This is a genomic window from Niallia sp. Marseille-Q9988, from assembly GCF_976954375.1.
Map to the genome: position 1 here is coordinate 1 of NZ_CDRJSZ010000021.1, position 51575 is coordinate 51575.

A 51575-nucleotide genomic window follows, 5' to 3' on the forward strand; every position below is an offset into this window, starting at 1 on the left:
CCTTAGAAGATTTTAAAATAATTATTTGTTTTTCTTTAGATAGTTGTTTTAGCTTGTTTTCGATATCAGGTTTATTCATTTTAGGATAATTCCAAATCCATTTAAAAAAATCTAACTCAAACCTTTCTTGACAGCCTTCTGCCCTATCTTGTCTGGTTTTATTTCGATATTGCCAAATTCTTTTTAAAGCACGATATATACAAATCGTTCGTTTGAAATCGAGAAAAATGATTGTATCACATGCTTGAAGTCTCAAATCCATCGTTCCGCTATAATTACCGTCAATTATCCATTCTTTCTTTTGCATTAATTCATATTGTATTTCCCGTTGTTCTTCTTTTGAGACACTTTCCCAATTCGGTCTCCAAAATAAGGAATCAAGGTGATAGACTTTTATATTTAATTTATCACTTAATTGCCTTGCTAGAGTGGATTTCCCAGAACCACCAGAACCAATTAGTACAATTTTTTTCATTGTTATCCCCTTTGATGCTACTTTCAGATTTTGCTTTTTACAAATAACTGTTCAAAAACCCAAAGCTCTTTTACTATCTTTTCTATATCCATCACGCTATCATATTTCTTTTAATCCGCTTTTACCTATGTCCATCTATTCGAGCCTGAATGTAGCCGTAATATGCACATGTGCCATTTTGACTTATGTCTTTTACATCAAAGCCACACTTCTCATAAAAACCGTAATTATTGGCGGACGTATGTGCAAACCAATCACCGTGGGGAAGCTTTTTTACACATAGTTCCTTTAACTTTTTACCAATACCTTTTCCGCGATATTCTGATAAAACAATTAAATCCATAATGTTTGCAGCCATGATTTTGTCTGAGAGGACCCTAACCATACCAATCATTCTATTATGATCCCAAACAGTAAATGCCCAAGTGGAGTTTTCGAATATGAGTGTAAATTTCTCTTGCTGCCAAGCTGGAATATTTCTTGCCCATCCAGCATCTTCAAATAATGCTTCCACATAGTCAGCATGAACACCCTCGGTACCTTCTCTTATTATGAAACTGTTGAAATATTGGTACATGGTAAATGTCTCCTTTATTTTTAGGAAATTCTTTAATACTGTCACCCTCGAATTAATTATTTCATATTTCTGAATTTAAAAGTTGCAAAATATTTATTAATATAGTTTTGTCCACAACATTTTTTAACTAAATCATTCTTTTCTCCAAATAACAATTGGAGCAGAAATTGAGTTTTAATAGTCTATTTATTTTTCCGAAATTCCATTTGCCAACAACAAAAAATAGATCCAAACAGATATCGGAATCATAACGGTTATATTAGATAGAATACTAAATAACTTTATACTTTTATGATTTGAATGTACTCCTATAAGGAGAGAAACTAGTAGGCCTATATCAATTAGTAAATACAAGCTTATTGGTATCCATAGATTCAAATTAGGACCTCTTACGAAAAGAAAGACTGCTATTGCAGCTAAGAATAAGACTAAGGTTAGGCCAATGGATAAAAACTCTTTCTTAATTTTTTGTTTTTGTGACAAGGTATTACCTACTTTCGTATTGGAATAAGACTTACCTTACATCTAGCTCAGTCCTAATTAACTAATAAATGGTAATGTTATTTATACGAATTAAATCCATGATAAGTCTCAAAAAGGGAGGATCTCCCCCCTTTCATTTTCAAACTATCCTAATCAACCAGACCATTGCCTATATAAGCAAATGTATTTATATCTGCATAAACAATCATATTGTTTGGAATGGATTTACCTTTTGTTGGAAAATCAAGCAAATATACTTCTTCTCCTTCATATGATTTATCATCAACTAGAGACATCATATTCTTAGTAAGAGTAACTTTCGAAATTTTCCCATCTGCCCAAGTACCATTGATCCTTTCTTTTTGTTCTGCCGACAATTGGTTCCAAACTATTTCTCGGACATCCTCTTTTTTTACAACCTTATCATCCTGTAACAAACTATCAACCATGCCGTCTAACTGATTCAACCATTCTGTTCTCTTCTCTTTTTCCTTTTCATTCTCAATTTGTTCAGCCACTTCAGCGATTTCCTTTAACTGTTCTTTTATTGTTGAATCTCCTTCTAATGCAGCATAATGTTTAGCATATGCCTTTGTTGCATAACCTATATGTTTTTCGTATGATCCCAGGTCACTATAGGGTTCATAGCTCTCAGCATGAATACTATCTTTTATGCTAATTAACCAACTTTTCATATCCGAATATTCCAGTTTTTCAATAATGCCATTTCTTTCATCTACAATTCCATTGTCCTCTGCTATTATTATCAATTGATCCACCGCTCGCTGTAAGTCTAATGTATCTTCTACTTCTATTTCATTTTGAGCTGCAGCTTCCTTTTGTAGATTTTTAGCTAGTACGCCTATTTCCTCCAATTTATCTACAATTCTTTTATTTTCCTGAATTGCAGCGTATTGTTTGGAATGGCTCTCGGCATATTCCCCCACTTCTTTTGCATATTCTTTTCCATTTTGGTACCACATTTCTGAATTTTGCAATTTCAAATTTAGTTCATATAAGAAACTCGCTAGATTAGGATTTTCTTTATTTCCATGTTTGCTAGTACTAGTTGTTTCCTTTTTATCATCTTCTTTATCGTTCACTTGCGCCACTTGATTACGTTGATAATCAAAGTTTCCTGTTTGCTTAAATACATATCCACCTATAAAAACAATAAAACAAGCAACTGCAACAAAGGAAAGTACTGGTGCAAGGGAAAAACGATTTTTCGTTTTTTTATCCTGAATCACAGCACTAAAGAGTTTTTCTTTGTCTGCAGCACTCATTTTCCCATGCTTTAAAACAGTCTTATTCATACTTTCTCTTAAAGATTTCAGATCATCACTCATTCCCACCGCTCCTTTCCAATTTCTTTTGAAGCATTTTCTTTCCTCGTCTCAATCTAGTTTTAATAGTATCAACATTCAAATGGGTTAATGCTTCTATTTCTTTCATTTTTAATTGTTCATAATAGAATAAAATAATAATTTCGCGATATTTAGTTGGAAGCGCTAATACCTTTTGAGATAATTCCAGGTCGTCTAGTTTGTTTATCACATGCTCCTCTATAGAAAATTCATTGTTCCCTATCCTTTCTTGCATAAAGGCAGTAGGATAAAACGAGCGATACCATTTACTTTTCAAATAATCCTTGCATTTATTTCTCGTAATCTTATAAAGCCATGTCTTATAGGAGCTATCTCCTCTAAAATCCTCCATTTTCTCATAGCATTTAATGAATACTTCTTGGGTGATATCATCTGCAGCTGACCAGTTTTTCACATATGTATAAGCTAACCTTTTAATACTCTCCGCATATAACTCAATAAGTTCTTTTAATAGTTCCTCATTACTTGGCGGACTTACTTCCATTTTCCCTATTGACATGGCAACTTTAATCCTCTCCTTCATGTTGATTTACCTATAGACGACTCATCTCAATAAAATGTTTCAATTTTTTACAATGCTAAAATCTACCCATTGCAAATTAGCCATTAGTGGATACCCGCCAATATTAATTTTCCGATTGTCTTATGGAAAACTATTTATAAACATTCCTCTACATGCTAAAATATGGTAACACCTATAAAGCTAAGCTAAGGGGGATTCTATGAAAAGTAAATCTATTGCGTTCTTATTTGTACCTCTCTTGGAAGATGAAATAAAATTTTTTATAGGAGACAATGCATGCCATTAAAAAATATAGATATTTATATAATTACTCGCTCGTTGCTAACTTCCCTTATTTCCGCTATTTTCGTTAGTATGATTCAACTTTTTGGTTCACCCTATTTTAGTTTTTTGGGAATGCTAATCTTTACTACCATTTTCTTTTGCTTTTATCTTGTTATAGCGTCACCTCTCCAAATTATCTTAAATCAAAAGCCTAAGAAATTTAGTATTCTCTACCTTGCTATTTATACTGTTTTTTCTGGAGTGGTAACAGGCATTGTAGCAATTTTTTTTGGTATAAAAACCCCTTTACATTCTTCAGCATTTTATAACCTATTTATTATGTGCGCATTCCTTTTTTGGTTAGTTGATTCAGTCTTACTCCAAAAAAGATGAATATAGAAAAATACCTTTGTGGAATTAGGAGGAACACGATGAAGAATTCATTACAATTAATAGCAGAAGTATCTTATTCATTAAACTTTTTGATTTATGTGCAAAACATCTTTCTCAACCAAAATGAAGATAAGGATAATTGGAAATTTCCCTATCTTCCAACAACTTGCCAGTTTCGAAATGATTTTTTATTACGTTATCGTGCCTTATGGACTACAGTAACGAAACGAATTTCCGAGAATAGAGATATTGACCAGGATATTTTCTATAATGAAAAACACTTATTTTATCAAGAGTTGTTCCATGTTAATGACGATAATTTAACTGCATTTAATGAAATATATGATTCTTATTTCACTTGGTGGACAAGTCTTGCTGGAGGTTTTTCCATTGAAAGGGCTATGGGCGAACGTATAGAGCACATCTATCACGATGTAGCAAATATACTTTTGGAAGAAAGAATCATCCCCAAAAAGCCGTTGAATATTATCTTTATTTATGATGATCCTTTAGTCGAAGATTCACCTCTATTTTCCTATTTTGCTGTTTTATCTATAAAAGAGTGTATGATCCATTATGAAGAGGTAGTTGCTCGAATTAGGCTGTGTGTGGAATAATTAGCTTGTAAAATAGATTCATAGTTATTTTTCATCATTCCGTTATAGAATCGTTAACTTAGTAACGACCTGCCCATCTCTTCCCAGTCCTTCACTCTCGTTATTCGTTCGTGATTACACATTTGGTTATATGGCTTGTCAAGCAGCAGTACATCTATTTCATTTTTCGCAATAGATAATGCATGGGAAGGATTGTCTTCTATAAATAGAGTGACATTATGAATTAAAGTACATTGATCATAAATGGATATGGATTAGCTGAATGCAGTTCCTTTTGGTTTTTTGTAAAAAAATCTAAAAATGCTTCAAAGGAATACCCATATAAATCCGAAACTCCATACTCAACCATTTCTTCGTAATGTAAGTCTTTGTTATGTATTTTATTTAAAAGCTGTACAATCGATTTTCTCATATCTACAACTGTGTCATCGAAATCTAATCCTATGTGATTCATATAACTCCTCGAGTTTTAAATTGTATTTTTTAAATCTCCATGTAAATATTGTTTACTTTTATCTCTAAACCCCAAAAATCCGCGGTACGTGAACTCCCCAGTCAAACAAGATTCCCATTATGGTAAAAACAAAAAACAAAACAATACAAAGGTTTACAAACGCTTTACCAATTCGGTTATCATCTTTACCTTCCCGCTTCTGTTGCACTCTTTCTCTATAGAGTTCTTGAACCATTTTTTGCTTTTGTAATTTCTCTTCTTTGTCTTGATTCATCCCTTTATTCCTCTCCTTTTTCAAATCCTTCCTTCAAAAAAATCCTTTCGTTTTGGATTAGTGTCTATATGGATTTTCAAATAAGGTTGCAATGGGTCATGACCCTAACTATTCATTAACTTTTCCACAATGTTTGGCAATTCTCCTAAATCGTCCACCATATAATCAGCATTTACATTATTCCATTGAGAAACCTTCTTCCAAATGCCTTTCATCCCCACTTTTTTAGCAGCAAGTACGTCATTCTCTGGATGGTCTCCCACAAATATAGCTTCATTTGGTGAAACATTCAGTATTTCTAATGCCTTATTAAATATCCTAGGATCCGGTTTTTTTACCCCTTCCCATTCGGAGACCAAAATAACATCAAAATATTTTTCTATCTCTAAAGCTTTGATATTATCCATTTGAAACTGCCCATATCCATTTGTAATCATTCCTAATGATAAATTATTACTCTTTAATTCTTCCAACATCTTAATAAGGTTAGGAAATGGAACACAACTATCTTTAAATTGACTAATATAATCTTGTAAAAGCTCTTCCCACGTTATTTGCTTTATATCAAATTCATCTACTAATTGTTGGTACACTTTATCTTTCCAAACATACCCGCGCTTATCCAACTCTATAAATCTTGTCATATACGTGTCTTTTGGAATATGGTCAAGCTTTTTATTCAGCCTTTCGTGTTGGCTGTCAACAAACACTTTTACTGATGCATCTCTGTTTAATAACGTTCCATCTAAATCAAATATTATCGCTTTAACCATTGTTTGTTTTCAATACCCCTAACTAGATAGATTTTTTAAATTTCAGCTTACTCCGCACTCAAATTATACCAAATTTTTCTATATTATTTCGATTAATTTGTTAAAATAGATATTAGAATTGGAGGGCGATAATATGCTTAAAAGGAAAATGGTTGCAGCTTTCCTTACTTTTGTCTTATCTGTTTTGGTAGTTACTTTATTTCTTCCTCTAGACTTATTTTTTTCCGACGCAGTAAATAGAAAAGGGGATTTTACAGAGGATCTTTTTGGACTAACCTAAAATAGTGAGACAATATAAAACACCTCCAAAATGGCAATACTTGAGATAAGTATTGTGACATTATTCGGAGGTGTTTTTGCGTGGGCAAAAAAACTGTATATACAAAAGAGATTAAATGGGCGGTAGTAAGAGATAAGCTTGAAGGAAAATTAACAACACGGGAAATTATGAACAAATACAAAATCAAAAATAAAACTCAAATTGAAACTTGGATGAGATGGTACAAAAATGGAGAAATGTATCGGTTTGATCAGCCAATTGGTAAACAATATACATTTGGGCATGGGCCCGATTCTTTAAGTAAGGACGAGCGAATAAGTAATCAACTAACTCACCTAAAAATGGAGAATGAAATTCTAAAAAAGTATATGGCGATGAGAAAGGAGTCGATAAAGGGCTAGTAGTACAATTGGTTGAACAATTTCGTGAAAAATATACCGTTACTTCCATTTTAAAAGTTTTAGGGATTCCACGTGCTAGCTATTATCGTTGGACTAAAGGGTTTGGTGAATATCGGAATGAACATGAAGATTTAATTATTGAAATCTGTAAGGCTACTAAATATAGAAATGGTCATAGGAAAATTAGAGCTATTCTAAAGCGAGAACATCATATTCATCTTAATAGGAACACAGTTCAAAACATTATGCAGAAGCATCATTTGCAGTGTAAGGTGAAACCAAAACGCAAGTGGAAATCGCAGGGAGAAAGTGAAGTCATTGTACCTAATATTCTTAATCGTGATTTTAGTGCAAGTAAACCAAATGAGAAGTGGGTAACGGACATTACGTATATCCAGTATGGCAGCGAAACATTATATCTGTCTACGATTATGGATTTGTATAATAATGAAATCGTAGCTTATAAGATTTATAATCATCAACAAACGACATTAGTAATTGATACACTGCAGGATGCTTTGGATAAACGCAATCAGCCAGAAGGAGTTATTATACACTCCGATCAGGGGAGTGTGTATACATCGTATACTTTTCAAAATTATTTGAAGGAACATCATTTAGTAGGTAGTATGTCCAGACGAGGGAACTGTTGGGACAATGCGGTGATTGAATCATTTCATTCAAATTTAAAGACAGAGGAATTCCAATATTGTAAGTTTAATACCCTAGCTAATTTAGAAGTTATTTCTAGAATAGATGGGTACATTCATCATTACAACGAGGGTAGGATTCAAGCAAAATTAGGCTACTTAACTCCAATAGAATTTGGATTAAAGGCAGCTTAAAGGATTTCGGGGTTATCCACTTTGCATGTAGAAAAGACATGCACTTTATTTGGAGATGCGGGCATGATAGCCTATTATGGCTAAGCCAGATTCTCTTTGAGATATCTGGCTTCCTGGCTAAAGAATCTATGCCCGCAGAGGCTCCAAGTAAAGTGACAAAGTGCCTGAACTATTTCCAGTAAAGAACCAATATCAAATTAATGAAAAAGTGTTAAATTTAATATGGATAGGTGTTTTATATATGTCTCATTTGGCTAGGTCAGTTCATTTAGTTTATTCTTTTTATTTTAGCTTAGGATTATTTCTATATGGCTTTCCAGTTTCCATCCTTATAGAAAAAATAACGAGGAAACTCCCTGAAGGAAGACGGCCATTTGCCTTTCTTTTATATGTTTTCTTTGGATTTCTTCCTTTCTTTTTCCTGTGGATTTTCACTATTTACTCCTTAAGCATTTCTATTCTATTCTTTATTATGGATGAATTAATAATGCTGTTAAGAAAAGATAAAAATGAAAAATAGCTGAAGTTCGCTGAAATTCATTTGCCGTTTTATCCTTTTAAAGGAGGAGAAATTATTTGAAGAAAATAATTATATCTTTAGGAATAAGCGTTTGCCTCTACAAATTGTTCATATCATTTAATATGTAATCAATCGACTCGCGTTGAGGAGAAACAATCTGTGGTAGGCAATCTAATGGTGACCAAAATAATTTAAAGCGGTGATTATCTGTCTCTATTTCCCATTCATCAACCTGACTATTTGATTGAAAATGATAAAATTGTCTTGTTACTATTGATGCTAAATTTGATTTTTCCGTCCATCCAGTTATCTGATATGTTATGTAATTGGGTTCTGGAAATTGATCTCCTTCTTTGTAAGAAATTTGCACAAAATCTCCTTGGCTTCTTTCCTTAAGAACAGTTATACCTCTTCTTATTTCTGCCCACTGTGTACTTGATATATTTGGTCTTGAATATATTTTGGCCTTATCAAAAATTATGTACTTATCCACTAAGATTTGTTCCTGCTTTCCAATACTTCTACATGAAACAAAATCTTTTAAACCGGTTTCTTCAACGGCTTCTCTCCATGCAGCCTGTTGAAAGTCTTCATTTATTTCTACTGTACCTGCTGGTATTTGAATACCTGCATTTGGGTGCTGAATTAAAAGAAGTTCAAGTTTATTGTGTTTTTTTATTCTAGTAATAAAACATGTAACTTTCCCTACTGCTTTTTCCATCGTCCCCTCCAAATAATCGATTAGCTAATTCTAAGTTTTTCCTTGATAGCTTATTCACACAACTTACAAATGTAACTAATGGACCTCTATAATAAAGGCATAGCTCACTTGACCTCTTTTCCAATCAGCTGATATCTCATAGACATAGGAACCTTTTTGGGTTGGAGCTTCTAAGATGTTGCCTTTCATATTTGCTTTTACCGTTTTTTCTATATCTTTCCATATATATGCCTCATATTTTCCGTCTATAGGAGAAGGGTTAAAGTCTATATTTATTTTGGATCCTTGGTTAATACTAATTGGTTCAATATTTTCTTCATCAACTAATAAATATGGAGAAAGTAAATCTTCGCATTTGGAATTTAAGAAGCCATTCCAACAATATGATCCCTGCACTGTTGTTACTTTTTTTCCTTCAGAAGTAACCGTAATTGATGGAATTCGATTAACTTTCATGATTATTACTACTAAGAAGAGAACAATTACTAATAATAGTATAAGTTTTTTCACAAAATAAATCTCTCCCTTATTATTTAATAATGAAAATTCAAAAAATATTCCCCCGACTTTCATCAAGTAATAGTGCAAGAAATTTCACGATCAGAAGACTTAATAAAATAGATTTTGAACTTGATGCCTTTATATCACACTTAACTATGGGAATGAACAATACGGTGGTAACATGTCTACTGGACTCTCTAAAAAAGAACGAAAAGTAATGGATAGATTAGCAGACAAAGAATTGACTCCATATCTCCATTTTGAAGTGAATTTTCTTAGAGTATTTGAACGAACATCTAAATGTATATCGATATTTCTCTAAATAATTTACCTCATTAATGCGAGTGAAAAGAAAAGAAGAGATTATATTATTTTATATTTTGGATTGTTCATTATTTCATTAATCACATGAGGTATATCCAAAGTAGAATTATTACTTGTATTTAAAAAATGCTTTTCTTCTAATTCTGATTCCAAAAACTCATCGAATAAGATTAAACATCTTTCTCCCATTCTATTCTCTGGTTCTCTGAGCTTATCTCTTTTAATTAATGTTTCAATATCAGTCCATAAGACCGCATAAATAACTTCAACATTTAATCCTTTTAGATTTTCTTTCAACCATCTTACTTCTTGTGGAAAGCTTACATAATCCACAACGACATCGTTTCCATATCTAAGGAAATTTTTTGTTAGACTTAAAATATTATCCCAAATTAAAGTGACTTCCTCTCTGCTTTCCCAAGGTTTTTTTCCATTAATATGCATATGACTTATGTAGTCACCAGAAATATATGAACTTTTAGCTAATTTTTTGGCAAGTTCTTTTGAAGTTGTTGATTTACCCACACCTGCAGGACCAGATAATATATACACCTTGTTCGCTTTAATTTTATTCATTAAGTAGATTCCTTCTCCCAAAGTAAAGTAGATATCATTAATAAATCTCTCTTCCACTAATCTCCTTTAGCAAGAGAAATCAACCTTACTGTTTGTGTTATTAATACACATGGTGATGATTTTCGTCAAAGATACTTATAATCCCTCTTTTTCACTAAAATTTAAGCGATGTTTTTCTACTAACCTACTCTATTTCTTTAAGTTCAACCATTCAAATATCTATTAACTATTATTAGAATTCACCTTCTATTTTCTGGTGAATGGTCATATTAATTTACTAGGAAGGTGAATAAAAAATGCAAAAATCTAAAACTCGCTCTATTTTCAACTATTTAAATACAACCGTTCTAGCGATTATTATGCTTTTTGTTATAGTAGCTCTAATCACAACATCGTATTTCTCATTTAAATTTAACTCAACTAATTTGACAAACCTATTTAAATCTGTAAATTCCACTGAATTATATGTAGACATGATGCATAGTGAGAATCATTTGTTTCCAAAATCTGAGGGAAAAGACTTCTCTCTATCCAATTTTTTTCTTCATCTCACAACAAATATACGTTTTGATGACATAAGAACATTATTAGGAAGAGAGTTACCAGCTTTAACATACTTTCATACAGAAATTGCGGTAGCTGAAGAAGGGACTACTCTTGCTAATTTACCATTTGAATCTATACCTTCTCAGGATATGTTAGAAAATCCATTGAAAGTAGATGAAGAAAAAGCAAAGCAAGAAGAAAATTCACAAACACAGCCACCTCCATCAGAAGAGCATAAAAATCCAGTTACCGAACCAAACAATAAAACAGTATTTATATATAATTCACATAACTTAGAGGCTTATCGTCCATTATTAGAAAACACAACGAATAACGAAAATGTAGTTAGTTCAGATGAACGGGCAAATGTAGTTGGTGTAAGTAGTAAACTTACAAACTTGCTTCAACAAGAAGGATTAGGTATAGAGTTTAGTAAAGCAAATATCAACCAAATACTACTTGATAAGAAATGGAATTATTATAGTGCATATAAAGCTTCAAAAGAAGTAGTTGAAGCTGCAGTTTCTAAAAATAATAGTCTAAAATATTTAATTGATATTCATAGAGACGCAGCTGGTAAACAAATAACAACAGCTTCTATTAATGGTAAAAACTATGCAAAGTTATACTTAGTGGTAGGAAAAGGTAACACAAATTATGAAAAAAATCTAGCGTTCTCAATAAGATTACATGATGAATTGAAGAAAAACTATCCTGGGATATCCAGAGGCGTTTTCCTAAAAGGGTACGATGAAGGAGATGGTGTATATAACCAAAATTTCTCTGATCGTGCCATCCTTCTAGAAGTAGGAGGTGTAGATAATACAAATGATGAAATAACTCGTAGTATAGAAGCATTTGCTGAGATATTCAGCAAACTTTATTGGGAAGAGAATAATGCAACACAACAATAAAAACCTGGGAATAAATTTCCTTGGTATCTTGTTTATTATGAAAAGTGATTATTTAATAATTTTTTTATACAACACTAATTTTAGATTCTTTGTTGTGATTTATTATATTGGTTTATATTGTAATAAAAATGGGGAGTTTTTAAACGATTTAATATCTGATGAGTGGTAAAAGAAATGGGAAGATCGAATGTTGAAAAAGAAATTAAAAAGTTACTTAGAATCACCTACTGCGTTAAACCAGACAAAAAATTCATATTGGAACTTGTAGAAAAATTAAAAACAATGGAAGATAGCATAATAATGGCTAGAGGCCGGGACATAAGTATTTCAACCAACAATAAACGCGAACTATAATGTAATTATATTATATAAAAGTTCGTGTTTGTTTTTTAGAAAAAGGTTTAAAAACGAAGTGAAATGGAGCGGAGGACGCTCGACTCCTGCGGGAAACAGAGACGCTTTAGACCCCGCAGTGCATGCAGGAGACCACTGAAAAACTGCAATATAATCATAATTGTTGGTGGCCGACTTTTAAATTCGCGTATTTCATTTGTTTTCCGAGGCGACAGCTCGCTTTCCATGGGGCGAGCGCCGAGCCGCTTCGTCACTGCGTTCCTGCAGGATCTCGGACTTTCTCGCTGCTCCCATAGGAGTCGAGCTGCCGCCTCTCCAAACCAACTTTATATTCGCTTTCAAATAAATACTTATTTAATTTGGAGAAACTATACTTTTTCAGTACCCTCGCAGCGAGGAGGCTTAGCTTCCTCCCCGGCGCATCGTGCGTCTGTAGCGCAATGGAACGTCTTAGTTTTTACACTTACCTATATTAAAAAACAGAGATTAAGTAGCTTTATTTAAGAGCTAAATTAAATATTGTTCGTCTTTAATGATTAGTTATTTTGTTTTGTCCCACCCTCTTTTTATTGAGATTTTTAATGAAAGTTCTTTGCACACTTACATCCTCTAGTAGAGCTTAGGCACCCCCACGAAATTAATATAATTCTTTTACTCTCTTTTTTTAATTACTTATCTAGTTCCTCCATTTGGCAGTCAATTCAGCTATCATCTTGTCTTTATATTCCAGATTCATTTGTTCCCAATCTAATGTAGCCTTACATTCATAATTTGCACTTCGAGACTTACATTGTTTTATCCTCACTTGGCACCCCCACAAAATTAAGGATGAGTATATAAAATGGATACGCAATCAATCCTCCCATCACAAACAGACCAGTAACAGGATTGGGTTCGTCTCCACCATTTGTCATTGGAAATAGTGATGCGAATACATAAATAAAAAGGATAAAATAAGGGACCCAAAGAAGTACTGTCCAAAATTTTGCCTTTCGTCCATCCAACCACTTTTTTGTTAAGAAATGGAGTAGTATTGTTGCACCAACCATTACAATAATAACCGTTACGCATGTTACAATATTTACCGTGCTAAATTCCCAATTTGTTAATCTGGCAATTCTATATACATTTAATATCAGTTCAAGAGGAATAAACACCATAAGAGCATATATTATACTAACAATATTTAGTTTAAAGAAATAATTCATTTAATTAACCCCCTATCAAAATCATCTATCTTCCATTCTACCGCTACATCATTTCCTATATCTACCTTTTTCACTTCTATACTTAAATGCATAATTCCTCTATTATTGGCAAAAAGGCTGAAAGGGTTTTGTTCTTACCAAAATCTAGAAACTTTTAGAGTAAGCTATCACCTTTTCTAGCCCGTGTAACAATTCCTGCGATCTCTATATAGGTAAACAATAACGAACCACTTATCCTAATAGATTTACGGATGTCTAGTTCCTTTTTACCAGCACTTGGATTATAATGCTGATTATAGCAATTAGTTTGTAATATATTATTTTACTATTTTCAATTAAGGTATATTGTGTGTAACAAGGAAAAGAATCACATATGTTCGTGATCATTAATTGAGGTGTTTCTGTGGAAAACAAATTTATTAGAGGAACTTTCTTTTTAACAGCTGCAAGTCTTATCTCCAAAGTTTTGGGATTCATTTATATTATTCCCTTTATGGCTCTAGTTGGTGAACAAGGATATGCATTATATAGATATGCATATGGCCCATATACAATCCTGTTAAGCTTATCAACAGTTGGCCTTCCCCTTGCCGTTTCTAAATTCGTTTCAAAATATAATGAGTTAGGCAACTATAAAATCGGATTAACTCTATTAAAATACGGTATGTACTTAATGGTTCTTACTGGTTTTATCTCCTTTATGGCATTATATTTTTCAGCTCCTATTTTATCAGAAATATTGGTAAGAAATGATGATTCAGGAGGAAATTCCGTTGAAGATACAGAGTATGTCATTAGGCTCGTTAGCTTTGCTTTGTTAATAATCCCTGCCATGAGTATTTTCAGGGGATATTTTCAAGGGAGCAAATCGATGGGACCTTCAGCATTAAGTACCGTAATGGAACAGGTAGTCAGAATTGTTGTAATCTTAGTAGGTGCCTATTCTGTAATTCACATTTTTAACAGTTCTATTCGAAATGCTGTAGGAATTGCAACCATTGCTGCATTTATAGGAGGTATAGCAGGCTTTATCGTGTTAGTAATTGTGTTCATAAAGAGGAGAGAATTAATTAAAAAAGAAAGAGATAGTAGCCAAAGTAACAAGGAAATACCTATTAATTCTATGTTTAAGGAATTGATTGGATATGCAATTCCTTTCGTCATTACCGGTCTTGCTATTCCTATATATCAGAACATTGACATTTATACGATTAACACTTTGTTTCATTCTATAGGCTACACGAATAATGAAGCAGAGCTAATTAATGCCGTAATCGGGTTAGCTCAAGTGCTTGTTTTGGTGCCTGTTTCGTTAGCAACAGCGTTTAGTATGTCTTTAATTCCTGGAATTACCTCTGCTTTTATTGGCGGAAAAATAGAAGAAGTTCAACATAAAATTTCGCAAACCCTTCAAGCGATCATGTTCTTTACTCTTCCAGCTGCAATGGGTTTATGCATTCTTGGAAAACCAGTTTATACAATGGTTTTTGGATTAAATAAAAATCCTGAACTAGGAGGAGTTATTTTACAATGGTATTCCCTTGCTGCCATATTCTTTGCCTTATTTACCGTAACAGCAGCCATTTTACAAGGTATTAATGAACAAAAGAAGTTACTTATAGGAATCTTAATTGGGATTAGTGTAAAAATAGCACTAAACTTAATACTAGTCCCATATATAGAGGAGCTCGGTCCTATTCTAGCTACCTATTTTGGGTTTTTCATTTCTATTCTTTCTAACATTTACGTTATTAAAAAGGCACTACAGTATAAGTTCTTGCCATTATTTCAGCAATTACAGGAAGTTTTCTTGTTAGTATTCATCATGTCTCTTTCTGTTTGGGGTGTAAAATGGTTAACAGAGTTATGGTTATCAGAAACTTTAGGGATATATTCCCACGCTTTAATTACTTCAATCATCTCTATAATAATAGGAGTTTTCGTTTATTTAGGAATCGGGTTGAGACTTCCTTTTGTAAAAAATATGCTAGGAAGATATAAAAATTCCGCTAGTTATTAAATTTCCTTTTTAAGGTAGGATTATCTAATAAATAATCCTACCTTATTTGAGGTATTTTCCTATTCAGTCTAAGTTCATTCATCCATGTAATAAATTGTTAAGCTATGTTCAAAATTCTAAAAATTTAACATTGTTTTAACAAAAAAAGCGATTATTAATATATCATTGATGTTTGGCTAAGTAAAATATACAGTATAATAATGCAACCTTTTAGTTACCATTATTAACAAGCAACCAAATAGTTGCTTATAATCAATATATGTGGGACCAAGACGCTATATTTAAAGCACTTGCTGATTCAAATCGGCGACTAATACTAGATGAACTATCTGAACGGAATGAGATGACATTATATGAACTTACTGCTCGTCTCATTATGAAGCATAATCTTACCATTTCACGACAAGGAATAGCGAAACACCTTTCCTTATTAGAAGATGCAGGACTTGTACAATCAAAACGAAAGGGAAAATATCGAGTGCTCCTCTTCAACAATGAGCCACTTAAAGATTTGTTGAAAGGATGGATAAATTAATTTTAGCAACTATCTTAGTGATAAGGATAGGAATAAGTTTTTTGGGGACCGTAAAAGTTATTTGCTTACACCTTGATTATTATCAAAGCATCATTCATACCAATATCAAAGGAGCCAAAAAGGATGAAAATCATTGTTACTAGTTTATTCGTAGAAGATCAAGACAAAGCATTAAAGTTTTATTCTGAAACACTAGGTTTTGTAAAGAAGCACGACGTACCTAGTGGAAAATTCCGATGGATTACCGTTGTTTCTTCCGAAGATCAAGGCGGTACTGAGCTTGTTCTCGAACCGAATGATAATCCAATCGCTAACGATTACCAAAAGAAATTATTTGAACAAGGAATCCCAGCGACTATGTTTGGGGTCGATGATGTTCATAAAGAATACAAACGATTATTGGATAAGGGCGTTCATTTTACAATGGAGCCGACAAAAATGGGTGATATCACAATCGCTGTATTTGATGATACTTGTGGTAATCTTATTCAAATCATACAACAGTAACGTTTATATCAGTAAAGGACCTTCTAATAGAGGTCCTTTACTTTATCATTTTCTATTGATACAAGAATATCATTCCTATGCGGCTACTATCTAATTTTTACTATTATTTTCCCTTTTGCCCTTCCTGTCTCCGCATATTCCATCGCTTCTTGAGCATTTTCAAAGGGATAAACTCTATCAATGATAGGTTTGATTTTACCATCCTCTATATAATTTGCGATGGTACGTAATTGCTCACCACTTGGTTTCATAAACAAAAAGGAATATTGAACATGATGCTTTTTTTCAAGGACAGTAAGTTTATGAGTCAGCGCTGAAAACAACAATGTTTTAAAAAATCCTGAACCATATTCTCTCCCAAAGCGAGCATTCGGTAATCCTGAAACGGAAACAATTTTCCCTCCGCTTTTTAACACGCCGAATGATTTTTCCAGTATCTCGCCGCCAAGTGTATCAAATACGGCATCATAGTTTTTCAGTTTCTCTTCAAATTTTTCTGTTCTGTAATTTATAATCTCATCTGCTCCAAGAGATTTCACTAAATTCGTACCAGCCTCACTTGCAGTCGTTGAAACAAAAGCCCCCATTATTTTTGCCAGTTGAATAGCAAAAGTACCTACACCCCCAGCACCTGCTTGAATTAAAATCTTTTGTCCTTTTTGTAATTGCATAATGTCTGCTAGTGCTTGGTAAGTGGTTAGTCCAACAAGCGGGATTGATGCTGCTTCTTCAAAGCTCAAATTTTTAGGTTTTAACGCGATATCCTCTCCATGAATGGCGATATATTCAGCAAAAGTACCGATTTTACTTTTTCGTGGACGCGCATATATTTCATCACCAACTTTAAAGCGAGTCACTTTTGCTCCGACCTTTGCAACTACTCCAGAAAAATCATTCCCTAAGATAAGCGGCATTTTATATTTCAGTAATAATTTCACTTTCCCATCACGAATCTTAAAATCAACAGGATTGATACTAGCAGCATGAATCTCTGCTAGTACCTCATACTCTCCAATATCAGGTGTCGGCATTTCTGCCAAACGCATTGGAACTTTTCCGTACCTATCAATAACCATTGCTCTCATTTCCTATACCTCCAAATTATCTCTATATTAAATTCAATAAAAGTTCTCCATGAATGTATCAATATCCGACATAAGGGTTCTTAATAAACCTAATTCTGAACGTACATTGATATAATAAAAGTTTTTTGTCCCTTCTTTACGCATTAAAATAACACCAGCTTCTCGTAAAACCTTTAGATGATGGGATACAGCAGGCCGAGAAAGATGTGTTTGCTCCGTGATTTCTCCGACGCGTAATCCTGTTTGACAATCAGTCCCCATTAGCACTAGCAAAATCGATTGCCTTGTTTCATCTCCAATTGCCAATAATACCTTTTGACAATTTATAAAATCCTCTTTGATTATATTAAGTTGGTCCTGTTTATTCATTTAGTATAAAACCTCCATTAATCAGTTTAATGGTTTAAGTTGATGAACCATATAACCTAATCCAAGAATATACTATTGTTTTCCTTGCTGCAATATTGAGAAAGCAAATCGAGACGAATGAAAATTTAGTCGGAAACGTTATTTCCATAACTAATACTTAAGAAAACCATTCAGCAGCTTATTTTTTTTAGGATATAAATAAAGGACCTCCTAAAAGAGATCCTTTACTTCATACTATCTTTCACTTTCTGAGGTATCATCACCACTTCTGTCTTTAAATCAACTGGCTTGACCGTTTCGTCTATACATTCGTTCCAAAACTCAATATGCTTTTTATCAATCCAGTTCTCCGATTTTTCTACTCCTTGTCCCCCTTCGCCCTGTACCGAATACCAGTATAGAAATTCTTCGCCGTTAAGCGTTTCTCTAAGTATAGTCTCTACAAACATTTTTTCCCTTTCTAAGGTAACAAGAACCTCTTTTTTATTGTCATTTAAGAAACTTAACCATTCATCTACTCTTTCCGATTTCCCTTTTTCACTTTAAATCTTGTTAATTCAACGTTCATGCTTTCTCCTCCTGTTTGTTACTTTTTATGTATGTAAACAAATTTCAGCTTAGAACGAACGATAAAACCACTGAACTCATAAAGCTAACACTTTTCTAGTATCATCTCTTTGCTTCCTATCTTAATAATGGCCTAAATACTTTCAAATAACTTTTTAATAAGGATATTTGAACAGGAGTCACTGTTATTGATTGTTTTACTATTCGATTCTTATTCTTTAAAAAGTTTTTTATTTGTTTTCTTCTATTAGGTACCATATGGAAAGGTAAATTTTGTGAACTAAACCATTCGACTTTTGCGGTTTCCGGTCCTTCTTCTATTGGTATCCCTCCTTTTAATTCTCCCATGAATAAGAATTGCATATCATCGAATTGTGGTTGAAAATATTCCCCGATTTTCCGTTTAATTTGAATATTGTATCCAGTTTCCTCTTCTGTTTCACGAACGGCACAATCTTCAAGGGTCTCTCCCTTTTCCCATCTACCTCCTGGCAAGTCCCAAATAGGAAAATCCTTTCGTTTTGTTAATAAGACTTGTCCTTTGTCATTCAGTACTATCGTAAAGCAACCTGATGTTTTTGCCATATCATATCTCCTCTTAAACAATCACTTTAAAATGCCAGTTTGATAATTTTTATGATAAAATTATTTTAACAGATTTATCTAAATACAAGAAACAGGAGTATTCTTTATGAAAATAATCATATTAGGTTCCACTGGATTTTTCGGTTCATCCTTATTTAAACTAGCTGCCTTAAATCCTACATATTACATTTACGGCACTTCTCGCTCCAATAATGCGGATACAGATATTATACAACTTGATATAAACAACAAACATCAAGTAATACAACTAGTCAATCATATAAATCCCGATGTAATTATCTGGTCTTTAATGGACGGGGAAAAGGAAAACCGGCTTATTGAAGTTGGATTCAACAATCTTTTATCTGCCATTTCAAAAAAAACCAAAATAATTTATCTGTCCACAGATGCCGTTTTTGTAGATGGGAAAGGTAACTATGCAGAAACAGCTCAACCAGGATTTCTTCCTAGAGAAGCTCCTTTATCTACCTATGTAAATGCCAAACACTTTGGGGAAAAACTTATCTTAGCCAATCATGCAAACCATGTCATTATTCGTACTGGTCCCCTCTATGGCAAAGATGCCAATCACGAGATTGAAGCCAGAACAAAACGTATCATTCATGAGATAAATACGAATGGGTATGCGAATGCTGCTATCAACTCGTTCAAATCTTTTGTGCATATTGATGATTTAGCAAAAGCGATAATCGAAATGATAGAAATGGATTTAACAGGAATTATACACGTTGGTCCAAAGCAGAAGGAAAGCTATTATTCCTTTTATAGCAAAAGACTTTCGCAAATTGGAGTAGATACTACCAATCTTCTCCACTATAACATTAGCAAGTTAGAAAAACCTTATCATTCTTTTGATACATCTCTAAACACCCAAAAAGCTACTAGCCTACTGGCAACCTACTTTCGAAATGTGGATGAACTAGATACTAGAAATCACTAGGAATAGTTATGATTTAAATTATGAAAGAGTCATTTGGAAGGGATTTAGAGAATATATTTAGAAGGTTAGCGGCTCACTTTATAAGGTTATTTACTTTTAAGCTGATTCTTTGAGGGAATAATTTTAGCCAAATTATATTTATCGAATGTAATTAGGTAATTTTCCCCCTCGCTAAAGAAATTCAAATATTGATTATCGATTATATTCATAACAAATCTATCAATACTTTCAATCTTTATATCCTTTTTTTCATTCTATATGCCAACAGAAATGGAAATATCGGTAGTACTACCACTATTCTTAACCAATTTTCAGCTCCAAGAAAATAGAGAGATGGAACCAATATGGCTAATCCACTAATGAATAAAGCTTTCCATGATGCCAACCACAGACCATATAATAGTAATAAGGATGAGACACCTATTAATAACCAAAATAGTAGACCGAACCAGAAAAATTCCATAATTTAGTACTCCTTTAACCTTACTTTGTTTCAAGCAAAATTTGATTATCGACTAATAATTGTTTTTAGTAAATAGGAAAGAAATCGACTTCTCTTATTAGGTGTTTTATCATTCTAAATATAACAATATACTTTTTTACAATAAACACCAAATAATAGTATCAAAAATAATACTATAAAATTGTGGATAAGAAAGATTATACAAGGAGGTTTTACCTTGCCGGCAAATAAATTATCCTATATTTGTGTAGCTATTAATATTATTGCAATTTTAAGTTTCTACATTGTGTTAACTATCCATTTCATAGCTGATTTGTTTGAACCCTTCTTTTTACTATTGATAGTTATTTATCCAATGGTCTCCTTTATTGGGATACTTCTTGGTATAGGTGCTATAGTTCTAAAAGAGCCCTTTCTAAAATGTATTACTGCGATCATTTTAAACTTCTTGTGTCTTTTGATATTCTTTAAAGTTTCTCTAATTTAAATTAAATATCGAAAGCTCATTGGTAAGAGTGAACACATTAAGAAATATTCGTACAGAATCTGCTTTCTTAAGATTTCTCGGCCCAAGCATTCTGGAAATCATGGAGAGATATGGTGATAATCAGCTTTATATGGATGCAAAAATCGAAACCATTATCTTTAATGAACAAAAAGATACATACGAGGTGGCCTTACATGTCGGCTTTGAGGGAGCACATAATCCTCCTTATCATTTCATTCGAATGGTTCTTCGAATTCCTGGTGAAGAAAAGAAAACTGGTCATTATGATGTGATTTCCTATTAGAATCATCTGCCTGAGAGTAAAATCATCAAACAGGACGAAATTTTTTTTCCTTATAAAGACGAACTCATTCATTTCCCTCATCATCTGTTTGCGTTTTAAATGTTTTCTCGATAAATTCTTGCTCCTCTTCTTCACTCAATATTCCAGTTGCTTTCCCAATATTACCGTCTTGTAGACTCCAAAGGGCGTTATGATCCTCATCTGCTGTACGAAAATCTCCTTCTTTCCACTTTGACAAAATTTTTAATAAAGCATCTTTATTATGGTAAGTGCTATTTTTTACGATGTCATTAAGCATGTCTATTCGCTCTTCTGTCATTTCAACCGCTCCCCATTTTTGATCGGCTCTCACCTTTTGATGCGTCATCTCATGCATGGTAGAAATAACTCGATCCTCATGCCAATAGTCATAATCAATTTTGCTTATGTCAACTTCGCCTTCCACTTCTTTACTTTTACTTTTTTCGATACTTTGATCGATAGCCTCCCCCTCTACCGATACAAAAGAACCCTCGATCGAATCTGTAAAATAATGCTGATAATATATGTATGTACCAACACCGATTAATAAGAGAAATGAAATACTCCATATACAATATTTAAGCCAGCTTTTCTTTTTAAGTCTTTTTGATTCTTCCATTTTCCATCAACTATCCCCCTTTGAAAGAATTTTCAATTTTTTCCATTATATCAAAGAATCTCTTTATGTAAAACACGTATTTTCTTTTTCTTCAGGCTCTATGAGAAAAGCCAGTTCGCTTGGAACTGGCTAATAATTTATGCTTGTTGTTTTATTTTCGCTTTAGATGGTACAAAGAAAGTTAATATCAATGCCACTACAGCTAAAATGGTCATGAAATAATACGCATCACTTGAACCTAATATAGAAGCAAGCTTGCGGATTACTTCAGCTGTTGCATTTGGTGTTTCTTGCATTAGTGTCTCTGCATGGCTAGTTGATTGTGCGGTAAATACAGTTATAACTACTGCCGTTCCAATTGCACCTGCTATTTGACGTAATGTATTATTCACGGCCGTACCATGTGTTACCAGTTCCTTTGGTAAAGCATTCAAACTAGCCGTATTCAATGGCATTGTAATAAAGCTTAAACCAATTCGAAGAAAAATGGTTCGTATCATGAGAAAAACAAAGGTTGTTGTCTCTGTTAAATCGGTAACCACCCACATGGAAGGAATGATGAAGATCAAACCAATAATGAATAATGGTTTGGCTCCAAAACGATCATACATTTTTCCAGTAACAGGCGACATAAAAGCATTAATTACTGCACCTGGCAATAGTAGCAATCCTGCATTAAACGCCGTAAATCCTCGTCCATCTTGAAGATAGATTGGTAATAAAATCATATCTGCATACATCATCATCGTGACGATAATATTAATGATTGATGTTAGTGTAAATACTTTATTTTTAAATACATTTAAGTTGAGTAATGGATCAGAAGACTTCATTTGTCTTAGACAGAATAGGAAAGTAGTGATAATCCCTACTAGGATAGTAATAATAACGAGTTTGTCATCCCATCCTCTGCTCCCCGCATTACTAAATCCATATAAAATTAGCCCAAAACCAATGGTGGATAAAATAACACTTACAACATCTAGCTTAGCCTTTGCCGTTTCTGAAACATTGATCAAATATTTCATGGATAATAATAGAACGATTACGACAAGTGGTATTAGACCGATAAATAACCAGCGCCATGAATAGTATTCAATGACAAAACCGGCTAATGTTGGTGCAATGGCTGGAGCGAATATAATAGCGAGGCCAATTAGTCCCATCATACTGCCTCTTTTTTCTGGTGGAAAAATAAACATAACGACACTCATTAATAATGGCATAATAATTCCTGCACCAATAGCTTGTATCATACGTCCCGTAAGTAAGATAGAAAATGTAGGCGCTGCTGCGCATAAAATGGAGCCTATTAATAGAAATAACATGGCGCTGATAAATAATTGACATGTTGAAAAACGCTTCATTAAAAATGCGGTAATTGGGACCAATATCCCGTTAATTAACATAAATCCTGTTGATAGCCACTGTACAGTTGGAGCTGATACTGAAAATATATCCATTAAACTACTTAATGCAACGTTTAACAGTGTTTGATTTAGTGTTGATAAAAAACAACCTAATATAAGCACTGTTAATAAAACCTTTTTATTGATAGATTCTGGCATAAAGAATATCCTTTCTTCCCTTGTTTTTTTTACAATATGTCAATAAAATAAAGAATAACATTTATTTTATATAGTGCCCATTCACAATTTCTTAGATTCTGTTTACTATACAACACATTTATAAAAAGTATCAATAAAACAGAAAATAATAGATAAAGAGGACTAAAAATGACGATACAAAAAAAGGAAGATCCACGTGCTGCTCGCTCTAAACGAATGATTAAACAAGCCGTTATAGATATAGTAATTGAGAATCCCGATATTTCAAAACTCACTGTTCAACAAATCACTAAAAGAGCCGAGTTAAATCGAGCAACATTTTATTTGCATTTCCTCGATATTAACGATTTATTAAGGCAACTGGTTTACGATATTTTCGACAACCTGTTGTTGGAAACATCACCTATTTTACAATTAGATAAGAAAAATAACCGTGATCGTCTAATTTTATTTTTAGATTATTTTTATCAACATCGAAAATTATTTGCCGTCCTTTTTGAACATAGTGGTTTTAAGAAAAAATTACAGATGGTCTTAAAGGATTCGATTGTCATTCAACGTGTGAGAGAAGAGTCTCCCACAACAGAAACCACTTTATCATTAGATATCCTTGCCTCTTCCACTTTAGGAATCATCATGTGGTGGTTGAAAGATGGCGTTCATTTTAGTTCCGAGTATATAGCTGATCAAATGATTGAATTGTATCGATAGACATTTCAATCAAATAGGGAAGGCAGTAAAACATAACCTCCCCTACTTCTTTTTTTATCTATGTTTTTAAAAAACATAATTGAGTATTAATTTCGTAGTTTAATCGTTTATAATAAGATAAAAAGGAGGGATTTATTATGAAGTGGCAAGAAGTTAGAGAATTATTTCCTAATCAATTTGTATTACTATCAATCCTCGACTATCATGAGGAAAATGGAAAAAAAATAATCGATGAAGTAGCACCCATTCGCTCTATTTCAAGTGAAAACGCTAATAAAGAGTTCTTTAAAGTAAAACAAGGCAACATTGTTTACCATACATCGAACGAGAGATGTATTGTCCATATTCGTAAAGACCCGTTATTAAGAGCGAGACGAATTTAATGCAAATTTCATCTGATGGACAACTCCTAACAACATCTCTCATTATTACTTTTCGCGGAAGAATACTACAAGTGAATGATATTATTATTGATACAGGCTCATCTCACACAGTTATTAGCCCAGATATTTTAGAAGAGATAGGGGTAGTATATGAATATGGAGACAATATTTATGAAGCCTATGGGATAGGTGGCTCAGTGCCTTTTTATACTAAAATAATGGATGAAATTCAAATTGATACGTTTATAGTGAAGGACATTGAAGTGGATGTAGGAATTCTCCCTAAAGATCATAAAGGACTTCTAGGGTTAGATATTTTATTGACCTACAATTTTATAATAGATATGAACAAGTTAGAATTATCCCCCTCAAAGAAATAGAATGAAGTTTAATAGAAAAATCTACTCTTTCCACGTATATACAATTCTCATTCATCTCAAACTCATGTTAGAAATAGAACACATATGAGAAATAGTTGCTTTCATGCTTAATTGTTTATTCGATTTTCAGCTCATTACTATAATAGTTGTAATAATTTCAGAATCTTCATTGCCTATTTTTGAAAAACGGAGTTCATTTTATCTCTGAATATATTGCTTATAAGATGATTGAATTGTGTCGATAGATATAAAAGAGAAGGCTGTAGAAACTGAACTGGCACCCATGTCAAGGACACAATAAAAAAAGAGATTAAGCAACGAGAAGATGGTTCCTATATTGAATAGGGGTCATCTTTTTTAAATTCCATTGATATCGATAATTGTTATAGTAAACCATGTAATGATTTATTTTTGCCTTTAGTTCTTTTAAGGATTTACAAGATTGATAGTCCACATCATCTTTTAAATGACCAAAGAATGACTCTTGAGGCGCATTGTCCCAACAGTTTCCTTTTCTAGACATTGATTGGCCTAGACCATATTTTTTTAATAACCTTTGATATTTTGGGCTCGTATAATGACTTCCTTGATCTGAATGAATAAAGGCGTCTTTATGTAAAATAACTTTCTTGTTGTTCATCAATTTCTGGATTGTCTTCGTTGCTATATCTAAGGTAATACGGTCAGAAACATGATAAGCTAGGAGTTCGTTTGTGGAAGCATCTTTTACGGTCGACAAATAAGCCATACTATTTCCGTTATATGGCAAATAAGTGATATCCGTTAATAAAACTTTTCCTGGTATACCCTGCTTAAACTCTCTGTTTAGCTTGTTTGGTACGACTTGATGCTCCTTTGTAGCTTTAGCGATTTTTTTATAAGGATTTGCTTTCCTATGAGGACAGACTATTCCATATTTCTTCATGATTCTTTGGATCTTTTTACGACTAAATATAATGTTATATTCATTCTCCAAGATCATTTTTATGGACCGGGAGCCTTTCTTATATCCCCGTCGATTAAAGGCTTTTAGTATGACTTCTTTCGCTTCCAAGTCCAATTGTTCTCTCGCTTCTCGGAGAGTATATGCTTGAAGGAAGCTGTAGTATCCAGAACGAGAAACCTTTAAAAGATCGCAAAAATACTTGGTCATACGCTTAAATCCACCTTGTTTAATGGTCTCAGAAATTAATGGATATACTCTACTTGGTTCTAGGTTTTTTGTTTCGTTTAGCAGCCTCCTTTCTGTCACTTCTAGCTTTTTTAATAACTCTACCTGTCCCTCCAATAGCTTAATTCTAGCTTCTTGCCTTTCAATCACTTCAGACGGCGTAAGTTCTCGCTTTAATGGTCTACCAGAACCGGCCTTTCTTGAGTCTGTGAGTCCGATTAGCCCATCCTTTTCATAGGCTTTCTTCCACCTGTATGCGGATTGTTCCATTCGCTTCATTCCTATCACGTCCACATCAAAGCCGTTTTCCATGAAGATTTGTCGAGGAAGTTTTCCACCTAGATACTCATCCATAAATCTATTTTTAAATGAATCCGTATAGGTAATAGCTCGCTCACTGACACTTTGTACATTTGGATTCCTTTTAAGCATTTTTATCTCTTTCGTTGAAAATGTTATCTTACTCATGTTGTCTCCTAATCCCTTTTTAGTAATTTAAGTATATAAAAAAATACCTGTAGATAAAACACTCTTTTTCAAGTGTCCTAACTACAGGTACCATTTTATTCATACAACTCTTTTGATAAACAAAAAAACAGACCTTATTCAGCTGCCTGCGAATTGACGTAACACTTCTTTCCCACTACCAATTGTCTTATTGTTTTCATCTATAACAAAGTCACCTTGCTTCTCTATATTTGCTTCAATTAGTATGTTGTGTATGTATTTCAGTTGTTTCATAACCACAATCTAGACATTTAACTGTATAATTTACAGGAGACATATGCAATCTTTTCTTTTCTTTGTCAATTACTATATAAACTTCTTCAAAATTAGTTATATTAGGGAATTTGAAGAATCTAGCTTCCATTGTATCAACTCCTTCATAGTTATTTAATAAACAATGGTTTCGAACTGTAACTAATCAAAAATCCTACTTCTAGATATTTTTCTATATAAGGCAATTACTTTTCTATTTTCGTTTTCCCACTCTTGATTTTTTAACATAGGAATAGAAAATCGACCTTCCATTTGAGTCATTAAATTTGCTAACTTATGAACTTTTTCATCATTAGAAAAATTGGAATGCATAATATTTTCATATTCTTGATTAAATTCTTTTAACTCCATTTTCCTAGTCCTTTCCAATAGTTATCTACTTTTTTGTTACTACATAAAATTCTTCATCTTTATAAAGTTTCTGAACTTCTTCTAATGCTGTTTCTGCAGCTTCTTTTGTATCAAAAGTTTGTTCCCCTGTTTTTCCTACTTCCGTTGTTTCAAATATTAATCCTGTTTTGGATCTAATTACAAATCCCATTTTCTTCATCTTCCTTTCTACCGCATATAAGTTATCTACTTTACTTTCAGATTTACTTTTGGATAAAGTCATTCATAGTTTGAGTTACTTTAATTGTATTACTTGTTCCTCTAGCAACTGAAGACACGCTGGTTAGGAAATCATTTAAGCGTTGTGAAACAGGAAAAAAATAATGCAATGGCTTTCCTTCTTTAAGATTTTTGTAATTTTTTTTATAAGCAAATTTCTCTTTGTAATTTTCATAATCCTTAAAAGCTTGTTCTCTTTCATTATCTGTCATAGTAAGTAAATTAGCTTCATCAGCAATGATCGGTAGATATTTTTTCATTTTCTTTTTTCTTTGACGTTTATTCATTTTTTTCTCCTTTATCATATAATTGATTCGTAACAGTTTTTAAGACTTATTGTTTTGTTGATACGTTTTATCAAGCAGTTCCAAATATTGCTTTGAATATGGATGATGGAATTTCTGGAAAAATATAAATAAATAACATATCAACTATACAAAATAACATAATGTACATAAATAATTGATGTTTTATAACATTTTTTCCTTTTATTAAGTAAAGACAAAACAATATTATAAATCCAAAAACCATAATCATTAAAGCAAAAAAACGAAATAACTCTTCAGGAGGAGAAATTGCGAAAATTTCAGTTATAGTCTTATTAACAGTATTGTTTACAACCAAAAATACTCTTGTTATTTTAATTACAGCAATCACAATTATGAGTTTTAGTATCTTTTTACCTAGTGGAATCAATTCTTTTTTATCTTCATGATTAAAAATATATTTTTTCTTTAGTTCATGATCTAATGGAATTTTCAAAATGCCATAAACACCTTACTCTCCTTTTCTTCCTATTCTTTTCATTAAATAACCTGAGGGTTATTTTTTCTTTTTTGAATAAACATTACTTCCCTTCTTTAACGAACAAAAGTCTTGTATGCTGCTTCAATTAAATTTTTAAGTTTTGGGTAAGCGTCAAATAGACCCCACCTATGTTTTAGATGGGGCCTGGGTTATTATTTAGTTAAGTTTTTTAAATGAAATACAAGACACTGGTAGTGTCGTTGACCAAGGAAGTAGTTGGTCAAGGTTATCATGATCTGTCAGATCCAAGTTGGGAAGCTGCTCAAATAGATAGCGAAGATAGTAATATGGATTCAATCCGTTTGCGATCGCTGTCTCCACGATACTGTATATGATGGCACTGGCTCTCGCACCATTTGGTGTGTTACTAAACAGCCAAGCCTTCCTTCCAAGCACTACTGGCTTAATAGCCCTTTCGCTTCTATTGTTATCGATTTCTAATCGACCATCCTCTAGAAATGCCACTAACTTATCCCACTGGTTTAGACAGTATGTAATAGCTTTTCCGAGACCACTTTTAGGCAACACATGTTGTTCTTGTACTTTTAGCCATGACAAAAAAGAGTCTAGTATTGGTTTACTTTGCTCTAGACGTTGTTTATACCGTTCTTCCGGCTCTAATTCCTTTAACTTTCGCTCAATCGTGAAAAGTTGATTACAGAATTGGAGACCTTCGGTCGCAGCGACTGGTTTTATACTATTTGTAGGCAGTGCTTTTAAGACATCGGTAAAACCACGTCTGGCATGAGCCCAACAACCAACAAGTGTTACGTTTTCTACTTTATGATATCCGGCATAACCGTCGACTTGAAGAAAGCCTTTGAATTCCTTTAAGAAGTTCATTGGATTTTCTCCAGCTCTGGTTTCTTGATAATCATATAGTATGATGGGAGATCCCTCGACACCTGTACGGTATAGCCACAAATAGGATTTAGATGAAGCGGATCTACCTGGCTCTTGAAGCACTTGAAGAGTTGTCTCATCCGCACAAACAATGTCAAGCTTAACTAGGAGCTGATGCATCCGACTATATAGCTTGCTTAACCAACGATCTGCTCCGTACATCATCCAATTAGCCATCGTTTGACGAGATAATGTTATACCCAAACGATGTAGATGTTTTTCCTGTCTATATATAGGAAGTCCCTCTACATACTTTTGGCTCATGATATGTGCCAACATAGATGGAGATGCGAGACTTCCCGCAATGACTGGCTTCGGCATGGGCGCGGTTTGGATCGGCGTTTCAATGGCCTCCTGTTCACAATGGCGGCATGAATAAACATGGCGCACATGCTTCACCACTTTTACTTCAGCTGGGATATATTTTAATTCCTGACGGACTTCTGTACTCATTTCATGCAGGTTTCCACCGCAACACGAACAGACCTGCTCTTCATCGGATAAACGATAATCGATCGTTTCCACAGGCAGATTTTCTAACATCAACTGACGTTGGCCGCGTTTCTTCTTACGGCGGTAGGTGATGGTTTCTACGGTAGGTTCGGGTGATGCGAGGTCCGCTTCTTGTTCAACTTCATTAAAAAGAGTTAGTTCCAGTTGACCTGGAATGCCCTTTTCGCTAGATACACCAAAACGTTTAGACTGATGAAGGCGAAGCTGTTCTTGTAACCAACTAATCTTGGCTTCAGATTCACTTTTTTCCTTTTCTAGCTTCGCCTCTAAGTCTGCGTTTTTCTGTTCCAAGAGTTGAACGCGCTCGAGAAGTTCTTCAATTGTAGGAGTTGTGTTTGCTGTTTTCTTTGTCTTTTTCATGATTTCATTATACTATAAGATCCAACCGATTACTCTCATAATTTCATGTTTAAACGACAGTTTTTGCAGAAACGACGGGATGTGCTTTTGTCTGTTCTAATGATAAACCATCTAACAACCAATTCAATTGGCGACGTGAGATTTTATACGGACCTAAGCTCCCATGATCAGATGGCCAGTGAAATGTTCCACGTTCGAGTCTTCGGTAGTACAACCAAAATCCGTTGGTATCCCAATGAAGAATCTTGAGTTTATCGCGTTTCTTGTTACAAAAAACAAAAAGACTCGATGAAAAGGGATCTAGATTGAATTCCATCTGAACGATGATAGCTAATCCATCAATGGATTTTCTCATGTCCGTGCTACCTCGAGCGAGGTAGACACTCTCAATCGTTGATGCATTTAGCATATGGATTGAAGTGTCCTTACCACATCTACAAGCAGCTGGGGATCAAAGCCTTGTTTGACCTCTAACGCTACGTGACCAACATGAACAACTATGTTAGATTGAGAGTCTGTCATTGTTTCATCCATTTCTAATGTAATCCATTGTGAAGGGGTATTTGACGTGTCTTCGGTTGTTTTAAGCTTCTTCTTCCAATACCAGAATTGATGAATACTGACCTCGTTGGCTGCACACCAATTTGAAGCACTTAGTCCGCTTGTCATATAGTTAGCAATCCGTTTTTCCCATTCAACTCTAAGATCGGATCTCTTCATATAGCAAAACCTCCATTATGTGTAATCTCTAGGAGATTATCGCATATAAAAAAGCGTCAAACCATGTGGGTATAGTTTGACGCTTACTTATCAGATATGCCAGTGGAATGGGCGAATTTTAACGGATTGCCTTTATGTGTTGAAAAGAAAATTAGTAGGGTTCCAATTACACCAGGTAATGGATTAATCTCTCACTCTTATGTACATAGAAATGAGTTTACATTATCTAAAGATAATTTAAGCATTCTAATAGTAAATACCTTAAATAAAAATGATGGATTATATCGATTAGGTCTTGCTTTACAGAAAGAAATAGATGGGTATTTAATGCAAATTAATACTAAAGCTAATTATAGGGAAGCTTCAACTAAGGAAGAATTTATTTCAATAATTGAGGAAACTAAACCTGTAATAATGATTTATTATGGTCACGGTTCTTATGATTCTACAGACGATTTAGGGAAACTTCATATAGGTAATGATTTTATTACAGCGGTTGAAATAGAGAATATAATGCATACTCCACAAATTACTTTACTAGGTGCATGTGAAACTCAAGTACTACATGGTACCCATATGAATACGGCAGCTCTTTTTTTAGGTAATCTTTCTGTATCTGTATTGGGAACCTTTTTTCCAATTGATGGTTTAAAAGCTATGACATTTATAAGTGGTCTTATAAGAAACTTAGTAAATGCATTGACTGGTGTAGCTCCAGAATACTATTTAAATAGTTGGGATGATATTATTTTACAAACATATCGGTCTCATTATTTATTAGAACCGATTCATTCAATGGATTCCTATTTAATAAAAAGAGGAGAACGTCTAAATGATTATATAAAATCTCCCTTAATTGACTTCTTTCAAATTAAGGGGCAGAAAGAAATAAATGATTATACAGATATCTTACGAGATAGAGATAATATTTATAGGGAATTGTTCTCAAAACATAAAAAGTTAGCGGATGCGTTCCAGAGTATACAAGAAAATAATTTATTACTTCCAGAATCTTTATACTTTTCTTCTTTGGGATCTCCAGAAGTAATTAAACTAAAAAGAGAAAAAACAAGTGATACAATAAAGGTTTCGTTAAGTGAATATTTTAATTAGTTCTGTTATCAGATTGTTCTTTATTGCTTTTGTTAAATGAGATATGAATAGGCTACACTAAGTTGACAGATAAGGGGAGGGGAGGTAAACTTAGACAAATAAAAGGAGCTTGCTAAAATGACAAGTCAACGTCGAACTTTTACTCCCGAATTTAAACTCCAATTAGTGAAGCTATATGAAAAATTGAGCAAAGGTAAAGTCAAAATACTAATCCGTGAGAGGAGATAGTATCTCACGGAATCCTACCCAAAAATTTAAAAACAGGTCTTAAATCTAATAAATAGATATCTATCTGAACATGAAGAATATGAACTTTTTTCTCAAGACTATCAACCGATGATTGGTAATATTTTCAGACTGATTGAGATTTTTCCAAATCACATTTAACAATAGTACGATCAATCTCCTCTAAGTAACTTTCTTCGAGTAAGAATAAGACTACTATACCAATAAAAGTTTCAATGATTTAAGGGGTATTGATTTACTGGAGTCTTGTAATATTATTACTTTGCTTACTCTATAATTTTTATTTTTATATGCAGAATATACATTCATTTGTTCAATTATCTTATCATTAAGAAATAATTTGTCATACTCATCATTACTATCAATTTTAATTTTTACTTCTACCAATTCATTAGTTTCATTATTAAGATGAGAAAGATATCTAGTTAATCCGTAAAATAATCTCTCTGTTATCTCAATATAGAACAAATTTCTTAGTTCAGAAGAATTTTAAGCCCATTTTTGTTGCAGCAGTCAACGCATGTTCATTATTAATATTATTATGTTTATTCGTATATTTTCATTGATTACTGTATGTAAATTCTGTGCTCTTGGTAATTATCTTAAGACTGGATTAATTACCCTGATTATTGGAATACAAAGTATCCCAAAACCTGTTAAAGAAAATATTAACCGGCTTTCAACTACTGTTGCTAGATATCCTCCTAAAAGAGTTCCGATAGGCATTGCTATCACTCTGATACTATATAAAATTGAATTTACTCTTCCCAATAATCTAGAAGGAATTATTGATTGCGTAACACTAGCAAATAATACATTGGTTTGCATCAATGGGAATCCAAGCGAACCAAAAAAGATAGATGAAAAAATTGGTGAAGATATCCATCCTGAAAGTGACTAACATATGGCAACTCTTTTGATTGAGTCGGGTAGGCAAACTCTGACACTATTGCAATAATTGGTATTACAAATTTCCTTTCGAGACCCCTCACAAAAGTTTATATCGATTAGGCAATTTTCACTATCTGCTTTCGCCCAATATCGACGAACATAATCCTTATCTGAATTTTCGGATAATCTCCATACAAGGAGAGAATCCTCTGACGTTCTAAAAATATTACCAGCAGGTAGCATAAAACCTATAACGGCCAACGAAGGTCTCCAATTCTGTAAGGAGCGTTATGAAGAACGTCTAAAATTAAGTAAACCAGTACATTATTCAACCTTAATTTTTAATAATGAATGACTTATATTTGACAAAAAAGCATCTCCACTTATGGAGTGAAATGAAAGAAGAACCAATATTACTTTAGAACATTAAAGCGGAATTTAAACTTTTTCTAATTTAGAACTATTAATCCTGTAAACAACATCACATATTTCTATATCTTCTTGATTGTGACTTGTTAAAAGAATAGTCTTACCTTCCTCTTTAAAACGAAGTAATAAATCACGGACTCTCTTAACACTATCCAAATCTAATGCATTAAATGGCTCGTCTAAGATTAATACTTCCTGATTCTCCATAATTGCCTGACTAATAGCTAACTTCTGCTTCATTCCTAGGGAATAATCCTTAGCCTTTTGAGTATAATTCGGATCTAAACCTACTAACTGCATTGTTTGAATAATTTGTTTATCATTAATTTTCCCTCTTATCAATGATAGCTCTTTTAAATTTTCAAAACCATTCTTATTAGCAATAAAACCTGGACGGTCTATAATAACCCCGAAATTTTCTGGGAACCTTTTACTCTTTCCTATCTCAGATCCTCTAATAGTTATAGTTCCTTTGTCTGGGAATATAAATCCACAAATCATTTTAAAAAGGACTGATTTTCCTGAACCATTCGGACCTACAAATCCATATATTTTCCCTTTTTCAATATCTAAACTAACACTATCAAACAATACATTTCCCTTAAAGCTTTTACTTACTTCTCTTACTGAAATAATAGACAATGATTTCGCCTCCATTTACCTATTTACACTTCTAGTAAAAAGGTATTTTATAATAGAATATACTACAAGACTAGTAATTAATAAGACCATGGTTATTCTTAATGTTGAATAACTTTCTAAATAAACAATGCTATTTAATCCTACAGGAATTACGCCTAACTGATTAATTCCTGGTAACATTAAAATCATAAAAATGCTCACTACAATTATCCCGTGACTTCCTTCTCTTCTTATCCAAGATACAATAAATACAAATAAAATATATAAAACGATTTGCAAGAATCCATTTATAAAATAATGATAAAAAACTGGATATAATGAAGATTCAAACACCGTAATTTTAGACTGAAAGTCTCTATCTGTGAGTATCCCCACTATAATAGACAAAGCTAATAATAGAAAGAGAAAAAAAGTAATAGTTAATAAAATTCTTTTGAACCAACTCCAAAACCATTTCTCTAAATTTCTAAAACGAATAATCCTATAAAATCCTAAAACATCTAATTCGTTGTTAATAGTAAAATTCACTAAATAGACTAGACCAAAATATACTATTGAGTAATAAAAATAACCAGCATAAGAAAAACTTTCTGCACTCGCTCCTCTAAAAGACATAACCCAAACATCAAATATAGTACCATCTATTGAATCTAAACTAACAGCAGAAGATAATATTCCCATAATACACAAAGAAATATAAATTATATATGATACATATGATTTTAGTAATTGTAAATATCTCTTATTATTAAAGTCAATAATATACAAATAGGTAGAAATAATCACCAATTCACAAATTAGAATGATTAATCCCCGTATTGGTGAATTAAACGAATGAATAAATTTTATAATTGATAAATAAGTTGTAGGTGATAAATATGAATACTCGCTTGGTACTATTTTAAAACCTATTATCCCCCCTACAAATATAGTTACACACATTAAAAGGAGAATATTTCTATTTTTAAAGGTCACATAAACTATGGACAATAACATATGTAGCACAGAGATTGCGAAAGCAAACAAAATTAATTGAAGAATAAAGACTATTAAAGGTGTTGAAAAATTGATAGATACTCCATTAAGAACATTATTTAGATTATCAAAATGACTGAATTGACTCCAACTCCAAGAATTAGGAAGTCCAATAGTTAAAAATAGACACATAAAAACCCATATCATTAAGAATATAGAGGATTGTATCCAAAATCTTTTAAAAGAGCTCAAAATCCATTTTTTTATTGATCCTATACGAATTAATACTTCATAATTAAAGTGCCCTAAGATAGTCGATGTAGAGAGAATTAAAGTTATAGGAACTACAAAATAAATTATTATATACATATCATTAAATAAATATAGAGAAATGTCCCAATTATTAATTTTCATACCATTAATAAAAGCAATCTCTACCAGTTGTTTCTTTAACAAAGTACCATAAAAGAAAATAAGTATCCCTATTACTAACCATTTAACACTTAATAATTCATCAAAGTATCTTCTTATTGAAAATTTAATGTCCATACTAAATCTTCCAATCTTCCTTATTTAGAACCACTAAAATTAATAGAATAATTGCTACTATCAAAAGAAATGCAAAAGGTATCATTGCTGTCCAAATTTCCTGTTGTTCAATGTTAAATGGAAATATAGTACTTATGGGAGAGAATCTGGCACCAACAATTATAGCCGTAATAAAATTGAAGATATGATAAAACAAAAATGGCAAGGATAACCCAATAAAGGTTCTACTTATTATTAGTAATAATAAGAAAGAAATAGTTGAGTATAAGGACGCGTTTAAACCCACCCATAATGAATAAACTATTCCGTAAACAAAATCTCCGTACACTAAAAGTTGAGAAAATGTAACATTATAATTATAATTACCTCCGTCAGCCGGTGTAAGCGATATCACATGTAATATATTAGGTTCAATATATACTGCAAATACAAAAGAAAAAAAGACCATTAAAAATATAATAGTACCTGTTAGAAATGCGTTCATTAGACCCTTACTTAAGATATATTGGTTTATTGGTATTCTAGACCGAGTGTATGTAATAAAGTTATTTTTCTGCTCTAGTACAAAGTTAGGTAAGTATATGAATACTACTAGTACAGGAAAAATCATAGGAATTATTAATCCAACCATTTCTTGAAAGACTTCAACAGAGGAATAATAAAGGTATCCTGTCCTGATAGGATAAAATGAACTAAGTGGAATTATTAATATAATAATTAGCCACTTTAATAGATTCTTACTATTAATAGAACGTTTAAATTCAGTTCTTAGCTGTCTGTTTAGCATTATCATTACTCCTTTTTACGGATTTATAAAAAAGTATATATTATTAGCTTATTATATTTATGTATTTTTTTCAATAATTGGTTTCATTTTGAAAAAATATGGTAATGGTATTGTAAAAATGCTATTATTTTCCTATAATTATATTAACCTCATTTATATAATGAGAAAAAATTAAAAAGGGGGATATAGATATGAAAAAAAGTAAAGGAGTTATTCTCGGATTAGCTCTAGCACTACTAGTTGCTGGGGGGGTAACTCAGGCGGCATCTAAGGTTACTAGATTTAATGTAAATGTGGCACCTTTTAACGGTTCTGCATATACAGGTTGGGATCGGGTGAGCGGAACTATACAATATGTTGAATCGATCCATTATTCTTTATTTAGCGTGGGTGGGGATTATACTGTAGATTTAAGAGCTCAAAGAGCTCATGACAACGCCAGAACTCCTTGGGCGCGTAATCAAGGAGATAATTCTGGAGCCACTTGGTACACAAATTATACAGCTAATCACGATCATTACTGGAGACTTGAAATAAGTAATGATTTGACAACGCCGGTGAAAGTTAATGTTCAAGGATTTTTCACTACTTATTAAGAAACAATCATAAAATTTAGAAAATTACAAACGTTGGTTTTTAAAGTTCCATTCCATTCTATTTAGTTTAATTTTGCATAAAAGAACAAAGTAATATAACTAAAAGAAAGGCAAATTAGTTTAGAATCTTTATTTTCGTAATCATACGAAAGCAGGTAAATTAAAAATTCTATCTTTTTTGTATAGCTTGTCTAAAAATACGCCTGCAATTTGCAGACGTATTTTTAGACAGTAGACAAAGTACTTTTTTGTCATTTTTTAGTATTATATTAATAATACTAAACGTAGTTTTATTTGTCTATATTATATTATTCGTAAAATTTATATTATACGAATAATTAAAACAAAAAATCTCCCCCCTTTTTCAATTGACGAGTGAAACAAATATACTGAATCTTATAATCCTGCAATACCAAATAATAAAACAGTAAATATCACTCCAAATGACTTCATTTTCTTACTCATAAAATAATGAATATGCATTTCTTTTCTTAAAAGTTAAACATTTCTTTATATTCCATATCTAATTGATATTCCGCATTGGATAAAAAGTAAATAATATTTAGGATTTCATTTTCTGGTGTATCATAATACTCGCTAGTAATGATTGAATTGTCCGAGAAATCAAAGGAATAGAGATTTTTTTGAAGCTGATAGAATACGAGATTTACTGAATAAAAAAGGTTATTAATAGAGGATACTTCTCAAGGGCCTCAGAATTTGAGTGATAAAAATAAATAGATAAATAAAAAATAATTTATTCGTTTATTAAATGTTTTAGGAGAGTTATAAACGTATAAGAGCCTTGTCACATAAGCAAGTGTAGGAAGGCTCTAACTTATATAATAATAGATGTAACACATAGGGAGAATACTAGTATGAAGTTTACTTAAAAAATTACTTCAACCACGTTGACTAACTACTTCTCCTTCGGTGATGGATTTTTCAATGTAGGACATCCTTATCATTTTAGTAAGAGATAATTTTATTAAAGACACTCATCATTTTTTCTTAAAAAATCCTATGAGTGTCTTATATTTCTACTATCTTGTTTATATTATTTGTTGTTAAACTCAATGAAATTATTAATAACAGTATCTAAGAACTTTTTTGTGCTTTTATCAGTTAATTCGCCTGTTTCATTTATTTTTTCATGAACTCTCCCTATATAAACTTCATTGCCAGGCATTAAATTTATTGCTAAAGATGGATTGGAAAGAATTTCTCTTAAATGAATTTGAGCTCTGACACTTCCTAAAATTCCAGTAGAGGATCCTATTATTAATCCAGGCTTGCCCTTAACAATAAGTTCATCGTCATACGACAGCCAATCAATAGCATTTTTCAAAGCACCTGAAATGGAAAAGTTATACTCTGGAACTGCGAATAACAGTGCATCTGAGTTTTTTATTGTTTCTTTAAATATTTTAACATTTTCTGGAATACTATGTTTCTTATAATCAACTGAAAACATTTCTAAATTATTCACAAATACTGGATTTATCTCAAGTCTATCTGAATAGTATTTTTTTAACCATCTAACTAGTTTAAGGTTGTATGACTTGGAACTTGTACTACCAATAATAGCTTTAACATTAATAGTCAAATTTCCACCTCCTGTTTACGTTAGGACATTGCAAATTAAATTAAATTAATAGATTTTTGATTAGTTGTTTTATGTTTTCCTTTAACTTTCTGCATATACATATTCATAACTAAAGGACATGTAATAGCAGTTAATATAGCAGTGGTAATTAATACTGTATACATCTCATTGTTAAAGATACCTATTGATAATCCTGTAGTTGCAACAAATATTTCCATCCCACCTCTAGCATTTAAACATAGCGTAATCATCCACAAATCATTCCAACTAAATTTGTAGTATTTTAGAATAAGTGATGGAATGAGTTTTACAATCATACCTATAATTAAAAAAATTACTGTAAATAATAATATTTCTGTGTTTTTAAATATTAATATATTTCCATGATGACCTACCATCGCGAAAAATAATGGAGTAAAAACTTCATTTGAAAAACCGCTTAATCCTTTTTTTAATTTCATTCTATATTGTGGAATAGACGCTATTGTTAATCCAAATAACAATCCTCCCAAATAAAGGTTAATTTTAGTGACAAATTGAGTATATACACTAAAGCCTAAGAATGCTGGCCAAAATAGAAAATTAAGCTTTTTTCTACTAATAATATTTATCAGTATCCTTCCTATTAACATTAGTAGAATTACACCTATTACCATTACAAATACATTCTTAGTTATAGTAAGTACTGAGTATTTTGTAGATTGAAAAGATGTAATTAAAATTCCTATTGATAACAGAATCCAACCAACAAAATCTACAACGATAGTCGAGAATAATAGAAACTGTCCGTTTTTACTAGATGCTATTCCCCAATCATTAAGAACTCTAGAGATTATAGGTACTGCAGACATCATCAAACAAATAGATATAAATATCCCAACATGGAACAAAGGAATATCTGGTTTAATCATTACCATAGGCACTAACCATAAAATCGCGTAGCCAAAAATAATAGATGTAAGTAAACTTATTAGCGTATGCCATGAAATCGTCCATTTTAATTTTCGAGGAAAGTTTGACATTTCAGCTCCAGACAATGACAACATTGTTAGAAATCCAAATAGTGTTACTATTCCCATAACCGTTTGGTCAAGATTTTCAAATTTCATGGGGAATATAAAATTATAAATATTTGGTAACATCCATTTCATAAAAGATGGTCCCCAAATTAACCCCGCCAAAAACTCCCCTACAACCTCTGGACAATTTATTTTTTTAAAGAGAAATCCTAGCACCTTAGCAGTTAAAAGCAGAACAAACATCTGGAGAATTACTTGTGCTATTATTGAATCGTTCATAGGTCCCTCCAAGTTATTATTTTCTATAAATCATAGCTTAAATTTCAAGTAATCCTCACAAACACTTATTCTTATATTTGTTTAATACGTTTAATGAATTTTGAAAGTTAACAATTCCATATCCTGCTGCATTTTTATCATCTGATATGTCAATAGCTCCTTCAATTAATAGTTTCTTAATTTCATTTGGAGAAAGTTGATTATCTTGCTCTAATAATAAAGCAACTAAGCCTGCCGATATCGGAGTAGCCATTGAAGTTCCAGACATATTAAAATAATATTCATTGACTCTATTTTTTGGGCTGATTATATCACTATATGAGCCTGGTGACCTTAAAGATATAATATTTGAACCAGGTGCTACAAGATCAGGCTTATTAAAACCATCTTTAGTAGGTCCACGACTTGAAAAGTTTGCTATAACATCATCATTGTTTTCAACTGTATTCATATCATCAGTTGCACCAATAGTAATTAATTGTGGATGTATGGCTGGACTACCAATAGTGCTACTCTTTGGTCCTTCATTCCCAGCTGCAACTAGGACTACTATTCCCATTTCCCAAGCTTTTTCTAATGCTTGACACAATGGATCCTCTTTATAAGACCTTAATGGACTTGTTCCTAAAGATAGTGACAATATATGAATATTATAAGTATTCTTATTATCAATAACCCATTCAATTCCTTCAATTATATTAGATATAGTACCTCTACCTCGTCCATCCATAGTCTTAATGGCAATAATATTTGCTTCTGGTGCAGTGCCTTCAAAAATTCCATCACTCGATAAACCATTTGAAGCAACACAACCAGCTACATGTGTTCCATGTCCATTATCATCATATGGCTCAATTTTATGATTTACCAAATCTTTAAAAGCAACTATCCGATTGTTAGGTGTAATTAGATCCTCGTGTGGATGTACTCCAGTGTCTATAATCGCTACATTTATTCCCTTACCTGTCAATGATTGCGGATTTAATTTCCTATCAACCTTATTAACTCCTGTGCTAGGAACTGCTGTATCTAATAGTAACCATGCAGGTCTATCAAGATTAATTCTGATTATTGAATCATGATTATTAAGTTCATTTAAATAATCTAGTGAAGTCTCTATTAAGTAAGTATTAATATTAGAGAATTGTTTTTGAAAGTTACATCCACAATCCAAAAGAAAATTTTGTACTTTTGCTTCATGATCTTCATTAAATTGAATTAATAACTTAACCTTTTCATGATTGTCTCCTTTCGTCTCGACATAATTAATCAATGATTCATCACACTTTTGATAATTTTTTTCCAATATAAAAACCTCCTCAATTACCCTTTAATTACAAGTAATTGAGGAGGTCGAAAAAACAACTTCTTATTCAGGTTGACAACATAAAATTCCTTCGCCTTTTTCTATTTCATTCTTTAAACTAGAAAGTACTCCTTGCCACGCCATTTCGTGCCATTTAACTGCTTCATCCCACTCTTCTCCGTCTTTCCAACCCTTATGAAGTACTTTTACTATAGTTTTATCATCTTGTTCTTCTAAGTAAACATTTACTATTGTTAAATCATTATCTGAATTCATTATGGAAGCAAATTGATCTGGTCCCTTCCATGTAAACACCAATTCTTTGTTTGGAACAATACTTTTTACTTTACAACCTTTTGTGTTCATACCTTCTTCATTGCCAGGATCAAAGTAGAGTTCGAAAGCACCTCCAACTTTTGGTTCAATTACTGTAACAGGTGCAAACCATTGAGAAACTCTGTCTGAGATTGTCCAAGCATGCCACACAAGGTCTTTAGGGGCATTTATTACCACTTCTTTTGTTATTGAAGAATTAGAAATCTTGTTTTCCAAAAAAAAACCTCCCTAATGGTTGTTATATACTAATTTTACCATTAGAGAGATGGTTTTCAAGAATTTTTAGAATTTTTTCATTAATTTTTTGTATTTTTTTCAATTAATGGTTGTGATTGTGATTTTTATCTTTGCAAAAATTCCCTATATGTGTTCTAACTTTTTTTAAATATGCTACAGGTTTACCGTCAGGATCTTCCATATTATACAACGGAATCTTAATATCGCCAGTACCTCCACCTTGTCCGACTGGTGGTACATGTGTAATTTTATGTGTAAGTTCGATTGGTTCTTTATTAAAGACTGTCATGCCAATATCTTTTAAATTAAACTTAGCATAGTTATTCATTTGGCAATGTTTTGGTGCCCCGCTTTCAACGCTTGGAACTGCTGTTCCTGGTAAAACCTGACCTTGGGAAACCTTGTAATCTTCATTAATACTAACTTCTATTTTACCAAGTTTTTCACTTTCTCCCTTAACATCTAAACCCTTCATTTTAATATCAATAGATGCATCATTCCAGTTTGAGCAAGAAGGATGGTCACGTTGAATCATATAAGTACCTTTTAACTCAATCGTTTCTTCCCCAACACCAGGAACTTCAATAGTATCCCAAGTAACAAAGTCTAGAAGATCTTCACCGCCTTCTGGCATTTTAAATGGTTGTAAGTCTTCTATTTTCTTAGCTGTTGCACAGCAACCATGAGGTGCTGCGTCCTCTCCTCTAATCTCAGCTAGGGAAACTCCCGAAATGTCCGCCAGTGATTCGACAAATTCATCCCAACTTACAATTGGCTCTACATCTGGATGTTCACCTGTAACAATGCACCAAGGAACAACTTTTTTAATTAAGTCACTTGGTTCATCTGTTTCCACAACTAGAGTGGCTGCTCTATTGGCAGCATTCACATAACCAAATTCAACATCCTTTGTAAAATCCACCAATGATTTTAATAAATTTGTTGCTTGATCTGAATTAAGAGTTTCACCGACAAATGGAGTCATTGTTAAATGAATGGTATACTTCATACTTTTACCTCCTGAGAATTTTTTACCAATTGCAATTGGATAACTTTATTCTAGCAAGGTTATAAAAGCATCTTTTGTTCTAGTTTGCTCTCATAAATATTTTTTCATATTTTTTATATAAATGTTCAAGAGATAGAATTATCGTAAGCGTCAAACTATACCCACATGGTTTGACGCTTTTTTATATGCGATAATCTCCTAGAGATTACACATAATGGAGGTTTTGCTATATGAAGAGATCCGATCTTAGAGTTGAATGGGAAAAACGGATTGCTAACTATATGACAAGCGGACTAAGTGCTTCAAATTGGTGTGCAGCCAACGAGGTCAGTATTCATCAATTCTGGTATTGGAAGAAGAAGCTTAAAACAACCGAAGACACGTCAAATACCCCTTCACAATGGATTACATTAGAAATGGATGAAACAATGACAGACTCTCAATCTAACATAGTTGTTCATGTTGGTCACGTAGCGTTAGAGGTCAAACAAGGCTTTGATCCCCAGCTGCTTGTAGATGTGGTAAGGACACTTCAATCCATATGCTAAATGCATCAACGATTGAGAGTGTCTACCTCGCTCGAGGTAGCACGGACATGAGAAAATCCATTGATGGATTAGCTATCATCGTTCAGATGGAATTCAATCTAGATCCCTTTTCATCGAGTCTTTTTGTTTTTTGTAACAAGAAACGCGATAAACTCAAGATTCTTCATTGGGATACCAACGGATTTTGGTTGTACTACCGAAGACTCGAACGTGGAACATTTCACTGGCCATCTGATCATGGGAGCTTAGGTCCGTATAAAATCTCACGTCGCCAATTGAATTGGTTGTTAGATGGTTTATCATTAGAACAGACAAAAGCACATCCCGTCGTTTCTGCAAAAACTGTCGTTTAAACATGAAATTATGAGAGTAATCGGTTGGATCTTATAGTATAATGAAATCATGAAAAAGACAAAGAAAACAGCAAACACAACTCCTACAATTGAAGAACTTCTCGAGCGCGTTCAACTCTTGGAACAGAAAAACGCAGACTTAGAGGCGAAGCTAGAAAAGGAAAAAAGTGAATCTGAAGCCAAGATTAGTTGGTTACAAGAACAGCTTCGCCTTCATCAGTCTAAACGTTTTGGTGTATCTAGCGAAAAGGGCATTCCAGGTCAACTGGAACTAACTCTTTTTAATGAAGTTGAACAAGAAGCGGACCTCGCATCACCCGAACCTACCGTAGAAACCATCACCTACCGCCGTAAGAAGAAACGCGGCCAACGTCAGTTGATGTTAGAAAATCTGCCTGTGGAAACGATCGATTATCGTTTATCCGATGAAGAGCAGGTCTGTTCGTGTTGCGGTGGAAACCTGCATGAAATGAGTACAGAAGTCCGTCAGGAATTAAAATATATCCCAGCTGAAGTAAAAGTGGTGAAGCATGTGCGCCATGTTTATTCATGCCGCCATTGTGAACAGGAGGCCATTGAAACGCCGATCCAAACCGCGCCCATGCCGAAGCCAGTCATTGCGGGAAGTCTCGCATCTCCATCTATGTTGGCACATATCATGAGCCAAAAGTATGTAGAGGGACTTCCTATATATAGACAGGAAAAACATCTACATCGTTTGGGTATAACATTATCTCGTCAAACGATGGCTAATTGGATGATGTACGGAGCAGATCGTTGGTTAAGCAAGCTATATAGTCGGATGCATCAGCTCCTAGTTAAGCTTGACATTGTTTGTGCGGATGAGACAACTCTTCAAGTGCTTCAAGAGCCAGGTAGATCCGCTTCATCTAAATCCTATTTGTGGCTATACCGTACAGGTGTCGAGGGATCTCCCATCATACTATATGATTATCAAGAAACCAGAGCTGGAGAAAATCCAATGAACTTCTTAAAGGAATTCAAAGGCTTTCTTCAAGTCGACGGTTATGCCGGATATCATAAAGTAGAAAACGTAACACTTGTTGGTTGTTGGGCTCATGCCAGACGTGGTTTTACCGATGTCTTAAAAGCACTGCCTACAAATAGTATAAAACCAGTCGCTGCGACCGAAGGTCTCCAATTCTGTAATCAACTTTTCACGATTGAGCGAAAGTTAAAGGAATTAGAGCCGGAAGAACGGTATAAACAACGTCTAGAGCAAAGTAAACCAATACTAGACTCTTTTTTGTCATGGCTAAAAGTACAAGAACAACATGTGTTGCCTAAAAGTGGTCTCGGAAAAGCTATTACATACTGTCTAAACCAGTGGGATAAGTTAGTGGCATTTCTAGAGGATGGTCGATTAGAAATCGATAACAATAGAAGCGAAAGGGCTATTAAGCCAGTAGTGCTTGGAAGGAAGGCTTGGCTGTTTAGTAACACACCAAATGGTGCGAGAGCCAGTGCCATCATATACAGTATCGTGGAGACAGCGATCGCAAACGGATTGAATCCATATTACTATCTTCGCTATCTATTTGAGCAGCTTCCCAACTTGGATCTGACAGATCATGATAACCTTGACCAACTACTTCCTTGGTCAACGACACTACCAGTGTCTTGTATTTCATTTAAAAAACTTAACTAAATAATAACCCAGGCCCCATCTAAAACATAGGTGGGGTCTATTTGACGCTTACGATCTAGGTGAAATAAATTTTAATAATCACTGCTTACATGGACCGCAGCTGATAAATTAGAGGATATATATTTGCATGATTCATCCATTCCTCATACAATAATTACAGCTGAAGCAACAATGGATAAACCTGGATTTTTTATAAAGGGATGAAATTGATAATCAAAAATTGAAATAATTTACAATTTTGTAAATGAACTTGTTGATTTATTCAGAATATTAACATATAATTTTATAGAAAGATACAAAAAATGGAATTAGGAGGGTTTATGTGAGGAAATTAGCAAAAACTAGTATTGTTACTTTAGCCAGTATTTTCCTTCTTTCTGTGCCAAATGTATCAGCAACTCAACTTACTTCAGAGTACAAAGATAATGATGAAGGTGCAATAGACAGTCATCTTAACGATTATGGAGGAAAATGGATTTATGAAAAATCTTCTTCAAGTTATCGAGGGGATCATCGTTTTAACCCAACATCCAGTGGTTGGTATACTTGGAAAACTACAAAAGGAAAAGGTTACTATTATAAAGCATTATTAGTCCATCTAAGAAATGCAAAGTTTACAAATCCTAATGCTCAATATAATATAGGTAATGATCAAGATGATTATATTTACGGAAAGAAAAATCAAAATACTGCACCAAATGGATGGAGTAGAGTTGTAGATACTTATGGCTATGGATCAAAGGCTTTTGGAGATTTTATTTTGTTTCCTAATGGATATAAAAATACAGGTGCAGATGGTATAAAAGTAGAGTATTATGATAAAAAGCCTTCAATTTTAAGTAGTTCTAAGGTAGATAAGTTTAATTACGAAGAGATTAAGCCAAGTGATTCACCAGCACTTACTTTAAATTCAAAAAGTATTAGTAAAGAAAATATTCATTATAAAATGTTAAACTCTATAGATTATTTTAAAACAGCTATTGGAAATTTTGATTATACTAGCAATTCAGGAGGATATAAATATACGGTAGATTTCAGCGTAGATGTTGAAAATCCAAAATCACACGTAGTAGTCAAAGCTGGAGATAAAATAGTAGAGGAATCCATTTATAATGGTGATGGTAAATATGTTGACTTAAACACTAAAGATAAGACATATAGTACTGCTGGAGCACCTGATAAAAATGAAGCTAAAGCACTTAAAGAAAACAATTTATTCGAAGGTGTTTCGCCAACTGTAAGATATTCTAATGATATAAATGGTGAAAGAGTTTATGATATGAGGTATGATCCTACTTTGATGGGAATGGCTCAAACATCATTATTTTCTCAAGACATTGCTTTGGGTTTTTTGGAGAATTATTCAAAATGGAACATTGAAACAAAAGAAGAGAATAATGGCTATGAGGCTATTGTATTAAGCGGAGAACTAAGTGATTACTATAAAAATAAACATAATGCTGAAACTTTTAAATTATGGGTTCATTCAGGCACTGGTATTTTGTTAAAAATGGAAGAGTATAATAAAAGTGGACAAGTAACTGAATCACTAATTACTAATTCCATTCAGATAGATGCCCCTATAGAAAAAGTGGAATTTAATACTGCTACCCCAAAAAATTTTGTGAAAACTAAAATGTTAAAATAGATTATATTTAGACTTAAATAAGTACCACCCGTGAGAATGTACTGCATCACAAAAGTTAGAGTGAACTGCGTGTAACCGTCAAGTAGTTTTGAACACTTTTTGCTAATTAATTTTGAACACTTTCTCTTTCAAAAATTGTTGTTCTATTCTTTATTCTGTAGCTGTCATTTTCGTTCATTTGAATAACCTCTACTCTATGTAATAATCGGTCCAATATGGCTGTTGTAATCCCTTGGTCTCCCATTAATTCACCCCATTCTTCGGGGCCCTTATTGGAGGTAAGAATAATAGAACTACGTTCATAAAGATGGTTAACCAGGTGGAAAAATAGATTTGCTTCCCTCTGATCCATTGCCATGTACATTAAATCATCAATAATCACCAAATCCGATTCTTTTATTCTTTTTAACCGCAATTTTGATTTTGTAATATATTCTTCCGTTTTTAATAAGTGTATGAGTTCACCCATTGTTGAAAATGCTACTTTAAATCCCTTTTGAATGGCTTCAACTCCTAATCCAATTGAAATATGGGTTTTCCCTGAGCCTGGGGGTCCCAATAAAATTAGATTGTATTGTTGTTCCAGCCAATTTAATTCACTTAATTGATTTAATTGGCGTGTGCTAAGCGATATTTGTTCTTCTACATTAAACTCGTCAAGTGTTTTAAAATATGGAAAGCTAGCCCACTTTAATCTCTTTTGAATCCCTTTTTCTTCGCGTTTCTTCATTTCATGCATAAGAAGTTCATGTAAAAACTCTTGATAAGTCCACGATGATTTCTCTGCGTGTCGTAGTAATATTGGCAGCTCTTCAGCGGTTTCCACCATCCGAAGATGGCGGAATTGTTCTTGTAATAGTTGTACAGTGCTAGTCATTATGAAACACCTCTCATAATTTTCGTGTAATATTCTATATCCCTTGTTACTGCTGTAGCGGTTGTTGCGGGGCTATTTCTTTTAGCTTCGAGAGAAGCAGGGGATTCTACATCTTTTTCTTCCTTTAATCGGGTCAAATGCTGTGCAATATCACGTAAATCGTTTGCACTCCATAGCTGTTCTTTTAGGCAAACCGCCAGGGCTTCCTCTATTTGAGGGCGAAAATGAGTAATGGCATATTGAATGACTTGGAACTGATCTCTTACATACCTTGGATACTGCCGGGTTACTTCATTGACAAATTTTAAAGCCTTTTCTTGATCTTTGAATTGACGAACAATAGTCTCTTTATATGCTTGAATTCCTTTCGAGCGATCTCTGGTGTGTTGACGGTTCTTTATCAACTCACCTTTCCCATGACATATCGGATGCTTTGCTAGTATTTCGCCTTGAAGGTCTGCTCGAATAATGAGTTCCTCGCCCTGGGTTTCTATGTAAACCGTATTATCACCTCTTGGACGATAAGTTCCTAAAGGAACCGAATAACGATTAGATTGATATCTGATAATATTGTCCTTATGAACAGTTCTTGTTATACTATTTACAAGGTTGCTTTCGAAAGAAAGCAGGGAGGAGACTGGCGTTAAGTGTTGCTTTTCGAGGGCGTGCACTTCTACTGGTCTCTTTTTTGTTGTGTGATGTACATTGTAATTTCCTGTCCTCTTCAACCATGCTAAACATTTTTCATTCCAGGATTCTAGATTTGGAAATACTCTGTGTTTTGCAAAGTTCCCTTTTACATATTTCACTACATTTTCTACCTTCCCTTTACTTTGGGGATCTGCCTTTCTACAGAGGTAAATTCGGAACCCTCGTTCCTGCTTATATGCTTGAAATTCCCCTGTTAAAATTATATCTCCGGCATTTTCACTAACGGTTATCAAATGATCTTGATCATAAACAATTTCCTTCGGAATTCCTCCAAAGAATTGAAATGCTTTTTCATGACAACGTATGGTATCCCTAGTGGTAAAAGGTCTATCAAGCCATTCCACATATTTATAACGAGAATTAGAGAGTACAAAGGTAATAAAATATAGTTTAACAGGCTTTTTTCCCTGATTCTTTACGGTTATTTCTCCCCAGTCGACCTGAATTTGTTGCCCCATCGGTAGTTCCTCCACAGCTTCATGATCACGTACACGAACCACTTTTGGGATGTGGTAAATATCCCTTAATTCACTAACATACCCCCGAATAGTACTACTTCCAATTTTTATTCTAGGGTACTTTTCCTTTAACCAGTCCTCCACCTGAGCAGAAGAAATATCAGGATGTTCCTTTAGCCAACTTAATATAAGTTCACGGTGTGTATCTAACTTTTTCTCCCTACTCCCAGTTGATAACACCCACTCGGATGCTTGATTAAAATTCATGCTTAAATACTTATAAACTGTGTTTCTAGAAATCCCTAATTTTTTTGCAATAGCTGCTACTTTAAATCCTTGTTCCTTTAATTGATGAACCTTTATAAACAAATGTAACTTTTCCACCTTTCAAATCCTCCAGTAAACTATGATGACATAAAATCATAATAGACTAACTGGTGGTTATTTTGATAAAAAAGTGTTCAATTCTATCTGGCGGAAACTGTTGATTTTAGTTTAGCAGTTACACTGCGCCCTAATTGTTAGATGTTTCTAACAATTGGGGCGCAGTTAAGCTTTAACTAAAGGGTACAAGTACATTATTTTATATCATTATTAAATAATGATATATCTACAGGTTTATTTACTTCTAACTTTGAAGGATGAAGGTAGTCAATAATATCCCCAGATTTGTTATAAGTTTCATACTTAATAAGAATTCCACTATCTTTATCTACCCAAAAACGAAAGTTAGTTGCCTTAGACTTTTCTACATTATTCATTTCCCCAAATATCACAAGTGAATTATGTCCAAGAATAGGTTCGTTTTGACTTTCAATTTCCCAGTCATCTAAGTTTCTAGTATAGTTGGATGCAATATCATAAGGAAATAAGGAATTAGCAGCTTCTTCAATAGGTGGAAACCATCTACTTTCTGTCACATCTTCTCCATTAACATCAGTATTAAAATACTCTTTTATGGACAATGGCTTTGAAGCGATATATAAATCTTTATATGAACTTTTTATTGTTCTGGTTTCACCGTCTACATTGATTTTTGAATTTATGGCCCCACCAGACTTTTCTCTGATACTTAACGAGAAATCAACATTTATTTTTGTTTTACTATTAGCATAGTATAATTCAAAAGTACCGCTTGCTGTGTCAAAGTAGTCGATGGAGTTAAGCATTTTTGTTAGTATTTCTTCTTTGTTCAATTCTTCATAATTTTCCTCTTGAATTGGAGGAGTATATATATAATTATTAACAGAGCGTATATGATCTTCGTTAAGAGTATTATCAATAAAATTTTCCTTTACTAGGAACAATAAACTTAGACAAATAATACTTATAAATGACAGACTAATAAAAGGTGCCATTTTCAATTTAAATCTTTGTTTATTTTTAGAAGAATTAGATATCGCATCATATATTAAACTCTCATGTCTTTTTGTGAATTTAATGCTCTTTAATACTGTACTGTCCATTTTTTTTCTTAAGTTCTCAAGTTCATTATCCATTATTATTCCTTCCTTCTAATATTATTTTTTTTAATCTTTCCCTTCCCCGATGCATTCTAGATTTCACAGTATTTGGATTAATTTTTAATATTTTTGAAATTTCGTCAATAGTAAAATCCTCATAATAAAATAATATAATAACCTCTCTTAACTTAATTGGTAATTGCATTACTTTTTCTGACAAAGAATAATCCTCAGTATTATGGAGGGGATCTACATAATTAGTATTTTTATCCTTGAAGTAAGAAAAGGATTCTAATAAAATAAGATTTCGATATGACCAACTTTTTAAAACATCTTTACAACGATTTACCGTAATTCTAATCACCCAAGTTTTATATGATGAGTTACCTTTAAAGTTATCTAATTGTTCTAAACATCTTAAGAAAACGTCTTGGGTAACATCTTCAGCAAGTTGAATATTTTTTAAATAAATGTAAGAAATTTTAAGAACATCATTCCCATATAAAGTAATAAGATAGTGAAGTTTTTCTTTTTTATCTATATCGGTTTGTAAAATCTCCTCTATATCCATTTTTTCTCGATTCAATGTCTGTTCCCCTTAATTTATTTTATAATTAGACGAACCGTATTTTATTAAAGTTCCCTTATTCAATAAAAATATTTTTATTAGATTTATAGAAAGAAAAAACCATATGGGAATCCTGGTGAGATATTAACAAAGAAAATGATATTAGCGTCTTTTGTGCTATTTGTGCTATTTGTGCTAGATCGATCGTTGGATTAAACCACCAGGAAACCGACTCATTCGCTTTGAAGGGCTACAAAAAAAAGGCTGCATATTGCAACCTGTAGTAAATCCCTTCAAAACTATCAGTTTCTCATCTATAATGACTGGATCTTCTATATTAACAGCCATTATAGAATGTTCCATCACCTGTTAGTTTCATAAATGTTCATTCATAACTCCTAAGTTGTGAATAACCCATGAC

General features: G+C 32.9%; 57 protein-coding genes and 1 pseudogene. 20 read left to right on the forward strand and 38 right to left on the reverse strand.

The features are described 5' to 3' along the window. The 4 genes from ACWNMZ_RS24075 to ACWNMZ_RS24090 all read right to left on the reverse strand — a co-directional run. A partial coding sequence (locus ACWNMZ_RS24075; RefSeq protein ID WP_449598939.1) for a DNA topology modulation protein occupies nt 1-475 on the reverse strand: 475 nt, incomplete at its 3' end. A gap of 121 nt (nt 476-596) precedes the next feature. Beyond that, nucleotides 597-1052, reverse strand: coding sequence for a GNAT family N-acetyltransferase (locus ACWNMZ_RS24080; RefSeq protein ID WP_031538246.1), 456 nt, complete (start codon nt 1050-1052; stop codon nt 597-599). Nucleotides 1053-1684: 632 nt separating this feature from the next. Beyond that, the gene (locus tag ACWNMZ_RS24085; RefSeq protein ID WP_192840951.1) at nt 1685-2884 is read right to left on the reverse strand and encodes a hypothetical protein; all 1200 of its coding nucleotides are present in this window, start codon (nt 2882-2884) and stop codon (nt 1685-1687) included. Continuing rightward, nucleotides 2877-3446, reverse strand: coding sequence for a sigma-70 family RNA polymerase sigma factor (locus tag ACWNMZ_RS24090; RefSeq protein WP_031538242.1), 570 nt, complete (start codon nt 3444-3446; stop codon nt 2877-2879). The genes ACWNMZ_RS24085 and ACWNMZ_RS24090 overlap by 8 nt, the downstream gene beginning before the upstream one ends. Before the next feature lie 276 nt (nt 3447-3722). Here ACWNMZ_RS24090 and ACWNMZ_RS24095 point away from each other — a divergent pair, with 276 nt between their 5' ends. Then, nucleotides 3723-4103: a UPF0715 family protein gene (locus ACWNMZ_RS24095; protein ID WP_031538241.1), complete on the forward strand. Its 381-nt coding sequence runs from the start codon at nt 3723-3725 to the stop codon at nt 4101-4103. Between the two features lie 38 nt (nt 4104-4141). Then, nucleotides 4142-4720, forward strand: coding sequence for a hypothetical protein (locus ACWNMZ_RS24100; RefSeq protein ID WP_031538240.1), 579 nt, complete (start codon nt 4142-4144; stop codon nt 4718-4720). A 223-nt stretch (nt 4721-4943) separates the two neighbouring features. Here ACWNMZ_RS24100 and ACWNMZ_RS24105 read toward each other — a convergent pair whose 3' ends face one another. From ACWNMZ_RS24105 to ACWNMZ_RS24115, 3 genes are all read right to left on the reverse strand, one after another. After that, a complete protein-coding gene (locus ACWNMZ_RS24105) occupies nt 4944-5174 on the reverse strand; it encodes a hypothetical protein (RefSeq protein ID WP_031538239.1) in 231 nt (76 codons plus the stop codon). 64 nt (nt 5175-5238) lie between these two features. Beyond that, complete coding sequence (locus tag ACWNMZ_RS24110) at nt 5239-5448, reverse strand: hypothetical protein (RefSeq protein ID WP_031538237.1); 210 nt, start codon at nt 5446-5448, stop codon at nt 5239-5241. Nucleotides 5449-5552: 104 nt separating this feature from the next. Further along, nucleotides 5553-6221, reverse strand: coding sequence for an HAD family hydrolase (locus ACWNMZ_RS24115; RefSeq protein ID WP_251630140.1), 669 nt, complete (start codon nt 6219-6221; stop codon nt 5553-5555). Nucleotides 6222-6354: 133 nt separating this feature from the next. Here ACWNMZ_RS24115 and ACWNMZ_RS24120 point away from each other — a divergent pair, with 133 nt between their 5' ends. Next, a complete protein-coding gene (locus tag ACWNMZ_RS24120; protein WP_251630139.1) occupies nt 6355-6501 on the forward strand; it encodes a hypothetical protein in 147 nt (48 codons plus the stop codon). Between the two features lie 80 nt (nt 6502-6581). Beyond that, a protein-coding gene (locus tag ACWNMZ_RS24125; RefSeq protein ID WP_109769520.1) for an IS3 family transposase occupies nt 6582-7747 on the forward strand; the annotation gives its coding sequence in 2 pieces (ribosomal slippage) (nt 6582-6897 and nt 6897-7747; 1167 coding nt in all). Between the two features lie 617 nt (nt 7748-8364). Here ACWNMZ_RS24125 and ACWNMZ_RS24130 read toward each other — a convergent pair. The 3 genes from ACWNMZ_RS24130 to ACWNMZ_RS24140 all read right to left on the reverse strand — a co-directional run bounded on the left by ACWNMZ_RS24130 (nt 8365) and on the right by ACWNMZ_RS24140 (nt 10389). Continuing rightward, complete coding sequence (locus ACWNMZ_RS24130) at nt 8365-8988, reverse strand: NUDIX domain-containing protein (protein WP_251630043.1); 624 nt, start codon at nt 8986-8988, stop codon at nt 8365-8367. A gap of 75 nt (nt 8989-9063) precedes the next feature. Beyond that, nucleotides 9064-9498: a hypothetical protein gene (locus ACWNMZ_RS24135; RefSeq protein WP_251630042.1), complete on the reverse strand. Its 435-nt coding sequence runs from the start codon at nt 9496-9498 to the stop codon at nt 9064-9066. Nucleotides 9499-9852: 354 nt separating this feature from the next. After that, nucleotides 9853-10389 carry an AAA family ATPase gene (locus tag ACWNMZ_RS24140; RefSeq protein ID WP_031538232.1) on the reverse strand — a complete coding sequence of 179 codons (537 nt, stop codon included), beginning with the start codon at nt 10387-10389 and terminating at the stop codon, nt 9853-9855. A gap of 296 nt (nt 10390-10685) precedes the next feature. Here ACWNMZ_RS24140 and spoIIP point away from each other — a divergent pair, with 296 nt between their 5' ends. Further along, entirely contained in the window at nt 10686-11849 is a 1164-nt protein-coding gene (spoIIP, locus tag ACWNMZ_RS24145; RefSeq protein WP_031538231.1) for a stage II sporulation protein P, read from the forward strand. A gap of 1139 nt (nt 11850-12988) precedes the next feature. On the opposite strand, the gene ACWNMZ_RS24150 is transcribed toward spoIIP, so the two are convergent. Then, entirely contained in the window at nt 12989-13411 is a 423-nt protein-coding gene (locus ACWNMZ_RS24150) for a hypothetical protein (RefSeq protein ID WP_031538227.1), read from the reverse strand. Between the two features lie 403 nt (nt 13412-13814). Between ACWNMZ_RS24150 and ACWNMZ_RS24155 the strand changes: the two genes are divergently transcribed. From ACWNMZ_RS24155 to ACWNMZ_RS24165, 3 genes are all read left to right on the forward strand, one after another. Next, nucleotides 13815-15431, forward strand: coding sequence for a putative polysaccharide biosynthesis protein (locus ACWNMZ_RS24155; protein WP_251630041.1), 1617 nt, complete (start codon nt 13815-13817; stop codon nt 15429-15431). Nucleotides 15432-15690: 259 nt separating this feature from the next. Then, nucleotides 15691-15966 carry an ArsR/SmtB family transcription factor gene (locus ACWNMZ_RS24160; RefSeq protein ID WP_251630040.1) on the forward strand — a complete coding sequence of 92 codons (276 nt, stop codon included), beginning with the start codon at nt 15691-15693 and terminating at the stop codon, nt 15964-15966. Nucleotides 15967-16089: 123 nt separating this feature from the next. Beyond that, entirely contained in the window at nt 16090-16473 is a 384-nt protein-coding gene (locus tag ACWNMZ_RS24165) for a VOC family protein (protein WP_251630039.1), read from the forward strand. Nucleotides 16474-16559: 86 nt separating this feature from the next. On the opposite strand, the gene ACWNMZ_RS24170 is transcribed toward ACWNMZ_RS24165, so the two are convergent. The 4 genes and pseudogenes from ACWNMZ_RS24170 to ACWNMZ_RS24185 form a co-directional block, all read right to left on the reverse strand. Continuing rightward, a complete protein-coding gene (locus ACWNMZ_RS24170) occupies nt 16560-17558 on the reverse strand; it encodes an NADP-dependent oxidoreductase (RefSeq protein ID WP_251630038.1) in 999 nt (332 codons plus the stop codon). Nucleotides 17559-17591: 33 nt separating this feature from the next. Beyond that, a complete protein-coding gene (locus ACWNMZ_RS24175; protein ID WP_251630037.1) occupies nt 17592-17927 on the reverse strand; it encodes an ArsR/SmtB family transcription factor in 336 nt (111 codons plus the stop codon). Between the two features lie 224 nt (nt 17928-18151). Continuing rightward, nucleotides 18152-18495 (reverse strand): annotated as a pseudogene (locus ACWNMZ_RS24180) (DUF6176 family protein). A gap of 116 nt (nt 18496-18611) precedes the next feature. Further along, the gene (locus tag ACWNMZ_RS24185) at nt 18612-19079 is read right to left on the reverse strand and encodes an NUDIX hydrolase (RefSeq protein ID WP_251630036.1); all 468 of its coding nucleotides are present in this window, start codon (nt 19077-19079) and stop codon (nt 18612-18614) included. Between the two features lie 106 nt (nt 19080-19185). On the opposite strand from ACWNMZ_RS24185, the gene ACWNMZ_RS24190 reads away from it, so the two are divergent. Next, nucleotides 19186-20040, forward strand: coding sequence for a sugar nucleotide-binding protein (locus ACWNMZ_RS24190; RefSeq protein ID WP_251630035.1), 855 nt, complete (start codon nt 19186-19188; stop codon nt 20038-20040). 235 nt (nt 20041-20275) lie between these two features. Here ACWNMZ_RS24190 and ACWNMZ_RS24195 read toward each other — a convergent pair whose 3' ends face one another. Next, a complete protein-coding gene (locus ACWNMZ_RS24195; RefSeq protein ID WP_031539807.1) occupies nt 20276-20503 on the reverse strand; it encodes a hypothetical protein in 228 nt (75 codons plus the stop codon). A 515-nt stretch (nt 20504-21018) separates the two neighbouring features. Between ACWNMZ_RS24195 and ACWNMZ_RS24200 the strand changes: the two genes are divergently transcribed. Continuing rightward, nucleotides 21019-21294, forward strand: a complete 276-nt coding sequence (locus ACWNMZ_RS24200; RefSeq protein WP_155986784.1) for a DUF3888 domain-containing protein — start codon at nt 21019-21021, stop codon at nt 21292-21294. 64 nt (nt 21295-21358) lie between these two features. On the opposite strand, the gene ACWNMZ_RS24205 is transcribed toward ACWNMZ_RS24200, so the two are convergent. Both ACWNMZ_RS24205 and ACWNMZ_RS24210 read right to left on the reverse strand, forming a co-directional pair. Then, entirely contained in the window at nt 21359-21934 is a 576-nt protein-coding gene (locus tag ACWNMZ_RS24205; protein WP_031539812.1) for a DUF6241 domain-containing protein, read from the reverse strand. 137 nt (nt 21935-22071) lie between these two features. Then, nucleotides 22072-23502 carry a DHA2 family efflux MFS transporter permease subunit gene (locus ACWNMZ_RS24210; protein WP_031539813.1) on the reverse strand — a complete coding sequence of 477 codons (1431 nt, stop codon included), beginning with the start codon at nt 23500-23502 and terminating at the stop codon, nt 22072-22074. Nucleotides 23503-23670: 168 nt separating this feature from the next. Between ACWNMZ_RS24210 and ACWNMZ_RS24215 the strand changes: the two genes are divergently transcribed. The 3 genes from ACWNMZ_RS24215 (at nt 23671) to ACWNMZ_RS24225 (ending at nt 24976) form a co-directional block, all read left to right on the forward strand. Beyond that, complete coding sequence (locus ACWNMZ_RS24215; RefSeq protein ID WP_031539814.1) at nt 23671-24213, forward strand: TetR/AcrR family transcriptional regulator; 543 nt, start codon at nt 23671-23673, stop codon at nt 24211-24213. 137 nt (nt 24214-24350) lie between these two features. After that, nucleotides 24351-24596 (forward strand): hypothetical protein, encoded by a 246-nt coding sequence (locus ACWNMZ_RS24220; protein ID WP_031539816.1) that lies wholly within the window; start codon nt 24351-24353, stop codon nt 24594-24596. Further along, the gene (locus ACWNMZ_RS24225; protein WP_031539818.1) at nt 24596-24976 is read left to right on the forward strand and encodes a retropepsin-like aspartic protease; all 381 of its coding nucleotides are present in this window, start codon (nt 24596-24598) and stop codon (nt 24974-24976) included. Before ACWNMZ_RS24220 ends, ACWNMZ_RS24225 begins: the two co-directional genes overlap by 1 nt. A 310-nt stretch (nt 24977-25286) precedes the next feature. Here ACWNMZ_RS24225 and ACWNMZ_RS24230 read toward each other — a convergent pair whose 3' ends face one another. The 8 genes from ACWNMZ_RS24230 to tnpA (ACWNMZ_RS24265) form a co-directional block, all read right to left on the reverse strand. Beyond that, the gene (locus tag ACWNMZ_RS24230) at nt 25287-26615 is read right to left on the reverse strand and encodes an IS3 family transposase (RefSeq protein WP_449598674.1); all 1329 of its coding nucleotides are present in this window, start codon (nt 26613-26615) and stop codon (nt 25287-25289) included. Nucleotides 26616-27068: 453 nt separating this feature from the next. After that, nucleotides 27069-27278 carry a hypothetical protein gene (locus tag ACWNMZ_RS24235; RefSeq protein WP_031540349.1) on the reverse strand — a complete coding sequence of 70 codons (210 nt, stop codon included), beginning with the start codon at nt 27276-27278 and terminating at the stop codon, nt 27069-27071. Between the two features lie 25 nt (nt 27279-27303). Beyond that, on the reverse strand, nt 27304-27468 hold the full coding sequence (locus ACWNMZ_RS24240) for a hypothetical protein (RefSeq protein ID WP_155986805.1): 165 nt from the start codon (nt 27466-27468) through the stop codon (nt 27304-27306). Nucleotides 27469-27520: 52 nt separating this feature from the next. Further along, nucleotides 27521-27823, reverse strand: a complete 303-nt coding sequence (locus tag ACWNMZ_RS24245; protein ID WP_031540348.1) for a hypothetical protein — start codon at nt 27821-27823, stop codon at nt 27521-27523. 70 nt (nt 27824-27893) lie between these two features. Further along, nucleotides 27894-28298 carry a hypothetical protein gene (locus tag ACWNMZ_RS24250; RefSeq protein ID WP_048717103.1) on the reverse strand — a complete coding sequence of 135 codons (405 nt, stop codon included), beginning with the start codon at nt 28296-28298 and terminating at the stop codon, nt 27894-27896. Between the two features lie 201 nt (nt 28299-28499). Next, nucleotides 28500-30119, reverse strand: a complete 1620-nt coding sequence (tnpC, locus tag ACWNMZ_RS24255) for an IS66 family transposase (RefSeq protein WP_048717388.1) — start codon at nt 30117-30119, stop codon at nt 28500-28502. A gap of 49 nt (nt 30120-30168) precedes the next feature. Then, entirely contained in the window at nt 30169-30528 is a 360-nt protein-coding gene (gene tnpB, locus ACWNMZ_RS24260; protein ID WP_031540354.1) for an IS66 family insertion sequence element accessory protein TnpB, read from the reverse strand. Then, the gene (gene tnpA / locus ACWNMZ_RS24265; RefSeq protein WP_031540353.1) at nt 30522-30839 is read right to left on the reverse strand and encodes an IS66 family insertion sequence element accessory protein TnpA; all 318 of its coding nucleotides are present in this window, start codon (nt 30837-30839) and stop codon (nt 30522-30524) included. The genes tnpB (ACWNMZ_RS24260) and tnpA (ACWNMZ_RS24265) overlap by 7 nt, the downstream gene beginning before the upstream one ends. Before the next feature lie 102 nt (nt 30840-30941). On the opposite strand from tnpA (ACWNMZ_RS24265), the gene ACWNMZ_RS24270 reads away from it, so the two are divergent. Both ACWNMZ_RS24270 and ACWNMZ_RS24275 read left to right on the forward strand, forming a co-directional pair. Continuing rightward, nucleotides 30942-31952 (forward strand): hypothetical protein, encoded by a 1011-nt coding sequence (locus tag ACWNMZ_RS24270; protein ID WP_155986789.1) that lies wholly within the window; start codon nt 30942-30944, stop codon nt 31950-31952. A gap of 766 nt (nt 31953-32718) precedes the next feature. Next, complete coding sequence (locus ACWNMZ_RS24275; protein ID WP_031540093.1) at nt 32719-33099, forward strand: hypothetical protein; 381 nt, start codon at nt 32719-32721, stop codon at nt 33097-33099. Nucleotides 33100-33527: 428 nt separating this feature from the next. Here the strand turns inward: ACWNMZ_RS24275 and ACWNMZ_RS24280 are convergent, their stop codons facing one another. The 3 genes from ACWNMZ_RS24280 to ACWNMZ_RS24290 are packed head-to-tail and all read right to left on the reverse strand — an operon-like array spanning nt 33528 to nt 36471. After that, nucleotides 33528-34175 carry an ATP-binding cassette domain-containing protein gene (locus tag ACWNMZ_RS24280; protein WP_031540091.1) on the reverse strand — a complete coding sequence of 216 codons (648 nt, stop codon included), beginning with the start codon at nt 34173-34175 and terminating at the stop codon, nt 33528-33530. After that, the gene (locus tag ACWNMZ_RS24285; protein ID WP_031540090.1) at nt 34176-35684 is read right to left on the reverse strand and encodes a hypothetical protein; all 1509 of its coding nucleotides are present in this window, start codon (nt 35682-35684) and stop codon (nt 34176-34178) included. It abuts the gene before it with no gap. A 1-nt stretch (nt 35685) separates the two neighbouring features. Further along, a complete protein-coding gene (locus tag ACWNMZ_RS24290) occupies nt 35686-36471 on the reverse strand; it encodes an ABC transporter permease (protein ID WP_031540089.1) in 786 nt (261 codons plus the stop codon). 191 nt (nt 36472-36662) lie between these two features. Here ACWNMZ_RS24290 and ACWNMZ_RS24295 point away from each other — a divergent pair, with 191 nt between their 5' ends. Continuing rightward, nucleotides 36663-37067 (forward strand): hypothetical protein, encoded by a 405-nt coding sequence (locus ACWNMZ_RS24295; RefSeq protein WP_031540085.1) that lies wholly within the window; start codon nt 36663-36665, stop codon nt 37065-37067. A gap of 1057 nt (nt 37068-38124) precedes the next feature. On the opposite strand, the gene ACWNMZ_RS24300 is transcribed toward ACWNMZ_RS24295, so the two are convergent. From ACWNMZ_RS24300 to ACWNMZ_RS24320, 5 genes are all read right to left on the reverse strand, one after another. Continuing rightward, the gene (locus ACWNMZ_RS24300; protein ID WP_251630114.1) at nt 38125-38673 is read right to left on the reverse strand and encodes an NADPH-dependent FMN reductase; all 549 of its coding nucleotides are present in this window, start codon (nt 38671-38673) and stop codon (nt 38125-38127) included. A gap of 35 nt (nt 38674-38708) precedes the next feature. Further along, nucleotides 38709-39971, reverse strand: coding sequence for a cation:proton antiporter (locus tag ACWNMZ_RS24305; protein WP_251630113.1), 1263 nt, complete (start codon nt 39969-39971; stop codon nt 38709-38711). 55 nt (nt 39972-40026) lie between these two features. Next, a complete protein-coding gene (locus ACWNMZ_RS24310) occupies nt 40027-41277 on the reverse strand; it encodes a S8 family peptidase (RefSeq protein ID WP_251630112.1) in 1251 nt (416 codons plus the stop codon). Nucleotides 41278-41340: 63 nt separating this feature from the next. Next, on the reverse strand, nt 41341-41829 hold the full coding sequence (locus tag ACWNMZ_RS24315; RefSeq protein WP_251630111.1) for an SRPBCC family protein: 489 nt from the start codon (nt 41827-41829) through the stop codon (nt 41341-41343). Nucleotides 41830-41932: 103 nt separating this feature from the next. Next, entirely contained in the window at nt 41933-42859 is a 927-nt protein-coding gene (locus ACWNMZ_RS24320) for a DUF6073 family protein (RefSeq protein WP_251630110.1), read from the reverse strand. A 230-nt stretch (nt 42860-43089) separates the two neighbouring features. On the opposite strand from ACWNMZ_RS24320, the gene tnpA (ACWNMZ_RS24325) reads away from it, so the two are divergent. From tnpA (ACWNMZ_RS24325) to ACWNMZ_RS24340, 4 genes are all read left to right on the forward strand, one after another. After that, on the forward strand, nt 43090-43407 hold the full coding sequence (gene tnpA, locus ACWNMZ_RS24325; protein WP_031540353.1) for an IS66 family insertion sequence element accessory protein TnpA: 318 nt from the start codon (nt 43090-43092) through the stop codon (nt 43405-43407). Beyond that, entirely contained in the window at nt 43401-43760 is a 360-nt protein-coding gene (gene tnpB / locus ACWNMZ_RS24330; protein WP_031540354.1) for an IS66 family insertion sequence element accessory protein TnpB, read from the forward strand. Before tnpA (ACWNMZ_RS24325) ends, tnpB (ACWNMZ_RS24330) begins: the two co-directional genes overlap by 7 nt. A gap of 49 nt (nt 43761-43809) precedes the next feature. Further along, nucleotides 43810-45429, forward strand: coding sequence for an IS66 family transposase (gene tnpC / locus ACWNMZ_RS24335; protein ID WP_048717388.1), 1620 nt, complete (start codon nt 43810-43812; stop codon nt 45427-45429). 322 nt (nt 45430-45751) lie between these two features. Then, nucleotides 45752-47077 carry a hypothetical protein gene (locus ACWNMZ_RS24340; RefSeq protein WP_251630155.1) on the forward strand — a complete coding sequence of 442 codons (1326 nt, stop codon included), beginning with the start codon at nt 45752-45754 and terminating at the stop codon, nt 47075-47077. A gap of 106 nt (nt 47078-47183) precedes the next feature. Here ACWNMZ_RS24340 and istB read toward each other — a convergent pair whose 3' ends face one another. From istB to ACWNMZ_RS24360, 4 genes are all read right to left on the reverse strand, one after another. Then, complete coding sequence (istB, locus tag ACWNMZ_RS24345; RefSeq protein ID WP_341098841.1) at nt 47184-47954, reverse strand: IS21-like element helper ATPase IstB; 771 nt, start codon at nt 47952-47954, stop codon at nt 47184-47186. Then, the gene (gene istA / locus ACWNMZ_RS24350) at nt 47954-49507 is read right to left on the reverse strand and encodes an IS21 family transposase (RefSeq protein WP_449598940.1); all 1554 of its coding nucleotides are present in this window, start codon (nt 49505-49507) and stop codon (nt 47954-47956) included. Before istA ends, istB begins: the two co-directional genes overlap by 1 nt. A 194-nt stretch (nt 49508-49701) precedes the next feature. After that, nucleotides 49702-50622, reverse strand: coding sequence for a hypothetical protein (locus ACWNMZ_RS24355; RefSeq protein WP_251630130.1), 921 nt, complete (start codon nt 50620-50622; stop codon nt 49702-49704). Continuing rightward, nucleotides 50615-51172, reverse strand: coding sequence for a sigma-70 family RNA polymerase sigma factor (locus ACWNMZ_RS24360; protein WP_236691834.1), 558 nt, complete (start codon nt 51170-51172; stop codon nt 50615-50617). Before ACWNMZ_RS24360 ends, ACWNMZ_RS24355 begins: the two co-directional genes overlap by 8 nt. Between the last annotated feature and the right edge of the window lie 403 nt (nt 51173-51575).

Coding starts and splice junctions, on each gene's coding strand:
- tnpC (WP_048717388.1), bottom strand. CDS start 30,119: ATGAAAAAGACAAAGAAAACAGCAAACACAACTCCTACAATTGAAGAA.
- ACWNMZ_RS24230 (WP_449598674.1), bottom strand. CDS start 26,615: ATGAGTAAGATAACATTTTCAACGAAAGAGATAAAAATGCTTAAAAGG.
- ACWNMZ_RS24240 (WP_155986805.1), bottom strand. CDS start 27,468: ATGGGATTTGTAATTAGATCCAAAACAGGATTAATATTTGAAACAACG.
- ACWNMZ_RS24290 (WP_031540089.1), bottom strand. CDS start 36,471: ATGCTAAACAGACAGCTAAGAACTGAATTTAAACGTTCTATTAATAGT.
- ACWNMZ_RS24320 (WP_251630110.1), bottom strand. CDS start 42,859: ATGAAGTATACCATTCATTTAACAATGACTCCATTTGTCGGTGAAACT.
- ACWNMZ_RS24080 (WP_031538246.1), bottom strand. CDS start 1,052: ATGTACCAATATTTCAACAGTTTCATAATAAGAGAAGGTACCGAGGGT.
- ACWNMZ_RS24175 (WP_251630037.1), bottom strand. CDS start 17,927: ATGAATAAACAGGACCAACTTAATATAATCAAAGAGGATTTTATAAAT.
- ACWNMZ_RS24190 (WP_251630035.1), top strand. CDS start 19,186: ATGAAAATAATCATATTAGGTTCCACTGGATTTTTCGGTTCATCCTTA.
- ACWNMZ_RS24245 (WP_031540348.1), bottom strand. CDS start 27,823: ATGAATAAACGTCAAAGAAAAAAGAAAATGAAAAAATATCTACCGATC.
- ACWNMZ_RS24235 (WP_031540349.1), bottom strand. CDS start 27,278: ATGGAGTTAAAAGAATTTAATCAAGAATATGAAAATATTATGCATTCC.
- ACWNMZ_RS24085 (WP_192840951.1), bottom strand. CDS start 2,884: ATGAGTGATGATCTGAAATCTTTAAGAGAAAGTATGAATAAGACTGTT.
- tnpA (WP_031540353.1), bottom strand. CDS start 30,839: ATGAAGAGATCCGATCTTAGAGTTGAATGGGAAAAACGGATTGCTAAC.
- ACWNMZ_RS24100 (WP_031538240.1), top strand. CDS start 4,142: ATGAAGAATTCATTACAATTAATAGCAGAAGTATCTTATTCATTAAAC.
- ACWNMZ_RS24220 (WP_031539816.1), top strand. CDS start 24,351: ATGAAGTGGCAAGAAGTTAGAGAATTATTTCCTAATCAATTTGTATTA.
- ACWNMZ_RS24130 (WP_251630043.1), bottom strand. CDS start 8,988: ATGGAAAAAGCAGTAGGGAAAGTTACATGTTTTATTACTAGAATAAAA.
- ACWNMZ_RS24090 (WP_031538242.1), bottom strand. CDS start 3,446: ATGAAGGAGAGGATTAAAGTTGCCATGTCAATAGGGAAAATGGAAGTA.
- ACWNMZ_RS24205 (WP_031539812.1), bottom strand. CDS start 21,934: ATGGAAGAATCAAAAAGACTTAAAAAGAAAAGCTGGCTTAAATATTGT.
- ACWNMZ_RS24225 (WP_031539818.1), top strand. CDS start 24,596: ATGCAAATTTCATCTGATGGACAACTCCTAACAACATCTCTCATTATT.
- ACWNMZ_RS24165 (WP_251630039.1), top strand. CDS start 16,090: ATGAAAATCATTGTTACTAGTTTATTCGTAGAAGATCAAGACAAAGCA.
- ACWNMZ_RS24110 (WP_031538237.1), bottom strand. CDS start 5,448: ATGAATCAAGACAAAGAAGAGAAATTACAAAAGCAAAAAATGGTTCAA.
- ACWNMZ_RS24185 (WP_251630036.1), bottom strand. CDS start 19,079: ATGGCAAAAACATCAGGTTGCTTTACGATAGTACTGAATGACAAAGGA.
- tnpB (WP_031540354.1), top strand. CDS start 43,401: ATGCTAAATGCATCAACGATTGAGAGTGTCTACCTCGCTCGAGGTAGC.
- ACWNMZ_RS24355 (WP_251630130.1), bottom strand. CDS start 50,622: ATGGATAATGAACTTGAGAACTTAAGAAAAAAAATGGACAGTACAGTA.
- istB (WP_341098841.1), bottom strand. CDS start 47,954: ATGACTAGCACTGTACAACTATTACAAGAACAATTCCGCCATCTTCGG.
- ACWNMZ_RS24195 (WP_031539807.1), bottom strand. CDS start 20,503: ATGGAATTTTTCTGGTTCGGTCTACTATTTTGGTTATTAATAGGTGTC.
- ACWNMZ_RS24170 (WP_251630038.1), bottom strand. CDS start 17,558: ATGAGAGCAATGGTTATTGATAGGTACGGAAAAGTTCCAATGCGTTTG.
- ACWNMZ_RS24160 (WP_251630040.1), top strand. CDS start 15,691: ATGTGGGACCAAGACGCTATATTTAAAGCACTTGCTGATTCAAATCGG.
- ACWNMZ_RS24295 (WP_031540085.1), top strand. CDS start 36,663: ATGAAAAAAAGTAAAGGAGTTATTCTCGGATTAGCTCTAGCACTACTA.
- ACWNMZ_RS24215 (WP_031539814.1), top strand. CDS start 23,671: ATGACGATACAAAAAAAGGAAGATCCACGTGCTGCTCGCTCTAAACGA.
- ACWNMZ_RS24120 (WP_251630139.1), top strand. CDS start 6,355: ATGCTTAAAAGGAAAATGGTTGCAGCTTTCCTTACTTTTGTCTTATCT.
- tnpB (WP_031540354.1), bottom strand. CDS start 30,528: ATGCTAAATGCATCAACGATTGAGAGTGTCTACCTCGCTCGAGGTAGC.
- ACWNMZ_RS24275 (WP_031540093.1), top strand. CDS start 32,719: ATGTTCATTATTAATATTATTATGTTTATTCGTATATTTTCATTGATT.
- ACWNMZ_RS24210 (WP_031539813.1), bottom strand. CDS start 23,502: ATGCCAGAATCTATCAATAAAAAGGTTTTATTAACAGTGCTTATATTA.
- ACWNMZ_RS24140 (WP_031538232.1), bottom strand. CDS start 10,389: ATGAATAAAATTAAAGCGAACAAGGTGTATATATTATCTGGTCCTGCA.
- ACWNMZ_RS24305 (WP_251630113.1), bottom strand. CDS start 39,971: ATGAACGATTCAATAATAGCACAAGTAATTCTCCAGATGTTTGTTCTG.
- ACWNMZ_RS24105 (WP_031538239.1), bottom strand. CDS start 5,174: ATGAATCACATAGGATTAGATTTCGATGACACAGTTGTAGATATGAGA.
- ACWNMZ_RS24115 (WP_251630140.1), bottom strand. CDS start 6,221: ATGGTTAAAGCGATAATATTTGATTTAGATGGAACGTTATTAAACAGA.
- ACWNMZ_RS24150 (WP_031538227.1), bottom strand. CDS start 13,411: ATGAATTATTTCTTTAAACTAAATATTGTTAGTATAATATATGCTCTT.
- ACWNMZ_RS24095 (WP_031538241.1), top strand. CDS start 3,723: ATGCCATTAAAAAATATAGATATTTATATAATTACTCGCTCGTTGCTA.
- tnpC (WP_048717388.1), top strand. CDS start 43,810: ATGAAAAAGACAAAGAAAACAGCAAACACAACTCCTACAATTGAAGAA.
- spoIIP (WP_031538231.1), top strand. CDS start 10,686: ATGCAAAAATCTAAAACTCGCTCTATTTTCAACTATTTAAATACAACC.
- ACWNMZ_RS24280 (WP_031540091.1), bottom strand. CDS start 34,175: ATGGAGGCGAAATCATTGTCTATTATTTCAGTAAGAGAAGTAAGTAAA.
- tnpA (WP_031540353.1), top strand. CDS start 43,090: ATGAAGAGATCCGATCTTAGAGTTGAATGGGAAAAACGGATTGCTAAC.
- ACWNMZ_RS24285 (WP_031540090.1), bottom strand. CDS start 35,684: ATGGACATTAAATTTTCAATAAGAAGATACTTTGATGAATTATTAAGT.